General features: G+C 68.0%; 55 protein-coding genes (1 of these 55 running past the window's edge). 29 read left to right on the top strand and 26 right to left on the bottom strand.

Going from position 1 to position 55730, the window contains the following annotated elements:
- The 5 genes from htpG to A5767_RS10240 form a co-directional block, all read left to right on the top strand.
- Positions 1–189: the 3' end of a molecular chaperone HtpG gene (htpG, locus tag A5767_RS10260; RefSeq protein WP_033096166.1), read on the top strand. Its footprint begins 1737 nt before the window's first position; only the last 189 of its 1926 coding nucleotides appear in the window; the start codon falls outside the window, past its left edge; the stop codon is at positions 187–189.
- A 44-nt stretch (positions 190–233) separates the two neighbouring features.
- On the top strand, positions 234–1010 hold the full coding sequence (locus tag A5767_RS10255; protein ID WP_024101800.1) for an HAD-IIA family hydrolase: 777 nt from the start codon (positions 234–236) through the stop codon (positions 1008–1010).
- A 141-nt stretch (positions 1011–1151) separates the two neighbouring features.
- On the top strand, positions 1152–1676 hold the full coding sequence (locus A5767_RS10250) for a DUF6764 family protein (RefSeq protein ID WP_016691625.1): 525 nt from the start codon (positions 1152–1154) through the stop codon (positions 1674–1676).
- Between the two features lie 280 nt (positions 1677–1956).
- A complete protein-coding gene (gene groL, locus A5767_RS10245) occupies positions 1957–3582 on the top strand; it encodes a chaperonin GroEL (protein ID WP_024101799.1) in 1626 nt (541 codons plus the stop codon).
- Positions 3583–3841: 259 nt separating this feature from the next.
- On the top strand, positions 3842–4861 hold the full coding sequence (locus A5767_RS10240) for an alpha/beta hydrolase (protein ID WP_006553622.1): 1020 nt from the start codon (positions 3842–3844) through the stop codon (positions 4859–4861).
- A 618-nt stretch (positions 4862–5479) separates the two neighbouring features.
- On the opposite strand, the gene A5767_RS10235 is transcribed toward A5767_RS10240, so the two are convergent.
- Positions 5480–5683, bottom strand: a complete 204-nt coding sequence (locus tag A5767_RS10235) for a PspC domain-containing protein (RefSeq protein ID WP_006553621.1) — start codon at positions 5681–5683, stop codon at positions 5480–5482.
- A 197-nt stretch (positions 5684–5880) separates the two neighbouring features.
- Here A5767_RS10235 and A5767_RS10225 point away from each other — a divergent pair, with 197 nt between their 5' ends.
- On the top strand, positions 5881–6729 hold the full coding sequence (locus A5767_RS10225; RefSeq protein WP_064852229.1) for an NADPH-dependent oxidoreductase: 849 nt from the start codon (positions 5881–5883) through the stop codon (positions 6727–6729).
- 13 nt (positions 6730–6742) lie between these two features.
- Here the strand turns inward: A5767_RS10225 and A5767_RS10220 are convergent, their stop codons facing one another.
- Positions 6743–7084 carry a hypothetical protein gene (locus A5767_RS10220; RefSeq protein ID WP_024101798.1) on the bottom strand — a complete coding sequence of 114 codons (342 nt, stop codon included), beginning with the start codon at positions 7082–7084 and terminating at the stop codon, positions 6743–6745.
- A 168-nt stretch (positions 7085–7252) separates the two neighbouring features.
- Here A5767_RS10220 and A5767_RS10215 point away from each other — a divergent pair, with 168 nt between their 5' ends.
- Positions 7253–8110, top strand: a complete 858-nt coding sequence (locus tag A5767_RS10215; RefSeq protein WP_064852228.1) for an alpha/beta hydrolase family protein — start codon at positions 7253–7255, stop codon at positions 8108–8110.
- Here the strand turns inward: A5767_RS10215 and A5767_RS10210 are convergent.
- The 4 genes from A5767_RS10210 to A5767_RS10195 are packed head-to-tail and all read right to left on the bottom strand — an operon-like array spanning position 8096 to position 12613.
- A complete protein-coding gene (locus A5767_RS10210; RefSeq protein WP_064852227.1) occupies positions 8096–9925 on the bottom strand; it encodes a bifunctional sugar phosphate isomerase/epimerase/4-hydroxyphenylpyruvate dioxygenase family protein in 1830 nt (609 codons plus the stop codon). The two genes, A5767_RS10215 and A5767_RS10210, sit on opposite strands and share 15 nt — an antisense overlap.
- Positions 9925–10791 carry a shikimate dehydrogenase gene (locus A5767_RS10205; RefSeq protein WP_064852226.1) on the bottom strand — a complete coding sequence of 289 codons (867 nt, stop codon included), beginning with the start codon at positions 10789–10791 and terminating at the stop codon, positions 9925–9927. Before A5767_RS10205 ends, A5767_RS10210 begins: the two co-directional genes overlap by 1 nt.
- Entirely contained in the window at positions 10788–11258 is a 471-nt protein-coding gene (gene aroQ, locus A5767_RS10200) for a type II 3-dehydroquinate dehydratase (protein WP_064852225.1), read from the bottom strand. Before aroQ ends, A5767_RS10205 begins: the two co-directional genes overlap by 4 nt.
- Positions 11255–12613 carry an MFS transporter gene (locus tag A5767_RS10195; protein WP_064852224.1) on the bottom strand — a complete coding sequence of 453 codons (1359 nt, stop codon included), beginning with the start codon at positions 12611–12613 and terminating at the stop codon, positions 11255–11257. The genes aroQ and A5767_RS10195 overlap by 4 nt, the downstream gene beginning before the upstream one ends.
- A 103-nt stretch (positions 12614–12716) precedes the next feature.
- Here A5767_RS10195 and A5767_RS10190 point away from each other — a divergent pair, with 103 nt between their 5' ends.
- Positions 12717–13721: a LacI family DNA-binding transcriptional regulator gene (locus tag A5767_RS10190; protein WP_019291129.1), complete on the top strand. Its 1005-nt coding sequence runs from the start codon at positions 12717–12719 to the stop codon at positions 13719–13721.
- A gap of 52 nt (positions 13722–13773) precedes the next feature.
- Here the strand turns inward: A5767_RS10190 and A5767_RS10185 are convergent, their stop codons facing one another.
- The gene (locus A5767_RS10185) at positions 13774–15792 is read right to left on the bottom strand and encodes a prolyl oligopeptidase family serine peptidase (RefSeq protein ID WP_064852223.1); all 2019 of its coding nucleotides are present in this window, start codon (positions 15790–15792) and stop codon (positions 13774–13776) included.
- Here A5767_RS10185 and A5767_RS10180 point away from each other — a divergent pair.
- Both A5767_RS10180 and A5767_RS10175 read left to right on the top strand, forming a co-directional pair.
- Positions 15791–17125: a wax ester/triacylglycerol synthase domain-containing protein gene (locus A5767_RS10180; protein ID WP_082937663.1), complete on the top strand. Its 1335-nt coding sequence runs from the start codon at positions 15791–15793 to the stop codon at positions 17123–17125. The genes A5767_RS10185 and A5767_RS10180 overlap by 2 nt on opposite strands.
- Positions 17126–17155: 30 nt before the next feature.
- Complete coding sequence (locus tag A5767_RS10175; RefSeq protein ID WP_064852222.1) at positions 17156–18001, top strand: SDR family oxidoreductase; 846 nt, start codon at positions 17156–17158, stop codon at positions 17999–18001.
- Positions 18002–18038: 37 nt separating this feature from the next.
- On the opposite strand, the gene A5767_RS10170 is transcribed toward A5767_RS10175, so the two are convergent.
- Positions 18039–18329 carry a hypothetical protein gene (locus A5767_RS10170; protein WP_064852221.1) on the bottom strand — a complete coding sequence of 97 codons (291 nt, stop codon included), beginning with the start codon at positions 18327–18329 and terminating at the stop codon, positions 18039–18041.
- 181 nt (positions 18330–18510) lie between these two features.
- Between A5767_RS10170 and A5767_RS10165 the strand changes: the two genes are divergently transcribed.
- The 4 genes from A5767_RS10165 to A5767_RS10150 are packed head-to-tail and all read left to right on the top strand — an operon-like array spanning position 18511 to position 22113.
- Positions 18511–19419 (top strand): ABC transporter ATP-binding protein, encoded by a 909-nt coding sequence (locus A5767_RS10165; RefSeq protein WP_064852220.1) that lies wholly within the window; start codon positions 18511–18513, stop codon positions 19417–19419.
- Positions 19416–20216 carry an ABC transporter permease gene (locus tag A5767_RS10160; RefSeq protein ID WP_156665142.1) on the top strand — a complete coding sequence of 267 codons (801 nt, stop codon included), beginning with the start codon at positions 19416–19418 and terminating at the stop codon, positions 20214–20216. Before A5767_RS10165 ends, A5767_RS10160 begins: the two co-directional genes overlap by 4 nt.
- 26 nt (positions 20217–20242) lie before the next feature.
- Complete coding sequence (locus tag A5767_RS10155; protein WP_064852243.1) at positions 20243–21478, top strand: sensor histidine kinase; 1236 nt, start codon at positions 20243–20245, stop codon at positions 21476–21478.
- Positions 21475–22113: a response regulator gene (locus A5767_RS10150; RefSeq protein ID WP_064852219.1), complete on the top strand. Its 639-nt coding sequence runs from the start codon at positions 21475–21477 to the stop codon at positions 22111–22113. The genes A5767_RS10155 and A5767_RS10150 overlap by 4 nt, the downstream gene beginning before the upstream one ends.
- A 47-nt stretch (positions 22114–22160) precedes the next feature.
- On the opposite strand, the gene A5767_RS10145 is transcribed toward A5767_RS10150, so the two are convergent.
- On the bottom strand, positions 22161–22820 hold the full coding sequence (locus tag A5767_RS10145; RefSeq protein WP_041803803.1) for a hemerythrin domain-containing protein: 660 nt from the start codon (positions 22818–22820) through the stop codon (positions 22161–22163).
- Positions 22821–22968: 148 nt separating this feature from the next.
- Positions 22969–23694 (bottom strand): TetR/AcrR family transcriptional regulator, encoded by a 726-nt coding sequence (locus A5767_RS10140; protein WP_230809933.1) that lies wholly within the window; start codon positions 23692–23694, stop codon positions 22969–22971.
- A 103-nt stretch (positions 23695–23797) separates the two neighbouring features.
- Between A5767_RS10140 and A5767_RS10135 the strand changes: the two genes are divergently transcribed.
- From A5767_RS10135 to lpdA, 3 genes are all read left to right on the top strand, one after another.
- Entirely contained in the window at positions 23798–24754 is a 957-nt protein-coding gene (locus A5767_RS10135; protein WP_231913163.1) for an ABC transporter ATP-binding protein, read from the top strand.
- The gene (locus A5767_RS10130) at positions 24751–25572 is read left to right on the top strand and encodes an ABC transporter permease (RefSeq protein WP_006553600.1); all 822 of its coding nucleotides are present in this window, start codon (positions 24751–24753) and stop codon (positions 25570–25572) included. Before A5767_RS10135 ends, A5767_RS10130 begins: the two co-directional genes overlap by 4 nt.
- Before the next feature lie 63 nt (positions 25573–25635).
- The gene (lpdA, locus tag A5767_RS10125; RefSeq protein WP_006553599.1) at positions 25636–27039 is read left to right on the top strand and encodes a dihydrolipoyl dehydrogenase; all 1404 of its coding nucleotides are present in this window, start codon (positions 25636–25638) and stop codon (positions 27037–27039) included.
- A 74-nt stretch (positions 27040–27113) separates the two neighbouring features.
- Here the strand turns inward: lpdA and A5767_RS10120 are convergent, their stop codons facing one another.
- Entirely contained in the window at positions 27114–27797 is a 684-nt protein-coding gene (locus tag A5767_RS10120; RefSeq protein ID WP_231913159.1) for a helix-turn-helix transcriptional regulator, read from the bottom strand.
- 179 nt (positions 27798–27976) lie between these two features.
- Between A5767_RS10120 and A5767_RS10115 the strand changes: the two genes are divergently transcribed.
- The 4 genes from A5767_RS10115 to A5767_RS10100 all read left to right on the top strand — a co-directional run bounded on the left by A5767_RS10115 (position 27977) and on the right by A5767_RS10100 (position 31752).
- Positions 27977–28789, top strand: coding sequence for a class I SAM-dependent methyltransferase (locus tag A5767_RS10115; protein ID WP_064852240.1), 813 nt, complete (start codon positions 27977–27979; stop codon positions 28787–28789).
- Positions 28789–29121, top strand: a complete 333-nt coding sequence (locus A5767_RS10110) for a hypothetical protein (RefSeq protein WP_064852217.1) — start codon at positions 28789–28791, stop codon at positions 29119–29121. The genes A5767_RS10115 and A5767_RS10110 overlap by 1 nt, the downstream gene beginning before the upstream one ends.
- A gap of 68 nt (positions 29122–29189) precedes the next feature.
- Positions 29190–30287 carry a ferredoxin reductase gene (locus A5767_RS10105; RefSeq protein WP_039585443.1) on the top strand — a complete coding sequence of 366 codons (1098 nt, stop codon included), beginning with the start codon at positions 29190–29192 and terminating at the stop codon, positions 30285–30287.
- Positions 30288–30315: 28 nt separating this feature from the next.
- Positions 30316–31752: a fatty acid desaturase family protein gene (locus A5767_RS10100; protein ID WP_064852216.1), complete on the top strand. Its 1437-nt coding sequence runs from the start codon at positions 30316–30318 to the stop codon at positions 31750–31752.
- A gap of 74 nt (positions 31753–31826) precedes the next feature.
- Here A5767_RS10100 and atzF read toward each other — a convergent pair whose 3' ends face one another.
- The 8 genes from atzF to urtA form a co-directional block, all read right to left on the bottom strand.
- Positions 31827–33563, bottom strand: coding sequence for an allophanate hydrolase (gene atzF / locus A5767_RS10095; RefSeq protein ID WP_231913158.1), 1737 nt, complete (start codon positions 33561–33563; stop codon positions 31827–31829).
- A 98-nt stretch (positions 33564–33661) separates the two neighbouring features.
- Positions 33662–34192 (bottom strand): carboxymuconolactone decarboxylase family protein, encoded by a 531-nt coding sequence (locus tag A5767_RS10090; protein WP_024101778.1) that lies wholly within the window; start codon positions 34190–34192, stop codon positions 33662–33664.
- Between the two features lie 54 nt (positions 34193–34246).
- Positions 34247–34933: a GntR family transcriptional regulator gene (locus A5767_RS10085; RefSeq protein WP_064852214.1), complete on the bottom strand. Its 687-nt coding sequence runs from the start codon at positions 34931–34933 to the stop codon at positions 34247–34249.
- The gene (gene urtE / locus A5767_RS10080; RefSeq protein ID WP_064852239.1) at positions 34933–35625 is read right to left on the bottom strand and encodes an urea ABC transporter ATP-binding subunit UrtE; all 693 of its coding nucleotides are present in this window, start codon (positions 35623–35625) and stop codon (positions 34933–34935) included. Before urtE ends, A5767_RS10085 begins: the two co-directional genes overlap by 1 nt.
- The gene (gene urtD / locus A5767_RS10075; protein ID WP_016693072.1) at positions 35625–36407 is read right to left on the bottom strand and encodes an urea ABC transporter ATP-binding protein UrtD; all 783 of its coding nucleotides are present in this window, start codon (positions 36405–36407) and stop codon (positions 35625–35627) included. The genes urtE and urtD overlap by 1 nt, the downstream gene beginning before the upstream one ends.
- Positions 36404–37540, bottom strand: coding sequence for an urea ABC transporter permease subunit UrtC (urtC, locus tag A5767_RS10070; protein ID WP_006553587.1), 1137 nt, complete (start codon positions 37538–37540; stop codon positions 36404–36406). Before urtC ends, urtD begins: the two co-directional genes overlap by 4 nt.
- Positions 37540–38424 carry an urea ABC transporter permease subunit UrtB gene (gene urtB / locus A5767_RS10065; protein ID WP_039585437.1) on the bottom strand — a complete coding sequence of 295 codons (885 nt, stop codon included), beginning with the start codon at positions 38422–38424 and terminating at the stop codon, positions 37540–37542. The genes urtC and urtB overlap by 1 nt, the downstream gene beginning before the upstream one ends.
- Positions 38425–38450: 26 nt before the next feature.
- Complete coding sequence (gene urtA, locus A5767_RS10060; protein ID WP_064852213.1) at positions 38451–39725, bottom strand: urea ABC transporter substrate-binding protein; 1275 nt, start codon at positions 39723–39725, stop codon at positions 38451–38453.
- 332 nt (positions 39726–40057) lie between these two features.
- On the opposite strand from urtA, the gene A5767_RS10055 reads away from it, so the two are divergent.
- The gene (locus tag A5767_RS10055) at positions 40058–40951 is read left to right on the top strand and encodes a type IV toxin-antitoxin system AbiEi family antitoxin domain-containing protein (protein ID WP_039585434.1); all 894 of its coding nucleotides are present in this window, start codon (positions 40058–40060) and stop codon (positions 40949–40951) included.
- Between the two features lie 67 nt (positions 40952–41018).
- Here A5767_RS10055 and A5767_RS10050 read toward each other — a convergent pair whose 3' ends face one another.
- Genes A5767_RS10050 through A5767_RS10040 form a run of 3 tightly spaced genes read right to left on the bottom strand, consistent with a single transcriptional unit; the run spans position 41019 to position 44048 of the window.
- A complete protein-coding gene (locus A5767_RS10050; RefSeq protein ID WP_024101771.1) occupies positions 41019–41420 on the bottom strand; it encodes a PPOX class F420-dependent oxidoreductase in 402 nt (133 codons plus the stop codon).
- Between the two features lie 19 nt (positions 41421–41439).
- The gene (gene ramB, locus A5767_RS10045; RefSeq protein ID WP_006553582.1) at positions 41440–42852 is read right to left on the bottom strand and encodes an acetate metabolism transcriptional regulator RamB; all 1413 of its coding nucleotides are present in this window, start codon (positions 42850–42852) and stop codon (positions 41440–41442) included.
- Between the two features lie 53 nt (positions 42853–42905).
- Positions 42906–44048, bottom strand: coding sequence for a globin domain-containing protein (locus tag A5767_RS10040; RefSeq protein WP_231913157.1), 1143 nt, complete (start codon positions 44046–44048; stop codon positions 42906–42908).
- A gap of 534 nt (positions 44049–44582) precedes the next feature.
- Here A5767_RS10040 and aceA point away from each other — a divergent pair.
- From aceA to A5767_RS10020, 4 genes are all read left to right on the top strand, one after another.
- On the top strand, positions 44583–45872 hold the full coding sequence (aceA, locus tag A5767_RS10035) for an isocitrate lyase (protein ID WP_006553580.1): 1290 nt from the start codon (positions 44583–44585) through the stop codon (positions 45870–45872).
- A 168-nt stretch (positions 45873–46040) separates the two neighbouring features.
- Positions 46041–46937, top strand: a complete 897-nt coding sequence (locus A5767_RS10030; RefSeq protein ID WP_019291147.1) for a 3-hydroxybutyryl-CoA dehydrogenase — start codon at positions 46041–46043, stop codon at positions 46935–46937.
- Positions 46938–47042: 105 nt separating this feature from the next.
- Positions 47043–49343: a 5-methyltetrahydropteroyltriglutamate--homocysteine S-methyltransferase gene (gene metE / locus A5767_RS10025; protein WP_064852238.1), complete on the top strand. Its 2301-nt coding sequence runs from the start codon at positions 47043–47045 to the stop codon at positions 49341–49343.
- 79 nt (positions 49344–49422) lie between these two features.
- Positions 49423–50481, top strand: coding sequence for an NAD(P)-dependent alcohol dehydrogenase (locus A5767_RS10020; protein WP_039585432.1), 1059 nt, complete (start codon positions 49423–49425; stop codon positions 50479–50481).
- 42 nt (positions 50482–50523) lie between these two features.
- Here the strand turns inward: A5767_RS10020 and A5767_RS10015 are convergent, their stop codons facing one another.
- Together A5767_RS10015 and A5767_RS10010 are read right to left on the bottom strand one after the other, a co-directional pair.
- Positions 50524–51306 carry a SigB/SigF/SigG family RNA polymerase sigma factor gene (locus tag A5767_RS10015; protein WP_006553576.1) on the bottom strand — a complete coding sequence of 261 codons (783 nt, stop codon included), beginning with the start codon at positions 51304–51306 and terminating at the stop codon, positions 50524–50526.
- Complete coding sequence (locus A5767_RS10010) at positions 51303–51722, bottom strand: anti-sigma factor (RefSeq protein ID WP_006553575.1); 420 nt, start codon at positions 51720–51722, stop codon at positions 51303–51305. The genes A5767_RS10015 and A5767_RS10010 overlap by 4 nt, the downstream gene beginning before the upstream one ends.
- 308 nt (positions 51723–52030) lie before the next feature.
- Between A5767_RS10010 and A5767_RS10005 the strand changes: the two genes are divergently transcribed.
- Entirely contained in the window at positions 52031–52474 is a 444-nt protein-coding gene (locus A5767_RS10005; protein ID WP_006553574.1) for an STAS domain-containing protein, read from the top strand.
- A 187-nt stretch (positions 52475–52661) separates the two neighbouring features.
- The gene (locus A5767_RS10000; protein ID WP_064852211.1) at positions 52662–53153 is read left to right on the top strand and encodes a hypothetical protein; all 492 of its coding nucleotides are present in this window, start codon (positions 52662–52664) and stop codon (positions 53151–53153) included.
- Between the two features lie 32 nt (positions 53154–53185).
- On the opposite strand, the gene A5767_RS09995 is transcribed toward A5767_RS10000, so the two are convergent.
- Both A5767_RS09995 and A5767_RS09990 read right to left on the bottom strand, forming a co-directional pair.
- On the bottom strand, positions 53186–54439 hold the full coding sequence (locus A5767_RS09995; RefSeq protein WP_082937653.1) for a glycosyltransferase: 1254 nt from the start codon (positions 54437–54439) through the stop codon (positions 53186–53188).
- Between the two features lie 137 nt (positions 54440–54576).
- A complete protein-coding gene (locus A5767_RS09990; protein ID WP_019291150.1) occupies positions 54577–54933 on the bottom strand; it encodes a hypothetical protein in 357 nt (118 codons plus the stop codon).
- Between the two features lie 449 nt (positions 54934–55382).
- On the opposite strand from A5767_RS09990, the gene A5767_RS09985 reads away from it, so the two are divergent.
- Positions 55383–55580 (top strand): hypothetical protein, encoded by a 198-nt coding sequence (locus tag A5767_RS09985; protein WP_019291151.1) that lies wholly within the window; start codon positions 55383–55385, stop codon positions 55578–55580.
- Positions 55581–55730: the final 150 nt, after the last annotated feature.

The following is a 55730-nucleotide window of genomic DNA, read 5'->3' as shown; positions in this document are numbered from 1 at the left end:
GAACTCAACCCCGATCACCCGCTCGTGTCGGGTCTGCGCACGGCCCGGGAGCAACGCCCGGACGATGCCTCGCTCGCCGACGTCGCCGAGCTGCTCCACGGCATGGCGCTGATCGCCGAGGGTGGCGAGGTGGAGGATCCGGCGCGGTTCACCCGCCTGCTCGCCGAGCGTCTCGCCGGAAGCGTGTGAGCCGAGCCTGTCGCCGTAGGCACGCACGCGGATAGGCTCGACGCATGACGCGTGTAGACGGGGTGTTGTTCGATATCGAGGGTGTGCTCGTCACCGAGTGGCAGCCCGTCCCGGGCGCGGCGGATGTCCTGGCACGACTGCGTGCCGACGGCGTCCGCCGCGCCTTCCTCACCAACACCACCTCCCGGACGTGCGCCGAGATCGCGCAGCGGCTCACCGATCTCGGGATGGAGGTGTCGCCGGACGAGATCGTCACCGCGGTGTCCCTCACCGTCGACCACGTCCGGCAGACCTATCCGGGTCTGCGCTGCTGGGTCCTCAACGAGGGCGACATCGCCGCGGATCTCGACGGTCTCGTGCTGGACGAGGACGATCCGGAAGTGGTGATCCTCGGTGGCGCGGGGGATGCCTTCACGCACCGGGCGATGAGTCGCGTCGCCGAACTGATGCTCGAGGACGTTCCGGTGGTCGCGATGCACCGGGCGCTCGCGTGGCAGGCCGCCGACGAGTTGCGCATCGACACCGGGGTCTACCTGGCCGGACTCGAGGAGCTCACCGGCCGGTCGGTGGTGGCGGTGGGCAAGCCGTCGCTGCGCGGCTTCCTCGTCGCGTCGGAGCGGATGGGTGTCGAACCGGATCGGATGGTGGTCGTCGGCGACGACATCGCGGGCGAGGTCGTCCCGGGGCAACGCCTCGGTATGACGGGAATCCTGGTGCGTACCGGAAAGTTTCGGCAATCCGTCCTGGACCTGGCGGTCGATCGTCCCGACCACGTCATCGACTCCGTCGCCGCTCTCCCGGGGCTCCTCGACAGTCTGTGACAGGCGGTCTCGCGTGAGACGCATGTGATCGGTACCCTACCGCCGGGGCGCCGGCCCCCCGTTCGCGCGGGGCGCTCGTTCCCCAGTTCGCGCAGACGCAGCCTTTCGCGAAGAGGCACTCCAGTGCAGAGGAGCCCGTTCTTGTCCATTCGTTCCTTCCGATCCGTTCTCACCGCGCGCCGTTCGTTCCGGGCCGGTGTACTCGTCGCCGTCGGTGTGGCCTCGGCCGCGCTGTTCGGTGGGGGTACCGCCGCAGCGGCGCCGGTGACCTGTGTGTCGCCTCCTTCTGCCAACGACATCCTGGTGTCCGATACCGCCAGCTGCGGCGCCACCGCCGAGGACGCCTTCGCTCGCGCGTATGCCGCCGACAGCGGCACCGCGGTGTCGGTCGCCGAGTCGGCCGGTGCCGCCGAAGCCCACGCGACGGGCTTCGGCACGGCGCTCAGTGCAGCCCGTGACGGCGGCCGGTCGTTCGCCTACGCGCTCGGCGGCGGACTGAGCCACTCGTGGGCTCAGGGTCCGGCGACGACCCTGTCGGTGGCCGGCTACGGGTCGGGCGCCACGGCCGACACCACCGGCGTCACGTGCGTCGGAGCCCAGTCGTTCGCGGTCAACACCGCGACGGGACAGTGGTGCGCCGTGGGGGTCGGTTCGACGCCGCGCTGAGCGAGCGCGGCACCGATGATCCGGACGACCGTGTAGTCGGTCTTTCGCGGATTTCGTGACGGGGGTGGCAGGTGCCGGTAGTCTTGCACTCGCCACCCCCGAGTGCTAAAAATGCACTTAGCACTCGCAACACGTGAGTGCCAGGTCGGTAGGGTGAGACCGGGTTTTCGACACCCCTGGTCGTCCGTCGCGGGCACTGCTTCCGGCCGAAGGCGTACATGGAGCGATCCGACGAGCGATCGCTCCGGTGTCACCCCCATACCCGGAGGATCACTTCGCAATGGCCAAGATCATCGCGTTCGACGAAGAGGCCCGTCGCGGCCTCGAGCGGGGCCTCAACAGCCTCGCCGACGCAGTCAAGGTGACGTTGGGCCCCAAGGGTCGCAACGTCGTTCTCGAGAAGAAGTGGGGCGCCCCCACGATCACCAACGATGGTGTGTCCATCGCCAAGGAGATCGAGCTCGAGGATCCGTACGAGAAGATCGGCGCCGAGCTGGTCAAGGAAGTTGCCAAGAAGACCGACGACGTCGCGGGTGACGGCACCACCACCGCTACCGTGCTCGCCCAGGCGCTCGTCCGCGAGGGTCTGCGCAACGTTGCTGCGGGCGCCAACCCCCTCGGCCTGAAGCGCGGCATCGAGAAGGCCGTCGAGGCCGTCACCGCCAAGCTGCTCGACACCGCCAAGGAGGTCGAGACCAAGGAGCAGATCGCCGCCACCGCAGGCATCTCCGCCGGCGACCCCGCGATCGGTGAGCTCATCGCCGAGGCCATCGACAAGGTGGGCAAGGAAGGCGTCATCACCGTCGAGGAGTCCAACACCTTCGGCCTCCAGCTCGAGCTGACCGAGGGCATGCGCTTCGACAAGGGCTACATCTCCCTCTACTTCGCCACCGACGCAGAGCGTCAGGAGGCCGTGCTCGAGGATCCCTACATCCTGCTCGTCAGCTCCAAGATCTCCACGGTCAAGGACCTGCTGCCGCTGCTCGAGAAGGTCATCCAGTCGGGCAAGCCGCTGCTGATCATCGCCGAGGACGTCGAGGGCGAGGCTCTGTCCACCCTGGTCCTCAACAAGATCCGCGGCACCTTCAAGTCGGTCGCCGTCAAGGCTCCGGGCTTCGGTGACCGTCGCAAGGCCCAGCTCGCCGACATCGCCATCCTCACCGGTGGCGAGGTCGTCAGCGAAGAGGTCGGCCTCTCCCTCGAGACCGCCGGCATCGAGCTGCTCGGCCAGGCCCGCAAGGTCGTCGTCACCAAGGACGAGACCACCATCGTCGAGGGCGCGGGCGATCCCGACGCCATCGCCGGTCGCGTCAACCAGATCCGCGCCGAGATCGAGGCGTCGGATTCGGACTACGACCGTGAGAAGCTGCAGGAGCGCCTCGCGAAGCTGGCCGGCGGCGTCGCCGTCATCAAGGCCGGTGCCGCGACCGAGGTCGAGCTCAAGGAGCGCAAGCACCGCATCGAGGACGCCGTCCGCAACGCGAAGGCTGCCGTCGAAGAGGGCATCGTCGCCGGTGGTGGCGTGGCCCTGCTGCAGGCCGCTCCGGTTCTCGACGACCTCAAGCTCGAGGGCGACGAGGCTACGGGTGCCAACATCGTCAAGGTCGCTCTCGAGGCGCCGCTGAAGCAGATCGCCTTCAACGCCGGCCTCGAGCCCGGCGTCGTCGCCGAGAAGGTCCGCAACCTCGAGGCCGGCCACGGCCTCAACGCTGCGACCGGCGACTACGAGGACCTGCTCGAAGCAGGCATCAACGACCCGGTCAAGGTCACCCGCTCGGCGCTGCAGAACGCTGCGTCGATCGCGGCTCTGTTCCTGACGACCGAGGCCGTCGTCGCCGACAAGCCGGAAAAGGCCGCCGCTCCCGTGGGCGACCCGACCGGCGGCATGGGCGGCATGGACTTCTGATCCGCCCCTGCGGGCGGAGAGGACTTCTGATCCGCCCCTGAGCCACACGAGGCCCGATCCCACTCCGGTGGGGTCGGGCCTCGTGCTGTTCCCCGACGATTCCGGCCTCCGGTACGGAACGATCACATATTCGTTACGAAAGGGGCTCTGCGGACGATGAATGTCACGAAAGTGTCACTTCATCCGGTTCCGGAGGTTCGTGCCGATCCGCAACCGGTCCGAGGTGCGCAGCCAGACGGATCGACGAGGGGAAGAGAATATGCGGTCGTCCTGGTTACGGCGGGTACTGCTCACGGTGGCGATGGGAACGTCGATGGTCCTCGCGGCTCCCGGAGGCGCTCTCGCGCAGTCGGTGGAAGCCGACGATCAGCGACCGGTGGGAGAGCTGACCTCTGTCGAGCACGAGAGCGACCGCACCGTCATCGCGAACGTCTACTCACCGTCGATGGACAAGGTGATCCCCCTCCGGATCCGGACGCCCGCCGACTCGAGCGAACCGCGTCCCACCCTCTACCTGATCAACGGCTCGGGAGGCGGGCAGGGGATCGCCACCTGGGAGAAGCAGACCGACGTCGAGGACTTCTTCTCGGACAAGAACATCAACGTCGTCACGCCGCTCCTCGGCGGCTACAGCTACTACACCGATTGGCGCAACGACGATCCCGCACTCGGCCGCAACATGTGGACGACCTTCCTGACGCACGAACTCCCGCCGGTCATCGACACGGAGTTCGGGACATCGGGACGCAACGCCATTGCGGGAGTGTCGATGTCGGGGACGTCGGTGCTCGGCCTCGCCACGACGGCCCCCGAGCTGTACGAGGCGGTCGGGGCGTACAGCGGATGCGCCGAGACGAGCACGCCGCTGGGGCAGTCCTACGTGCAGGCCGTCGTACGCGTCAAGGGTGGCGACCCCGAGAACATGTGGGGCCCGGTCGGTGATCCGGCCTGGATCGAGAACGATCCCTACCTCCAGGCCGAGAAGCTCCGCGGTATCGACCTGTACATCTCGTCGGGTTCGGGTCTGCCCGGGCAGTACGAGCGGCTCGGATCGCGGTCGGTGAACAACGACCCGATCGGGCTCGTCGGGCAGGTGGTCGTCGGCGGCAGCATCGAGGCGGCGGTCCACCACTGCACCCAGCGGATGGCCCAGCGACTCGAGGAGTTGGACATCCCCGCCCGGATCGACCTGCGTCCGGCGGGTACGCACTCCTGGGACTACTGGGAGGACGATCTGCGCAACTCGTGGCCGCTTCTGTCGCAGGCGGTCGGACTGTAGAGGTCCCGCACAATCCACCGGAAATGCCCGATTCGATCCCGGTCGAATCGGGCATCTTCTTTCGGTCGTTATTCAACCGATAGATCGGTCGATTCGCCGTAATCGGTCGGTGAACGGGATGAATCGGGCCGAACGGAAATATCGAATTCAAACAGAAATAAATGGGTACGGACGTTCCGTTTTCTTTCCTTGACGCTGTGAGCTGGTCATATGTGGGCTCGTCCTAGCTTCCCTGCGAGTGTGAATGTCATCACATCCCGATTTGCGCACTCTTGGGTAGCGCATACACGTCGAGTGTGTTGAGAATTGATGCGAGCCCGACGGAATTCCGATCGGAATTCCGGGTAGGCGAAAAGCAATCGGACGAGAACCGTCCGGTATGTGATCGGACGAAGGAGATTCACATGGACGTCATCGAACTCATCGGCTCTGCCCTCGAACTGCTCGGCGGCACCGAACTGCTCGGCACCCTGCTCGAGACCGGCAGTGCCGTTCTCGGCCTCGGCCAGTAGTTCCTGCTGAGCTGAACAGCTGTGCCGCTGCCTCGCAGCGGAATACGACACCCCCGGCGGATCTCCGCCGGGGGTGTCGTCGTCTCGGCCGACCCCGTGACCCGGATCAGTTCTCGGGGATCAGCATCCACAGGGCGAGGTAGAGCAACACGGCGGTGCCGCCCGTGACGAAGGCTGCGAGGACTGCGCCTGCACGCACGAGGTTGAGGTCGACGTTGAAGTACTCGGCCAGTCCGGCGCACACACCACCGAGCATGCGCTGGGACGAGGAGCGGGTGAAGGGACGGGGAGCCTGGTTCTCGAAGTTCATGTATTCATCCTGTCGCCGTAACGGTCTCGGTACATCCGGGAACGGCCCGGATCTTCACCCTGATCTTCGTCTCGGGGTCGGTCGGACGAGCCGGCCCGAACAACGCAGAAATCACGCTGAGGACAATGCTCGGCGACTGGGGCGCGAGGAGGCAGACTCGACCGTCGGTACTGCCGATCAGAAGGAGATCTCCCGTCATGACCGACGTCGTCCTGGACGAACAGCTCGCCGCACTGCGCCGCAGGTACGGCACCCGGGCCGCCGAGCAGGTGGCCGGACGCGGTGGTTCCGGCGCGTGGAACGACGTCATCGCTCTCCAACTGGCGCATCGCTCCGTGCGAAAGTTCCTTCCCGAAGCGGTCTCCGAGGATGATCTGTGCGCGATCGTGGCCGCGGCTTCGTCCGCCGCGAGCTCGAGCAACCTGCAGTTGTGGAGCGTCGTGGCCGTCACCGACCGCGACCGGCTCGCCCGGATCGCGACTTTCGCCGGCAACCAGCCGGCGGTGCGTGACGCTCCACTGCTGCTCGTGTGGGTGGCCGACCTCGCCCGGGCGGTGCGGGTCGCCGAGCAGCACGGCAAGGATCTCGTCAACGTCGACTACGTGGAGTCCGCGCTGCTCGGGGTGGTCGATGCCGCGCTCGCCGCACAGAATGCGGTGCTCGCCGCGGAATCGCTCGGCCTCGGCACCGTCTACATCGGGGCCATCCGCAACCATCCGCGTGACGTGGCCGCAGAACTGGCTCTGCCCGACCACAGTTTCGCTGTGGTCGGGCTGGTGGTGGGCCGTCCCGATCCCGAGGTGGAGTCGGAGGTCAAGCCGCGGTTGGGTCAGGACGTGGTGCTGCATCGCGAGCAGTACTCGACCGAGGAACGGGATGCCGGCCTCGCCGCCTACGAGGAGGAGATCTCCGGCTTCTACCGCGATCAGGGTCTGGCGGAGAGCTGGGTCGAACGTGTACTCGGGCGCTTCGCGTCGCCCGGCGCGCTCGGGAGCAGGGAACAGATGCGGGAAGCTCTGCGGGAGCGCGGTTTCGGTCTGGACTGACCGCAGGGAGGCGTCAGCGGCACACGACCGTCAGGCCGACCCCGCGCCACACCTGACGTTCGACACGATCGAACTCGTTGTCGTCACTGTCGTATTCGTACTCGACCTCGGTCCGGTATCCCCGGTCGCGCTGAGCGGTCACGGTGCAGTCGCCGCCGGCGGAACCGGACCGGTTGACGATCGAGTACGGCACACCCTCCGCGGCGAGCACGGCGACCGCGGCCTGCTCGCTCAAGCCGACTACGCCGGGCGCGGGTTGTGCTGTGGCAGTTCCTGTTCCGAGCAGTACTGCGGCGGTGCCGAGCGACAGGACGGCGGCGGTCGCAAGACGGGAGCGGGTGGCAAGAGTACGCATGGGTTCCTCCGAAAGGGTGCTGGACCGGACATTTCGATCGTCCGCCGCGACCCGGCCCGAGCACATCCGGGCACGACCCCCATCCCGACCCTGAATTCCGGACTCGGGGTGGCAGGGACACTGGGGAAACCGGCACCCGCCGCGTCCGGATCGGCCTAGTCTGGGTCGGTGGAGACCGTACCGATCCAGCTTCCCGGGGGCACCACGGCCCCGGTGCGCCTCTTCGCGGGACCCGACCACGAGCACGAGACACGCCGCGACGCCTCCCGCGCCGTCGTGGTGATCGTGCCGGGGCTCGGCATCCCTGCCGGTTACTACGAGCCGTTCGGGCAGGCGATCACCGAGCACGGATTCGACGCGGCGATCTGTGAACTGGCCGGCCAGGGCGACAGCCGTCCGAGGCCCGGACCCGACAGCACCTACGGCTACCACGAGATCGTCGCGACGCATTTCCCCGCTGTCTTCGAGGTGGTGCGGGAGCGCTTCCCCGACTCGACGCCCTACCTGCTCGGTCACTCCATGGGCGGGCAGCTCGGCGCGCTCTACGCCGCGCGCATCCGCGGGCGGCTCGGCGGACTGATCCTCGTCGCGTCGGGCACGCCCTACTACCGGCATCACGGGGGCGTCCGCGGCCCGGGACTGTGGCTCGGATCGACGGCGATGTCGCTGACCGCCGCGGTCGCCGGATTCTGGCCCGGCGACCGGATCGACGTCGCCGGGTTCGGCCGGCAGTCGCGCGCGCTGATCTCCGACTGGGCGCGACTGGCCCGCACCGGCCGGTTCGAACCGGCCGGTGCGGACATCGACTACGAGGAACGGGTCGGGCGTCTCACGCTGCCCGTCCTGTCGATCACGATCGAAGACGACGAACTCACTCCGGTCGCGTCGGCGCAGCACCTGCTCGAGAAGCTGCCCTCCGCCGACGTCGCCCGGTGGCACAATCCGCGGGCACTGGGCCACAACGGATGGATCCGCGACAACAACGACACCGTAGCGAAGATCGTGGCCTGGCTACGCGACCGCTGATCCCGCGCGGGCGGCCGCGGCGAGCCGGACGTGGGCGTTGGGGGAGCCGTATCCGGTGTAGCCGCCGCGCCGTTCGAGGAGTTCGACCTGGAATCCGCCCTGCACCGGGAGCGTGTAGGCGTGCAGGAATTCGCCGCCGTCGTCGTTGCGGTCGTAGAGCAGGCCGTTGCTCTGCAGGACGGCGAGCAGGTCGGGGTCGAGCGCGAACCGCGCGTCGAGATCGGCGTAGTAGTTCGTGGGCGGCCGGAGGAACTCCACGCCGCGCGCACGTGCGTGGCGTACCGAGTCGACGACGTCGGCCGTGGCGAAGGCCAGCTGGGTCACCCCGTGCGGCTGGGGCGTCGCACCGGTCTCGGAGACGTTCAACGCGACCCGCAGGTCCCCCTTCTCCGCGCGCAGTGCGCGGATGCGCAGGCGGCCCTGCGGCTGGATGTACTCCTCGGGGTCTTCCGGCCGCAGTCCGAACAGGGTGCGGAAGAACGACAGCTCCTGGTTCAGGTCGTCCGCCGCGACCGTCACGTCGACGTGGTCGAGACCGAGCCATCCCTCGTCCGCCGCGGGAGTGTCCGGGGCGTCACCCGGCACGAAGTCGTTGTGCCAGTCGTCGGTCTCCCCTGGCTCGGCACTGACGAAGACGTGCAATCCGGAGGGGGAGGTGATGCCCGGCAGACCCGCTTCACCCTCGCCGCGGGTGCGGTCGACCGCAGGCCACAGCAGACTCGCGGCCCGCTCGGCCACCGCGGCGACGTCGGGCGCGACGAGTCCCAACGCGGTCGCGGCCGGACCCGGTGCGGGTTCCTCGTTGAGGACGACGTTCGCGCCTCCGTTGCGCCACCACACGACGGGCTTGCTGCGGTGCCGGCCGGCGACGTGGAAACCGAGTCCGGTGAGCAGCGCCGGGTAGTCGGTGCGGTCGGGGGCGGCGAGTTCGACGAACGCCGCATCGGTGCGCGCCGGTAGCGGCGGTGCGACCGTCACCTTCTCGCGTGCGGGCCCGGTGACCCGCGCACCGAGCCGGTCCTCGAGGAACAGCAGCGACCGCATCGCGTCGCGCGCGGTCACATGCGGATCCGCTTCGCGCACCACGTCGCTGAAGACCTCGAGCGAGAGCGGACCGTCGTAACCGGCGTCGAGCACGGCCGCGACCACCCCCGAGACGTCGAGCATGCCCTGCCCCGGGAAGCACCGGAAGTGGCGGCTCCATTCGAGGACGTTCATGTCGAGCACCGGGGCGTCGGCGACCTGCAGGAAGCCGATGCGTTCGCCTGGGATGCCGGCCAGGGCGCGTCCGTCGTCGCCGCGTGCGAGCATGTGGAAGGTGTCCACGGCCAGCGTCACGGCCGGGTGGTCGGCGCGTTCGACGAGATTCCACGCCTGCCCGACCCGGTTGACGTGGCGTCCCCAGGCGAGGGCCTCGTAGGCGAAGGTGACCCCGTGCGAGGCGGCGAGATCGCCGATGGCGCGCAGCTGTTCGGCGGACAGTTCCGGATCGTCGATCGCGGTCGGCAGCGCGTTCGAGCACGCCAGGAAGGTCGTTGCGCCGAGCTCGTTCATCACCTCGAGCTTGCGGCGGACGCGGTGCAGGACGTGGGGGAATCGCCGCGGGTCGACGCCCTCGATGTCGCGGATCGGCTGGAACAGGTCGATCGACAGACCGAGATCGGCGCAGCGCCGCGCTACCTCGGCGGGTGACAGCGGCGACGCGATGAGGTCGTTGTCGAAGATTTCGATCCCGTCGAATCCTGCAGCGGCGATCGCGTCGAGTTTGTCGGCGAGAACACCGGAGAGCGAGACGGTGGCGATTCCGCGGCGCATCAGCTGGTCAGCTCCTCGAAGTGTCGGACCATTCGTTCGGCGTCGGGTTCGACGCCCGTGAAGTACTCGAAGGCACCCACGGCCTGGAAGACGGCCATGCCGCCACCGGGCACCACGCGGCATCCGCGGGAGCGGGCGAGGTGGATCAGTTCGGTCTCGAGCGGGAAGTACACGACGTCGGAGACCCACAGGTCCTCGCGGACGAGCTCGGCGGGGACGGGCAGGCCGGGGTAACCGGTCATGCCTGTGGGGGTCGCGTTGACCAGACCCTGCGCCGAGGCCAGAGCGCCGGCGAGATCGGTGGTCGCGCGGACCCGGTCGTCGCCGAAGCGTTTGGCCAGGCGGGTCGCGCAGGCCTGCGCCTTCTCGACGTCGACGTCGACGATGGACACGTGCGCGGAGCCCTGTTCGAGCAGCGCGTACCCGACGGCCGAACCGGCACCGCCGGCCCCGACCAGCACGGCGCGGTCGGAGACGGCCTCGGGCAGCCGGCGGCGGAACGCGCGCCCCCAGCCGGACCAGTCGGTATTGCGGCCGAGTGCGCGACCGTCCCGGAACACCACCGTGTTGACCGCGCCGAGATCGTGGGCGTCGTCGGACAACTCATCGAGCAGGGGGATGACGACCTGCTTGAAGGGGTGCGTGATGTTGAGCCCGTCGAAGCCGAAACGCTGTGCCCAGTCGAGCATCTCGGCCAGGTTCTCGGCGCCGTAGCCGAGGCGCTCGGCGTCGACGAGGCGGTAGGTCAGGTTCAGTCCCGAGGCGAAGCCCTCCCGTTCCTGCATGGCCGGGGTGAGCGAACCGCCGATCCCGGCGCCGAACAGGCCCAGCAGGAAGGACGTACGTGCGGGCGCTGCGGTGGTCATCGGGAGCTTTCCTTCTTCTCGGTATCGAGTGCGAGTGCGGCCAGGTGACGGACGGCGAACTCGTATCCGTCGGGGCCGCATCCGGCGATCACGGCCTTCGCGACGGGAGCGACGAACGAACGGTGCCGGAACTCCTCGCGGGCGTGGACGTTGGTCAAATGCACTTCCACGATCGGTGCCGCGACGGTCACGAGCGCGTCGTGCAGTGCGACCGAGGTGTGCGTGTAGGCCGCGGCGTTGACGACGAAACCGGCTGCCGATTCGCGGAGTTCGTGGACGGCGTCGATGAGTTCGCCCTCGTGGTTGCTCTGCCGGAAGTCGATGTCGAAGCCCAGGTCGTCGGCGGTGCGGCGGCACGACTTCTCGATGTCCGCCAGCGTCGCGGTGCCGTAGAGATGAGGTTCGCGCGTGCCGAGCAGGTTGAGATTGGGCCCGTTGAGAACGGCGATCGTCGGACGAGCACTCACGATGCCGCTCCGGCGGGGACCGGCGCGGTGTTCCGATCGTGGGGGAGCAGGCCGATCTCACGGGTGGGGATCTTGTGGGTTCCGGACGGTCCGGTGGCCACCGCGATCAGCGAGATGGCGACGGCGCCGACGCAGAACAGGGCCACGCGGTACCAGTTGTCGGCGTTGCCGTCCATGAGCGAGCCGGCGATGGCCGGGGTGAAACCGGCGAGCGCGAAGCCGAACTGGGTGCCGATCGCCATGCCCGACAGGCGGACGCTGGTGGGAAAGTACTCGGCGTAGGTGGCGGGCCACACCGCGTTCGGCATGCTGTAGACCACGCCGGCGAGCAGGATTCCGGTGATGAGCACGAGCGGCACGTCGCCCCGCGAGATCGACCACAGGAAGGCCGTCACCATCACGGCGCTGCCGATCAGGCCGGAGACGAAGACCGGCTTGCGACCGATGCGGTCGGACAGCAGGGCCCACATGGGGATGGTGCCCACGGCGATGATGTTGGCGACGATCGCCAGCCACAGCATCGTGGTGTCGCTGATGCCGATGCCGTACTCGTCGGCTGTGGCGAAGTTGAGGGCGAACACCTGGAAGGCCGTGTTGACCATGGCGATGAAGGCCGCGAAGAAGACGCGCAGGACGCCGGTCCAATGGTGGCGGAAGAGCACGGCCAGCGGTGCCTTGGGGGCCTCGTCGTGCGCCTTCTCGGCGTGGAACTCGGGGGTCTCGTCGAGGCTGCGCCGGATGAGGAAACCGACCAGCACGATCACGGCGCTGATCCAGAACGGCACGCGCCAGCCCCACGACTGCAACTGCTCCTCGGACAGCAGCGCGATCACGGGCAGGAACATCAGAGGTGCGAGCACCTGGCCGCCCTGCGTGCCGCTCAGTGTCCAGCTGGTGAAGAAACCGCGTCTGTCGTCGGGGGCGTGTTCGAACGACATCGAGTTCGCGCCGGCCTGCTCACCCGCGGCGGACAGCCCCTGGAGCAGCCGCAGCACGACCAGCAGGATCGGCGCGATCATGCCGACCTGTCCGTAGGTCGGCAGGCAGCCGATGAGGAAGGTCGAGACACCCATCAGTAGCAGCGTGCCGACGAGGATCAGCTTGCGGCCGAAGCGGTCACCGATGTGGCCCATCAGGACGGAGCCGAAGGGGCGCGCGACGTAGGCGACGCCGAAGGTCGCGAGCGACGCGACGGTCGCGACCGCCTGGTTGCCCTCGGGGAAGAAGATCTTCGGGAAGACGAGCGCAGCGGCGGTACCGTAGATCGCCAGGTCGTAGTACTCCAGTGCGCTGCCGCTCCACGCGGCGAGGGCCGCCTTGCGGGGCGTGCGCTGCACCGTGGTGTTTTCAGTCATCGGATGCCTCGGGGGGTGGGTCTTCAGTATCGGATACACGGACGTTATGGGTGTGGCGCAGCCCACGACAATCGTTTGCCATTTTTTTTGCCATACTGTCCGTATGTCGGCCTCTCCGCGTTCACGGAAACGCGCCACCATCACCGATGTCGCCCGCGAGGCAGGGGTCGCGGCGTCGACGGTCTCGCGCACGTTCACCAAGCCCGGTCGCGTCAACGCCGCCACTCGCGACCACATCCTCGAGGTCGCCGACCGGCTCGGCTACGCACCCAACCCCGCGGCCCGCGCCCTCGAATCGGGACGCACCAACACCCTGGCGCTGCTGGTCCCCGACATCACGAACCCCTTCTTCTCGGGCGTGATCAAGGGGGCCGAACGCGCCGCCGTCGCCTCCGGCCGGACCCTCGTCCTCGCCGACACCCAGGAGAGCGCGACCACCGAAGCGCACATCATCCGGCGGCTGGGGCCGGCCGTCGACGGTTTCGTCCTGGCGGCCGCCCGTATGCCGGACGACGAGCTGCGGCGCGTCGCCGAATTCGACGCCGTGACCCTGGTGAACCGGGCGATCCGCGGAATCTCCTGCGTTGTCGCCGATTACGAGACGGGCACGCGGCAGATCGTCGACCACCTCGCGTCGCTCGGGCACCGCTCGTTGCTGTTCCTCGGCGGTCCGCCCGAGTCGTGGTCGGGAGCGCGGCGCTGGGCCGGTCTGCAGGCCGCGGCGCAGGCTCACGGCATCGCGGTGCGTCGCTTCGGCCCCTACTCGCCGACGCTCGGTGGCGGTGCCGCCGCGGCCGACGCCGCCGTGGCGGCCGGTGCCACCGCGGTGGTGTGCCACAACGACATGCTCGCCATCGGGGTGCTGCGCCGGATGCGGGAACGCGGGGTGTCCGTCCCGGAGCACGTGAGCGTGGTCGGATTCGACAACATCTTCGGCTCCGACCTGTGCCGGCCGTCGCTCACCACGCTCGCCGAACGCACCGAGGACGCCGGGGCGCGCGCCATCGAGATGCTCGCCCGGCAGGCCTACGAGCGGGTCGCGGTGGCCGACGAACTCGTGCTCCCGACGCAGCTCGTCGTCCGCGAGTCCACCGGACCGGCGAGATGAGGGAGGTTGTGTGCGTCTTTCTCGACGAGAACGCACACAGCCTCCCCGAAGTTCACCGGTTCGCGAGCTTGTCCGCCAGGAAGGTGAACGTCAGCGCCGACTTGAACGCCGCCTGGGCGTTGTCGGCAGCGCCGCCGTGGCCGCCCTCGATGTTCTCGTAGTACCGGACCTCGTGACCCTGCTCTTCGAGCCGCGCCACCATCTTCCGCGCATGGCCGGGATGCACCCGGTCGTCGCGCGTCGACGTGGTGACGAGGATCGGCGGGTAGTCGGCATCCGGGTCGGTGTTCTGGTACGGCGAGTACTTCGACAGGAACTCCCACTCCGCGGGGTTGTCGGGGTCGCCGTACTCGGCCATCCACGACGCACCGGCGAGCAGCAGGTGGTAGCGCTTCATGTCGAGCAGCGGCACCTGGCACACGATCGCCCCGAACAGTTCGGGATAGCGGGTGAGCATCACGCCCATGAGCAGACCGCCGTTGCTGCCGCCCTGGGCGCCGAGCTGCTCGGCCGTCGTGATCCCGCGCGCGACGAGATCCTTCGCGACCGCGGCGAAGTCCTCGAAGACCTTGTGCCGGTTTTCCTTCAGGGCCTGCGTGTGCCAGCTGGGTCCGTACTCGCCGCCACCGCGGATGTTCGCGATGACGTAGGTGTAGCCCTTCTCGAGCCACGCCCGCCCGACGCCGCCGCTGTAGGCCGGCACCATCGAGTTCTCGAACCCGCCGTACCCGTACAACAGTGTGGGCGACGGGGTTCCGGTGTTGCTGCCGACCACGAAGTAGGGCACCTGCGTGCCGTCGTCGGACGTCGCGAAGAACTGCTCGACGGTGATGCCCTCGGCGTCGAAGAACGACGGGGCCTGCTTGATCGCCTCCACCGGGCCGCCGACCGTCCCCGACAGCAGGGTCGCAGGGATCGTGAAACCGCTGGAGTTGAGGAAGAAGTCGTCGCTGTTGAGCGGATCGACGTCGATGATCGAAGTCGACGTGGCATCGGGGACGTCGGGCAGTTCCTCGTCCGACCAACCGTCCTCACCCGGTGTGAGCACCCGCACGCGGGTCTGCACGTCGCGCAGTGTGACGACGAGCAGGTGATTCTGCGTCCACGCGTACTGCTCGAGCGAGGTGTGCTCGTCCGGGGCGAACAGCACCGTCACCTCACGCGAGCCGGCGAGGAAGGCCGGATAGTTCGCGGCGAGCAGCGTGCCGGCGGGATGGCCGAGCCATTCGGAGCGGGTGCGCACGAGCAGGTGGTCGCGGTACACGCTCACCCGCGCGTCGTCGGGAACATCCAGTTCGACGAGCTCGCCGTCCGCGGTGAGTTCGAAACGCTGCGCCCGGTAGAAGTCGATCGCGCGGTCGACGAAGCTGCGCTCGTATCCGGGAGTGTTGTCGTACCAGGCGGAGACAGCGACATCGGTGCGCTCACCTTCGAAGACCGTCTCGGCCTCATCGATCGGAGTGCCGCGCCGCCAACGCTTCGCGAGTCGCGGATAACCCGAGTCGGTGAGCGACCCGTCGCCGAAATCGCTTCCCACATAGACGGTGTCGGAGTCGATCCACCCGATGTCCGTCTTCGCCTCGGGTAGTTCGAAACTGTCCGGGCCCGAGACGAATCGTCGCTCGACGAGATCGAACTCGCGGATCACACTCGCGTCGGCACCACCGCGCGACAAGCTGATGAGCGCGCGGGTCTGATCGGGCCGCAGCACCTGGGCACCCGACCACACCCAGTTCTCGCCCTCTTCCTCGGCGACGGCGTCGAGGTCGACGAGGACGTCCCATTCGGGTTCGTCGCGCAGGTACTGCTCCATCGTCGTGCGACGCCACAGGCCGCGTACGTGCTCGGCGTCCCGCCAGTAGTTGTAGAGGTACTCGCCCCGCCGACGCGCATAGGGGATGCGGGCGTCGGTGTCGAGGATCTCGCGGATGCGGGATTCGAGGTCGGTGAAGCTCTCGGTGCGGGTGTACTCCTCGACCGTTCGGTCGTTCCGGGCACGCACCCAGTCGAGTTGTTCCTCGCCGGTGACGTCCTCGAGCCATAGGTACGGATCGGTCGTGTCGTCGCTCATGATCCATTCATACCCGCCCCGCACGTGCCTCCGGCGGCAGGCAGACTGTGACCTCGTGCAGATGCATCCGTCGGACGCGCGCCGGGAATGGCTCGGCGACCGCATCCCGGGCGACCTGTTCGCCCTCTACTGTTTCGACGCCCCCGCGACTCCGGTCGCCGACGTGCTCGACGAACTGCGGTCGCGGGCGGCGGTGATGGGGGAGCTGCAGGTACGGATGGTCGAGGTACCCGCGGGTCTCGACTATCCCTACTGGGCAGCGCACACCCCAGCAGAAGACCGGTTCGTCGTCCACGAATCCGGCAGCTACGAACAGATGCTCGTCGCGCTGTCCGGGCTCGTCGCGACCCGCGTCGACGTCACCGTCTCGCCGTGGCGACTGCACGTCTTCCCACATGTCACGGGTGCTCCGCGCGGGAACGGTCCCGCCCTCGTGGTCGTCCTGCAGATGTCGCACGCCTTCGCCGACGGGGTGCGCACCTCCGCGCTCGCCCGCGATCTGCTGGCGGGCACCGCGACACCCACGACACCGCCGCGCGCCCTCTCGCCCGCCGGGATGCTTACGCGTGCCGTCCTGCGGCTGCCGTTCTCGATTCCACGGGTGATCGCCGACGGGCGCCGGGCGGTGGCGGCGGCGCGACAGCTCGCCGACCCCTCGGTGCCGCAACCCACCCCGGGGAGGCCGCTGGTCGCTGTGAACACCGCACCCGGGCCGCGGCGGACGGTCCGCACACTCGTGTTCGACTCCGCCGCCCTGCGCAGCGTCGGCACGGTCACCATCGGCGCGCTCACGGCCATCGGCGCCGCCCTGTCGCAGTTCCTCGGCGTCGACGAACTGTCCGCCGAGGTGCCGGTCGCGGTGGCGCCGGGCACGGCCCGCAACAGCTACCGCAACGTCGGCGTCGACCTGCACTGCGCGCTCCGCGACCCGCACGAACGTGCCGCGGCGATCGCCGCCGACCTGGCGTTGCAACGGATCCGTGCGCGGCACCCCGCCATGGCGATCCGGGTCCGCACCGACGACCACGTCCCCGCACCGTTGCTGCGGTTCGGTACCGACCGACTCGACCTGTCCGTCGTCCCACCCACCGTCACGGGCAACACCGTCGTGTCGAGCGTCTACCGAGGTCCGGCCGACCTGGAACTCGGTGGCGGGCGGGTGCGGTTCACCTCGGGCTTCCCGGGCCTGTCGCCCGTGCAGGCGCTCACCCACGGCGTGCACGGGATCGGCGACACCGTGACCCTGTCGGTGACGACCTCCCCGGATGTCCTCGACGCGGCAGGTCTCGCTCGGTACGTCTCCCTGCTGCACGAGGCGGTCGCCTCGCTGTAACGTGCCCCGAATCCGACGATGGAGGGGCACATGGCGGCTTATGCGGTGACGGGTGCCGCCTCGGGAATGGGCCGGGCGAGCGCGGAGCGGCTGCGGGCCGCCGGGCACACGGTGATCGGCATCGACCTGAAGGACACCGAGGTCACGGCGGACCTATCCACTCCGGAGGGTCGTTCCCACGCCGTCCGGGCCACGCTCGAGCTGGCGGGCGGCCGTCTCGACGGTGCCGTGCTCGCCGCGGGCCTGGGCCCCACCCCCGGCAAGGAGAAGATCATCGCGCAGGTCAACGTGCGCGGCGTGATCGACCTGCTCGTCGGATGGCGAGCAGCTCTGGCCGCCTCCGCGAACAGCAAGGTCGTGGTGTTCGGATCCAATTCGACGACCACGACTCCCGGCGTGCCGAACTCGGCGGTGAAGGCATTCCTCGCCGGCGACATGGACAAGGGCGTCGCGCACACCACCCGCATCTCGCAGGCGGGCCCGCCGTTCACCTATGCGGCGTCGAAGATCGCCGTGACCCGATGGGCGCGACGCGCCGCGGTCACCCCCGAGTGGGCGGGTGCCGGCATCCGCCTCAACATCCTCGCGCCCGGAGCGATCTCCACCCCGCTGCTCGACGCGCAACTCGAGAGCCCCCTCGGGAAGGTGGTGGAGAGCTTCCCCGTTCCGCTCGGGGGCTTCGGGAAGCCCGACGAGATCGCGCAGTGGGTCGAATTCATGCTGTCGCCGGCGGCGGACTTCATGACGGGCAGCGTCGTGGTGGTCGACGGCGGCACCGAGGCGTACTTCCGTCCCGACGACTGGCCGGTGCGGGTCCCGTTCCGGTCGATCCCGCGCTACCTGCTCGGCATGCGCAGGTTCGGGCGCCGCAAGTGAGGGTCCGCGCAGCGCGGACCCTCACCGCGCTCCCGTATCAGGCGAAGTAGTCGCCGAAACCGTAGATCGCGTCGAACGCGCTGGTGGGCAATACATCCACCGCGTTCACGCGGTAGGACGAGTACGAGTCCTGCATCAGGTCGCGCACGAACCGCAGAGCGTGGATCGCGTCGACGGCGTCGACGGTGATGATGAGCTGGGCGCGACCGTTGTCGCTGAGGCCCACCGCCCCGTGGTGCGGGACGATCGGTTCGATGAGGTCGACGGTCTCGTCGTCGGTCAGGAGATCGAGGTCGGCGTCGATTTCGATCATTGCGTTGTATTCCATGTGGGTTCTCCCGTGTCGAACACCCGAGCGGCCTCGCGCCGCGCGGGTTGATCTCGACGGGGAACACGCACGGCGACATCATGCCCGAGCCGGATGACCCTCGCCATCATCCGATCGGGGGACATCCGATCGAGACGGACGGACGATGTGCGGGACCGGTGCTCCGCGCGACGCTCGATGCATGCCGATCGTCGAAGTGAACAATCTGCACAAGTCGTACGGAGGTCGCGCCGTCGTGGACGGCGTGAGCTTCGAGATCCACGAAGGTGAGATCTTCGGGGTCCTCGGTCCGAACGGGGCCGGGAAGACGACCTCCGTCGAACACATCTCGGGTCTGCGAAAACCCGATGAGGGCACAGTCCGCGTCGCCGGCCTCGACCCGGTCCGCGACCACCGGGCCGTCACCGAACTGCTCGGCACGCAGTTGCAGCAGAGTGAGCTGCAGCCGAAATTGACCGTGCGCGAGGCCCTCCGGTTGTACGCGGCCTTCTACGCCCGACCCGCGGACGGCGATGTGCTCGCCGAACGCCTCGGGCTCGGCCGCATGCTCGACACCCGGTTCACGAAACTGTCCGGGGGCCAGAAACAGCGGTTGTTCATCGCACTGGCACTCATCGGTTCACCGCGCGTCGTCGTCCTCGACGAACTCACCACCGGACTCGACCCGCGTGGGCGCCGTGACACCTGGGAACTGATCGAGGAGGTGCGTGATTCCGGCGTCACCGTCCTGCTCGTCACACATTTCATGGAAGAGGCACAACGCCTCTGCGACCGTGTCGCGATCTTCGATTCCGGGCGCATCCGTGCGCTGGGGACGCCGGCCCAGCTGATCGGGCAGTCGTCCGCAGCGATCGTGGTCTCGTTCCACCCGTCCGGTCCGCTCGACCCCGCGCTCCTCGAAGCCCAGCCCGGCGTCGTCTCCGTGCACACCGCCCGGGAACGGGTGGCCGTCGAAGGCAGTGAGGAGTCGATCCACGCGGTACTCGGCCTGTTGGCACGCCTCGGCGTCACGGCCGAACGCCTCCGCATCGCCGAAGCGACCCTCGACGACGCCTACCTCGATCTCACCGACACCAGGAGCACGTCATGACCGACCCGACCGTCCGCACCAGGCTCGTCGAGACGTCGACGACGAGCACCCCGGCGATGTCCGCATCGACCGCCGTTCTGCGTACCGAGGCACGACTGTTCACGCGGGAACCCGGGGCGCTCTTCTGGATCCTCGTCTTCCCCACGCTGTTGCTCGTGATCCTCGGCCTGATTCCCGGTTTCCGGGAACCGGATCCGGACCTCGGTGGTCTGCGGGTGATCGATCTGTACGTCCCCGTGGCGATCCTCCTCGCGATGATCGTGGCCGGTGTCCAGACGATGCCCGCGGTGTTGTCGTCGTACCGAGAACGGGGAATCCTCCGCAGGCTCGCCGTGACCCCGGCGAGTCCGTCGCACCTGCTGACCGCACAGATCGTGGTGCACGCGATCGTGGTCCTGGCGTCGGTCTTCCTCGCACTGATCGTCGGTCGGGCGGCCTTCGGAGTCGCCTTCCCCGCCCAGCCGTGGGGATACGCACTCGCGGTACTCGTCACTCTCGCTGCGGCACTGAGCGCGGGAGGGACACTGGCTGCGGTGGCACCGTCCGTGCGGATAGCCCAGACGCTGGGCACGATCGTGTTCTTCCCGTTGATGTTCAGTGCGGGCGTATGGCTTCCGGTGCAGGCGATGCCCGAGCTACTGCGACGGATCGTGGAGCTGACACCCTTCGGTGCCGCAGCGCAACTGCTCGACGAGACCGCCGCGGGCGGCCTGCCGAATCTCGGTGGCATCGCGGTCGTGGTGGGTTGGACCGTCGTCCTGACCGGCGTGGCGATCCGGTGGTTCCGTTGGCAGTGACGGCGTCGACCGTCATCCTGGAAGCCATGACGGCACCGACGACCACCGACGATCCGTGGCTTCGGACCTACAGATGGGCGCCGGTGGGGATGCTCGCGACCGGCACCGTCCTGTCCGTCGGCACCGCGACGTTGTTGATGAGTCCCGCCGAGCGGTACACGGCAGCGGTGCTCACCGCGGTGGCGGTGGGTCTGGAACTGTGGCGCGGTCGCCGCCGCCGGTCGATGCCGGAGGGCGACGCGGTCTACTACCTGCTCCGGTCCGCCCTGGCGTTCGTCCTGAGCTGGCTCAACCCGTTCTTCGCGATCTACGCGGCCTCCGGCTACTTCGATGCCCACGCGATGCTGCCGGACCGCTGGATCCGGTTCGGGCTGATCGTCACCGCCGTGACGGTGGCGGGTTCGCAGGCGGGTGGTCTGCCGCCGGAGGACACGACGATGTGGATCGCGTTCGGGCTCCTCGTCGTGCTCAACGCCTCGATTTCCATGCTGATGATGAGGCTCGCCGAACGTGACGAGCAGCGAAGTCTCGAACGGCTCGCTGCGATCACCGAACTCGAACGCACCAACGTCCGACTCGAGAACGCGCTGTCCGAGAACCAGGCCCTGCACGCGCAGCTGCTGGTGCATGCACGGGAAGCGGGGATCGACGACGAGCGCCGCCGGCTCGCCGCGGAGATCCACGACACCCTCGCCCAGGGCCTGGCCGGGATCGTCACGCAGTTGCAGGCGGCACAGGACACCGCCGATCCGGAGGCGGCGCGGCGCCACGTCGAGAGGGCCACGGACCTTGCGCGACGCAGCCTCGGCGATGCCCGCCGCTCGGTACGCAATCTCGCTCCCGAGGCACTCGAGCACCGCACGCTCGACGACGCGCTGGCCCACGAGGTGGAGAGATGGTCGGCCGAACATGGGATCCGGGTCGATCTCACGGTCACGGGCACCACCGAACCGTTGCACGACGACATCGGCGTGACGTTGTTCCGCATCACCCAGGAGGCCCTCGCGAACGTCGCCAAGCATTCCTCCGCACACCGTGCCGGTGTCACGGTGTCCTATATGGACGACGAAGTGAGTGTGGACATCCGGGACGACGGATGCGGTTTCGATCCGTGCGCGACACCGGGCGACGGATTCGGGTTGCGGGGCATGCAGTCCCGTGCCGACCGGATCGCCGGCGTCGTGGACGTCGAGTCCGAACCGGGTGTGGGGACCGCGGTCTCGGTGCGGGTGCCGCTGATCAGGGCCGGGAGGATGTCGTGACCGACGCGGACGAGATCACCGTGCTGATCGTCGACGACCACCCCGTCGTGCGGGACGGCCTGCGCGGAATGTTCGCCGCATCCCCGGAATTCGCCGTGGTCGGAGAGGCTGCCTCCGGTCCGGAGGCCGTGACCCTCACGCTCGAACTCGACCCCGACGTGGTGCTCATGGACCTGCGGATGCCGGGAGGCGGGGGAGTGCAGGCGATCACCGAACTCGTCGCGCGAGGTGCGCGCAGTCGCGTCCTGGTGCTGACGACCTACGACACGGACGCCGATACCGTGCCTGCGATCGAGGCCGGCGCGACCGGCTACCTGCTCAAGGACGCTCTGCGGGACGACCTGTTCGCCGGGGTGCGGGCCGCGGCGGAGGGACGGACCGTCTTGTCGCCGGTGGTCGCGTCGCGGTTGATGAACCACATGCGGACACCCACCGCCCCGCAGGCGCTCAGCGCCCGGGAGCGTGAGGTGCTGGCGCTCGTCGCGAAGGGCACCTCGAACCGGGCCATCGCCCAGGAGCTGTTCATCAGCGAGGCGACCGTGAAGACCCACCTGACCCACGTCTTCGCGAAGCTCGAGGTGAAGGACAGGGCGGCCGCGGTCGCAGTCGCCTACGACCGCGGGATCCTGGGTTAGCCGAACAGCAGGGTCAGCCGAACAGCAGGGTCAGCCGAACAGCAGGGTCAGCCGAACACCGCACGCTCGCGGCGTCGTTGCCGACGGGAGAAGACCGCGACCATCAGTCGCACCGGAAGGGGCAGTTCGCGGCGGACCCGCTCGGTCTCGTCCTCGGTCATCACGGCGAAGAAGCGGGTGAGGTCGAAGTCGGCCCGGCCACCGCGCTGGGCGTCCTTCTCGAACCGCTGCCACGCGTCGGCGGAGACGTGCCCGGTGATGAGCGGGAAGACCGTTCGCTCCTCGTCCGCGATGTGCTCGTGGAGGTGCTCACTCAGCGTGCGGAGGGTGCGTGCGAAGCCGGCCACTGCCGCGGGGTCGGGGAGCCCGCGGGTGAATTCGCCGAGTTCGTCGAGGAGCGGGTCGAGTTCGTCGTGGTCGTCGGTGAGTTCGGTGAAGTCGACGTGGGGTCCGGCCGACGCGGTGATCAGCGGCCAGAGTGCGAGGTCCTCCACGTTGTGATGGTGGTAGAGACTCGCGACGAACAGTCCGACGTAGTCGGCGGTCGCCGCGTAGCGGGCCCTGTCGAAGCTCGACGGATCTGCGAGCATCCGGTCCGCCAGTTCGCGGAGCCGGGTGACGTCGCGGAGGATCACGCGGTGCGCGAGCCGCATTCCGAGCAGGTCGTCGTCGGTGGTGAGGCGCGGGGTGAGGGATGCGGAAGTCATGTCGGTAGCGTGCGCGGCCGGACTTGGAACCGGCTTGGTGCCGAGCGGGCGCCGGAGATCGTCGCGCACCAAGTGGTCGCCAAGAATGTCTCCGCGCGCTCGGTCCGTGATCATCACTCCGGCGCTTGCAGGGAGCCGGCAGGCGATGTCAGCGGGTCGGCGCGATGCCGAACAGGAGCGCGTCGATGCCGGCGCGGAACGCACGGTCGTTCGCATCGGATCCGTCGTCCGCACCGCTGCGGCTGTCCGCATCTGCGACATCACCTGCGGATCCTCCGGCGGACGCGCCGGTCATCAGGGCGGTGAGATGCGGGTAGTCGCCGTGCTCGAGCATTGCGGCGATGTGCGCGGCTCCGCCGCCGGCCGCCCCTGCAGACATCCCGGCGGCCTCCTGCGCGGCGAAGTTGGTGACCCACCCCGACAGGAGGGCGACTCCGGTCATCGTCGCGGTCGGGTCGAGTCCGGCGGGGGCGAGGGCGCCGACGAGGTGGTCGAGATACCGCATCGAGTTCGGGCCGAGCGTCGATGCTGTGACCTGGCTCAGCCAGGGATGCCGGCGGTGGATTGCGCGGGACTGTTCGGCGACGTCGAGTACGTCGGCGCGCACGTCACCGGTCAGCGGAGCGAAGCGGTATTCGGCTCCGGCCCGGTCGACCATGAGGTCCACGAGATCGGTCTTGCCGGAGACGTAGCGGTAGAGCGACGCGGGGGCGGTGCCGAGGGCGTCGGCGAGCCTGCGCATGGACAGGGCGCGGATGCCGTCCTCGTCGGCGATCCGCACGCACGCGTCTGCGAGCTGGTCGAGCGTGTAGGCCGGTCGCGGGCCGGGGCGCCCGGTGTCGGACCGCAGCCAGATCGAGTCGGAGACCGTCATGCAGGACAGCATGCCTCCTCGAACGGGTTGCGAACGATGTTCGCAGATGCGTACCCTCGAACTGCGAACGGTGTTCCCAATCGAGAGGTGGATCGTGATCGAGATGGCACTCGAGGCGGAAGGCCTCACCCGGGCGTTCGGCGATCGCATCGTCGTCGACGACGTCCACCTGCGCGTCCCGCCGGGGCGCGTCCATGCGCTCCTCGGTCCGAACGGATCGGGGAAGACCACCATCGTCCGGATGCTCGCCACCCTGCTGCGGCCCACGGCCGGACGTGCCCGCGTACGCGGCTTCGATGTGGTGCACGACGCGACCCGCGTGAAGCGCTGCATCGGCTTCGTCGGCCAGTACCACGCGGTGGATCTACGACTGACCGGTGTCGAGAACCTGATGATCGTCGCTCGCCTGCACGGTCTGGCCGGCCGCGCCGCCCACACCCGCGCGGTCGAACTGCTCGACCGCTTCGGCCTCGCCGATGCTGCGAACCGGCAGGCGAGCACCTACTCCGGCGGCATGCGCCGGCGGCTGGATCTGCTCGCCGAGATGCTCGTGCGACCCGACGTGCTCTTCCTCGACGAACCGACCACCGGTCTCGACCCGAGCAGCCGCAACGAGATCTACGGGATGGTCGGCGAACTGGTCGCCGAGGGCACCGCGGTCCTGCTCACCACGCAGTATCTCGACGAGGCCGACCGGCTCGCCGACGACATCACCATCCTCGACGCGGGCCGGACGATCGCGACCGGCACTCCCGCCGAGATCAAGGAGGCGGTCGGCTCCGGACTCGACCTCGTCCTCCCCGGTGCCGCCCACATCGACGAGGCCGTCGCCGTCATCGGCGCATTCGGCCTGCGCCACAACGGCATCCAGGTGCCGGTCGAGAACGGCTCGGTCCGGCTGTCCTTCACGACCGACGCCCACTCGGTGCCGCTGCTGCCCGTGCTGCGCGCCCTCGACGACGCGGGTGTCCCCGTCGACGACATCGGCCGTCGCCGCGTCGGTCTCGACGAGGCATTCCTGACCCTGACCGGACGCGAGCGAATCGAGGAGTCCGCATGACCACCATCCACGAGTCCGGCCACGGCAGTTCTGCCCTCACCGGCACCCGGACGTTGCTGCATCGCGTCCTGCTGACCTACCGGCACTCGCCGGCCCTGCTGTTCGTCACCCTCGCCGCACCGCTGGGCATGATGCTGCTCTTCGGATTCGTCTTCGCCGGCGCCCTGTCCGGTGGCGAGGGCGCCGCCTACCGCGCATACCTGATGCCGGGTGTGCTCGTCCTCGTGGCGGCCATGGGCCTCGCGACCACCGCCGCCACCGCGAACGCCGACATGCGCAGCGGACTGTCGGATCGCTTCCGGACCCTGCCCACCTCCCCGGTGGCCGCGCCCGCCGGACTCGCCTTCGCCGAGACCCTGACGTGTGCGGTCACGCTGGCGCCGATGGTCGGCATCGGATATCTCGTCGGCTGGCGGATCGAAGCGGGCGCCGGGGAGATCGCCCTCGCCGCGGTGGTGCTGCTGTTGTTCCGGTTCGCATTCTCGTGGGTAGGTGTGTGGCTCGGCGTCTCGATCCGGGACGAACAGGTCCTGCAGCAGTGCGCACCCATGATCTTCGGCACGATCATGTTCTCGAACATCTTCGTGCCCACCGACACGATGCCGGTGGTCGTCCGACAGATCGCCGAGTGGAATCCCGTCAGTGCCGTCGTAGGTGCGCTGCGCGAGCTGCTCTCGGCGTCCGCGCCGGTACCCGCGGATGCGGCGTGGCCGCTGCACCATCCGGTGTGGTCGGCGTTCGGCTGGTGCGTCGTGCTGCTCGCCGTGACGGTCCCGCTCGCCGTGCGCCGATACACGGCCGATCACCGGATCCGGTAGCTACCGGCCGGTAACCGGACCATCGGCAGACACCGGAATCGGGCGGGACTACCCTGTATATCCGTGACCTCACACTATGACGTCGTTGTCCTCGGAGCCGGTCCCGGTGGGTACGTCGCTGCTATCCGCGCGGCACAGCTGGGACTGAGCACCGCCATCATCGAGCAGAAGTACTGGGGTGGTGTCTGCCTGAACGTCGGCTGCATCCCCTCGAAGGCACTTCTCCGCAACGCCGAGCTGGCACATCTCTTCAACAAAGAGGCCAAGACCTTCGGCATCTCGGGAGACGTGTCCTTCGACTTCGGTGCCGCCTACGACCGCAGCCGCAAGGTCGCGGACGGGCGCACCAAGGGCGTGCATTTCCTCATGAAGAAGAACAAGATCACCGAATACGACGGTAAGGGCTCGTTCGTCGACGCCAAGACCATCGAGGTGACCCTCACCAAGGGCGGCACCGAACAGGTGACCTTCGACAACGTCATCATCGCCACCGGCTCCGTCACCAAGCTGCTGCCGGGCACCGAGCTCAGCGACAACGTCGTCACCTACGAGGAGCAGATCCTCACCCGCGACCTCCCCGAGTCCATCGTCATCGTCGGTGCCGGTGCCATCGGCATGGAGTTCGGCTACGTCCTGAAGAACTACGGGGTCGACGTCACCATCGTCGAGTTCCTCGACCGCGCACTGCCCAACGAGGACGCCGACGTCTCCAAGGAGATCGCCAAGGCGTACAAGAAGCTCGGCATCACCATCAAGACCGGTGCCGCGGTGCAGAAGATCTCGGACGACGGTTCGAAGGTGACCGTCGAGATCAAGGACAACAAGTCCGGCAACGTCGAGACCGTCACGGTCGACAAGGTGCTGCAGTCGGTCGGCTTCGCGCCGCGCGTCGAGGGCTACGGCCTCGAGAACACCGGCGTCGAGCTCACCGACCGCGGTGCCATCGCGATCGACGAGCGCATGCGCACCAACGTCAAGGGTATCTACGCCATCGGCGACGTCACCGCGAAGCTTCAGCTCGCGCACGTCGCGGAGGCGCAGGCCGTGGTCGCGGCCGAGACCATCGGCGGTGCCGAGACCCTCGAGCTCGGCGACTACCGCATGATGCCGCGTGCGACCTTCTGCCAGCCGCAGGTCGCCTCCTTCGGTCTCACCGAGGAGCAGGCGAAGGCCGAGGGCTACGACGTGAAGGTCGCGACCTTCCCGTTCACCGCCAACGGCAAGGCGCACGGTCTGGGTGATCCCAACGGCTTCGTCAAGCTCATCGCCGACAAGACCCACGGTGAGCTCATCGGCGGCCACCTCATCGGCCCCGACGTCTCGGAGCTGCTGCCCGAGCTGACCCTGGCCCAGAAGTGGGACCTCACGGTCAACGAGCTCGCGCGCAACGTCCACACGCACCCGACTCTGAGCGAGGCGCTGCAGGAGGCCATCCACGGTCTCGCAGGACACATGATCAACTTCTGAGGATGCGGGGCCGACCCGAGGCCCCGCGTTCACCCTTCTTCCGTGTGGGCGGATCCCCGCTCGGATGTACCGGCTCAGCCCGTGACGACTCGACCGTCGTCGCGGGCTGACGTCGTTCCGCCCTTCTCCGGGCGCAGCACCAGCTGCACGAGACAGTTACCGTCCTGCGGGTCGGGCCGGACGTCGACGGCGTAGCGGCTGCGCAGCAGGTCGGCGTGGTCGTCGAGGACACGCTGGATCAATCCGCGTTGGATGCCGCGCACCACTTCGGGATTCGTGCGGGCGATCTCCGCGAGCGGGCACGTGCACAACGTGAGGCTGTGGGTGCCGAAGGCGTTCGTCGCGCTCTGCGTCTCGAAACCCAACTGCTGCAGGGCGTCGATGACGAGCGTGCCGGCGTCGACGGTCGGCGCGGGTGCGAGGGCGAGGGCGAGGATGCCCGCCCAGTCCGAGCCCACCTCGAACGCCTTGTCCTCGCGCTCGGTGGGGGTGCCCCCGATCCGCGCGGCGAGCAGCGCGACGAGATCGGTGTAGGACGGTTCCTTCACCGCGACGTAGCCGAGGCGCGGGCGCCCGACCCGCTCGATCGGAAGTTGCAGGGTGCGGACGAGACCTTCCTCCCCGAGGCCCGCGAGATGGAAGCGGACGGTCGTGACGTGCAGGTCGAGCGTGGCGGCGAGATGATGGGCGTCGACCGGGCCCGAGGACTCCCGCAACAGGCCGAGAATCCGCTCGCGTTGCTTCACCCGCCGTGCCAAGTCCGCTCTCCCGTCGCGCCCGCGATGACTCTCAGGTGAGGGTCACCTTATTAAAAGGAGGAAAATCCTCTATAGTCGGCGCCATGGAGGCGACAACCGACGCGCCGTCCACGTTACGACCGGTCCGGAGAGCCTCGGAACCGTAGCCACCCTTGCCCTCGCGAGAAGGAGTGCAGAACATGGCGGACAAGCACACATCGGAAGACGCTCTCCCCCTTGCGGGTAGGGACACCGCCCACCTGCCGGGACACTGGCTGCTCGCCCGCCTGGGCAAGCGTGTGCTGCGGCCCGGCGGTAAGGAACTGACGGCACGCGTGCTCGCCGACGCGAGGTTGCGTGGCGCGGACGTCGTCGAGTTCGCGCCCGGCCTCGGCCGGACGGCGCAGGAGATCCTCGCGTACTCGCCCGGCAGCTACACCGGAATCGAATCCGACGAGACGGCAGCCGAACTGACGCGCAAGGCCATCGCCGGCGGAGGCAGTGTGGTCAGCGGCGAGGCGTCGAAGACCGGACTCGACGACGAGGTCGCCGACGTCGTGGTCGGCGAGGCGATGCTGACCATGCAGACCGACAGGCACAAGGCGGAGATCGTGCAGGAGGCCCGCCGGGTGCTCCGTGTGGGCGGCCGGTACGCCATCCACGAACTCGCGATCGAACCCGACGAGGTCGATGACGAGGTCAAGACCGAGATCCGCACGTCGCTCGCGCGCTCGATCAAGGTCAACGCCCGCCCGCTCACCGCGGCGGAATGGCGGACCCTGTTCGAGGAGAACGGATTCGAGGTCGAGAAGATCGGCTTCGCTCCCATGGCGCTGCTCGAACCCAAGCGCATCCTCGCCGACGAAGGCCTGCCCGGCACCCTGAAGTTCGTTCGCAACGTCCTTCGCGACTCCGACGCCCGCAGCCGGGTGCTCCAGATGCGGTCGACGTTCACGAAGTACAAGAAGCATCTGGTCGCGATCGAGATCGTCGCCACGAAGAAGGAAGCGTGATGAGTACACAGCAGGTCGAGGGCAAGCTCACCCGTATCGAGGGGCTCGCGGAGCTCAACGCGGGCGAGGGGAGCGGGCCACGCATCGAGAAGCTCGCGGCGGTCACCGGTGCCACCGTGGTACGTCTGTCCTTCGTCACCGGGCAGACGATGGACGACCACAAGGCCGGCGCTCCGATCCTCGTGCAGGCCGTCACCGGCGACATCTCGTTCAGCACCGCCGACGAGACCGTGTCGCTCGTACCGGGTACCGCCGTCCACGTCGACGCCGGCATCGTGCACCGCCTCGTCGCGAACGCCGATTCCGTGGTGCAGCTGACGATCCTGCGCTGAGCTGTCACCGATCCCACATCGGCGACGAATGTGCACGTGAGGTGTGCGCGCCCGCGTAGTGTTGCGCCATGGCGGAACGCGGCGCTCGCCCACACGTGCACCCGGTTCGGAGATGGTTGCTGCGAACGGTGCGGCACCTGTTCACACCTCTGCGGCCCGACGACTATCTCGAGATGATCAACCCGCTCTGGACGACCCGCGAACTGCGCGGTCGTGTGGAGCGGGTCGTCCCCGAGGGCGGCGACGCCGCATCGGTGCTCATCCGCCCGGCCTACGAGTGGCGCGGTCACGAGCCGGGCCAGTACGTGCGGCTCGGGGTGGTCATCGACGGGGTCTACCACTGGCGCGCGTACTCGCTCACCTCCGACCCCGATCCGGTCGACGGGATCATCAGCGTCACACCCAAACTCGTCGAGAACGGCGTGGTCTCGCCGTACCTGGTCCGCAAACTCGAGCCCGGCGACATCGTCCGCCTCGGTGAGGTCGAGGGCGTGTTCACCCTGCCCGACCCGCTGCCCGCGAAGATGCTGTTCATCAGCGCGGGCAGCGGGATCACCCCGATCATGAGCATGCTGCGCAGCCTCGACCACCGCGACCGCATCGACGACGTCGTCGTCGTGCATTCCGCCCACACCGAGGACGAGGTGATCTTCGGCTCGACCCTGCGCGACCTCGACGAGCGGCATCCCGGAATGCGTCTCGAGCTGTGGCTCAGCGGCGACCGCGGCCGCATCACCCCCGACGACCTCGGCGATCTGTGCCCCGACTGGCGCGAACGCGACGCTTTCTGCTCGGGCCCGCGCGACCTGCTCGACGCCCTCGAAGAACACTGGGACGAACACGGTGATCCCGAAAGATTCCACCTCGAACGTTTCCAGCCGATCATCGGTGGGAATGCCGGGAGCGGCGAGGGCGGCACCATCCACTTCCTCGACAGCGAGAAAGAGGTGGAGTGCGACGGGGGAACACCCATCCTGGTCGCAGGCGAGAACGCCGGCCTGAAGTTGCCATACGGCTGCCGTATCGGCATCTGCCACACGTGCGTCGGAACGCTGAAATCCGGGCAACTCCGGGACCTGCGGACCGACGAGGTGAGCGAGCCCACCGGGGCTGCGGTGCGTACCTGCATCCACACCGCGGAGGGTGACATCGAAATAGAACTGTGAAGCAACCGGCTTCGAAGCAGGGGGCGTCGTGACGAGAAGCATCGACAGGACCGACACCGGGACGCGGGAACCACACAGTCCGCTCGCGCATCTGAGCGGCGACGATCTCGAGCAGATCGCCAAGGAGTTCGACGCCATCCACGACGAGGTGTACTCGAGTCTCGGCGACAAGGACCGGCAGTACATCAAGAACGTCATCGCCACGCAACGGCAGTTGGTCGTCGCGGGGCGGTTACTGCTCTTCGCGTCGTCGTACAAGCCCGCCTGGGTGGCCGGGACAGCCTGTCTCGGAGTGGCGAAGATCCTCGAGAACATGGAGATCGGCCACAACGTCATGCACGGCCAGTGGGACTGGATGAACGATCCGGACATCCACTCGTCGGTGTGGGACTGGGACACCGCCTCCACCGCGGAGGCGTGGAAGCACTCGCACAACTACATCCACCACACGTTCACGAACATCCGCGGCCTCGACAAGGATCTCGGCTACGAGATCATGCGGATCGACCCGCACCAGAAGTGGCACCCCGTCTACCTGGCGCAACCTCTCTACAACTCGCTGCTCACCGTGCTCTTCGAATGGGGTGTGGCGCTGCACGACCTCGACCTCGAGGCGTTGTGGGCCGGCGAGAAGTCGACCGGTCAGGTGATCGAGGAGCTGAAGGGCATCTTCGGCAAGGCCCGCGCGCAGTTCGTCAAGGACTACGTCGGCTGGCCGCTGGTGAGCGCCGCGCTGTTCGGTCTCGCGCAGGTCGCGCTGCAGGGCCGGTTGCCCCAGCCGAAGACCTCGCGTCTGGGCCGGCGACTGCGGTCGATGAGCAAGGGACCGATGGGCAAGGGCCGGTCCGGAAAGTTTCGTACCGCAGCCCATCTCGCCGACCGGTATCTGCCCGGTGTCGAGAAGACCTTCCTCGCGACGGTTCTCGCCGACATCACGGCCAACATCATCCGCAACGTGTGGGCGCACGCGATCATCTTCTGCGGGCACTTCCCGGACCAGACCTATACCTTCTCGAAGAAGGAGGTCGAGAACGAGTCGCGTGGAGGGTGGTACGTGCGGCAACTCGTCGGCGCCGCGAACATCGAAGGCACCCCGCTGTTCCACATCCTCAGCGGCAATCTCGGCTACCAGGTGGAGCATCACCTGTTCCCCGACATGCCGAGCACCCGTTACGCGGAGGTCGCGCCGAAGGTCAAGGACATCTGCGAGCGTTACGAACTGCCCTACAACTCGGGGCGATTGGGCAAGCAGTGGTTCATGGTGCACCGCACCATCGCCCGGCTCGCCTTCCCGGGCGGCAAGCCCCGTCCGAAGCCCGGACCGTATCGTCGTTCGCAGGACCCCACCGGCGGTCCCGTTCCCAGCGAGGCCGCACGGTTCCGCGACCGTCTGCCCGCCGACCATCCCGACGCCGGACCAGAACACGAGGGCGGCGGCGTGAAGGTCGATCCGCCACCCCGCTGATCACGTCGTCCGGTGTGCAGTTGTCGTCGACGATGCGCGAATTCGCCGATGAGAACTGCACTCCGGAGCCGGGGTCAGGACGCCCGGTATGCCTTCCAGCCGCCGAACTCGGTGATGTCCACCGCGTCGGCGGCTGCGTCCTGCGTGCAGCCGAAGCCGACGACCCACCGTCCGTCCGCCAGTTCGACACTCGTCAACGTCATCGGGGCGGGCAGCGCGGCGAGGAACCGGCCCAGTCCGGCCTCCGACAACCGGAACAGTTCACCGACGATGGCGGCGCCCTCGCCCGGTGCGTGACGCACCAGGCCCGGCTTCGGCGGCGTCGTGTTCAACGCGGCGAGGCGGTACGCGTCGGAGGTGTACACCTCCTCGACGAAGCGCGCCCCGAGTTCCTCGAGCTGGAAGTGCAGCGGCTGACCGCGCAGGTGCGCTCCGAAGACCGCGAGTTCGACGCCGGACTCGACCACACGCGGTGCGTCCACACCGTTCAGCGCGGCCGCGACGTCCACGGCCACCTGGTCGCCGAAGGCCGGGACCACGACCATGACCCCGAACGGCTCACCGGCCGGTGTCGGCGCACCGGGCACCGCCACCGCCGTCATGTCCAGCAGGTTGCAGAAGTTGGTGTAGGTGCCCATCCGACGATTGATGGCGATCGGATCGGCCTGCACCGCGGCGATCGTCGGGTGTTCCGTCGTCGTCGGGAGCAGCAACCCGTCGAACCCGGCGAGCAGTTCACGCGCGAACGCCTTCACGTGGATGAGGGTGTCGAGATCCTCGACGAGTTCGTAGGCGGCAGGCTTCTTCGCGCCGGCGACGATCGCGGCGACCGTGGGATCGGCGCCCTCCGGTGCCGTCGACAGGAACTCGCCGACGGCCGCGTAGCGCTGGGCCACCACGGCACCGTCGTAGAGGAGCAGGGCAGCATCGAGCAGCGGTGAGATGTCCACCTCCGCGATCTCGATGCCGGATTCGCGTGCCGCGGTCACCGTGCGGGTGAAGGCGTCGCGGTACTCCTCACACAACGCTTCGAGGTCCTCGGCGCGCGGCACCGCGACGCGCAGAGTGTTCGGCGCGGCGAGTCGCACGTCCGCGGGCCAGGTCCTGCTGCGCGGGTCGCGGGGTTCGGGTCCGGCCATGATCCGGACCGCGGTCGCCGCCGACTCGAGCGATGTCGCGAAGACCGTGAGGCAGTCGTAGTCGACACAGGCCGGGACCACACCGTGCGCCGGGATCACCCCGAGAGTTGCCTTGATGCCGACGATTCCGTGCAGCGCGGCGGGGACGCGTCCCGAACCGGCCGTGTCGGTGCCCAACCCGATGTCGGCGATGCCGAGCGCCACCGCGGCCGCCGAACCGGAACTGGAACCACCCGAGACCCTTTCGGGATCCCATGCGCACCGCACCGCCCCGTACGGGCTGCGGGTGCCGACGAGACCGGTGGCGAACTGGTCGAGATTGGTCTTACCCAGGACGACGGCACCGGCGGCGACCAGACGCTCGACACCCGAGGCAGTCTCGTCCGGGACGTATGCGAACTCGGGACATGCCGCGGTGGTGGGGATTCCCGCGACGTCCACGTTGTCCTTGACCGCCACGACCAGACCGGCGAGCGGAAGCGACTCACCGGCGGCGACCCGCGCGTCCACGGCGGCGGCGTCGGCGAGGAGGTCGTCGGCGCTGCGCAGCGTGATCCACACCTCGGGTCGATCCACCTCGTCGATGCGGCTCAGTGCGGCACGAACGCGAGCGGTGGCGGACACCCTCACCGGGGAGACGGGCGCCGCAGCTGTATACATCTTTGTGGACATGGCTGTATACGCTATGGACCAGCAATGACGCTGCTGTGACGTTGTGTAACAGCCTTGTTAGGGATCGCGCCGAACCGATGCCGGCCGGTGCGGACGGATCAGAAGTCGCGTTCGATCCGCAGCACCCCGATGGTTGTGGCAAGGGCGTCGTACTGCGTGACCAGCAGACAGAACTCGATGAGCCTGCGGTCGTCGTAGAACTGCGCGAGCGACGCCCACGTCTCGTCGGACAGATTCTTCGTCGCCACGAGTTCGTCGACGGCGGCGAGAAGAGCGCAGTGCCTTGCCTGCCAGCCGGGAGCGTCGGGTCCGGCGACGATACGCTCGCGCACCTCGTCGGTGATGCCGGCACGGCGACCCAGGCGGGTGTGGTGGTCGAATTCGTAACCGCACTCGCGCAGATGCGCGACGCGCAGGATGACCATCTCCGATTCGAACCGGCCGAGACGGCCGAACGGCATGAGCATGCCGGCGTAGTGCAACCACCCGCGGAACAGCCGTCCGGTGCGGCCGAGGGTGCTGAACAGGTGGGCGTCCGAGGTGCCGCCGGCGGCGGACAGGGCCTTCCATGTCACCCAGTTGATCGGGCCGAGTTCCTTGAAACGTCCGGGCGGGATGCGGGGTGTCATGAGCGCCAGTGTGCCGCACCGGACCCGTCCGGTCACGTGACACGACCGGAAGTGTCAGTCTCGGACGGCCCGGGCCATCCGCGCGAAGGCGCGTGCCTCCTCGGCCCGGCGCACGACCACCGATCGCGAGGTGTCGATGTGGGCGAGCAGCAAGTCGTGGGCGTCGTCGAGCTTGTCGGCGAGAACCAGCTCGGCGACCTCGATGTGCTCGTCGACGGTCGCGACGATGCGGTCGGGGGTCAGATAGTCGAACATCCGCACCGGGCGCACCTTGGCGTTCACCGAGGCCAGCGCGTCGCACAGGGCACGGTTGCCGGAGGCGGCGAGCAACGTCATGTGGAAGCGCTCGTCGAGCGTGACGAAGCCGGCGTCGGGCTCGGGCGGATCCTCGCGGATCTCATACCAGCGGTCGAGCTCGGGACCGAGGACGTCGGGATCGTGCCGCACCGACTCGCCGTCGAGTGCGCGGCGAATCCCGCGCAGCTCCAGGGTGGTCCGCAGTTCGTACAGGTCCGCGAGGTCGTCGAAGCGCGGACGGTAGGGGTACAACCCCTGGTCGCGGCGTTCGACGAGCCCGTCGGAGACCAGTCGGGCGAGGGCCTCGCGTACCGGCGTGCGCGACACCTCGTACTGTTCGGCGAGGCGTTCTTCACTGAGTCGTTCGTCAGGGGAGGGGGTCCCGGACATCAGACGATCGCGCAGGGCCTTGTAGACCCACTCGCGCCGTGTGTCGGCGGCCATCAGATCGCCATCGCCGCACGGACGGTGGAGGCGGCGTCGACACCACCGTCACCCGTCGAGGTGATGCGCCCGGATTCGAGGACGTAGTAGTGCAGGGCGTTGTCGAGGGCGAAACCGATGTGCTGTTCGACGAGCAGCACCCCGAGGTCGCCGCTGCGGCCGAGTTCGACGATGGTGTTCTCGATCTCGGTGACCACCGACGGCTGGATGCCTTCGGTGGGCTCGTCGAGGATGAGCATGCGCGGCTCGGTGATCAGCGCGCGGGCGATGGCGAGTTGCTGGCGCTGACCGCCGGAGAGCAGGCCGGCGCGGCGGTCGAGTAGCGGGACGAGGGCGGGGAACAGGTCGAGCATGTCGGTGACCAACTGACGGCCGTTGCGGCGCGTGTCGGCGACGACCTGCAGGTTTTCCCGGCAGGTGAGCTGACCGAAGGACTGTTGCCCCTGCGGGACGTAGGCCAGGCCGCGGGCGACGCGGGCAGATGGTCGCAGCGAGGTGATGTCGTCACCGTCGAAGAGGATCTTTCCCTTGGTGACGGGCAGCAGGCCGACGGCGGCGCGCAGCAGTGTGGTCTTGCCGGCACCGTTGTGGCCCATGACCGCGACGGTCTTGCCGGTCGGCACGGTCAGGGAGATGCCGTGCAGGATCTCGGTGCGACCGTAACCGGCGCGGACGTCGACGAGTTCGAGCATCATGCCTCCTGGGGAGCGGTGGCGGTCCCGAGGTAGACCTCCTGGACCTGCGGGTCGTTCTGGACCTGGTCGACGGTGCCGTCGGCGATGACCTTGCCGCGGGCGAGGACGGTGACCGAGGTGGCGAAGGCGCGCATGAAGTCCATGTCGTGCTCGACGACGACCACCGTGCGCTGCGCACCGATGCGGCGCAGCAGCTGCCCGGTCTCCTCGCGTTCGTCGTGGCTCATGCCGGCGACGGGTTCGTCGAGGAGCAGCACGTCGGCGTTCTGCACGAGCAGCATGCCGATCTCGAGCCACTGCTTCTGCCCGTGGGCGAGGATGCCCGCGGGAGTGTCACGGTGAGCGGTCAGGCCGATCGTCTCGAGCGCTTCCTCGATCTCGGGCAGCACGTCCTTGCGGCGCCGCAGCAACTGCCACGGGGAGCGGCCCGCGCCGGCGGCGATGTCGAGGTTCTGCAGAACCGACAGTTCCTCGAAGACCGAGGCGGTCTGGAAGGTACGGCCGACGCCGAGGCGCGCGATCTTGTGGGTCTTCTTGCCGAGCAGTTCGACGCCGGATTTGGTGATCGAGCCGGTCGCCGGGACCAGGCCGGTGACGGCGTCGACGAGGGTGGTCTTGCCGGCGCCGTTGGGGCCGATGAGGAACCGCAGGTCGCCCTGGAGGAGAGTGAGGTCGACGCCGTCGACGGCGGTGAAGCCGTCGAAGGTGACACGCAGGTCGCGGATCTCGAGGTAGTCGCTGCTCATTCCGGCGTTGCCGCCGTAGACGGGTTTGCTCATCGCACGGGCTCCATCTCGGGAAGGTCGGCGGTCTCGGGTTCGGCCGGCGGTGTGGGTTCGGTCGGGGTGGTGCGGCGGCGCCGGCGGAGCAGGGTGATCACCCCGGCGAGGCCGGCGGGGAAGAAGCCGACGACGACGATGAACAGCAGGCCCTGCGCGTAGGTCCAGGCGGAGGGGAAGTTCTCCGACAGGGTGGTCTGTGCCCACGCCACGCCCACCGCGCCGAGGACCGGGCCGAGCAGGGTGGTGCGTCCGCCGATGGCGACACCGATGAGGAATGCGATGGACGGGACGATGCCGACGTCGGCGGGGGAGATGATGCCGACGATGGGCACGAACATCGCACCGGCGATGCCGGCGAAGAAGGCGGCGACGGTGTAGGCGGCCACCTTGATCAGGGCGGGGTCGTAGCCCAGGAAGCGGACCCGCTCCTCCTGGTCGCGCACGGCGACGAGCAGTTCGCCGTAGCGGGACTGCATGAGCTGGCGGGTCGCGGCGACGACGAGCAGCAGGATCGCGGCGACGATGAAGAACAGCATCCGCTTGTTGACCGGATCGGACAGGTCGTAGCCGAAGAAGGTGCGGAAACGGTTGAGGCCGTTGGATCCTCCGGTGGACTGCTGGCCGATGAGCAGGATCGCGAAGGCGGCGGCCAGTGCCTGGGAGAGGATGGCGAAGTAGGCGCCCTTGACGCGGCGGGCGAACACACCGAAGCCGAGCAGGGCGGCGAGCAGGGCCGGCACGATCAGGATCGCCAGCAGCGTGACGGCGGGCGAGGCGAACGGGGTCCAGTAGGCGGGTAGTTCCCGGATGCCCGCGATCTGCATGAAGTCCGGGACGGTGTCGCCGCGGAGCTGCGCGTCGGAGATCTTCAGGTGCATGGCCATGATGTAGGCGCCGAGGCCGAAGAAGACACCCTGGCCGAGGGTGAGCATGCCACCGCGACCCCAGGCCAGGCCGATGCCGACGGCGACGATCGCGAAGCACAGGAACTTGCCGAGCAGGCCGAGACGGAAATCGGAGAGGACGGCGGGGGCGAGACCGAACAGGACGATCGCGGCGATCGCGAATCCCCCTGCTGTGCGTACGGGTCCGGGTCGGGTGAAGGTGCGGGTCGAGAAGGTCGCGGGCATCAGACCAGGCTCCTCGTCTTGACGGCGAACAGGCCCTGCGGACGGACCTGCAGAAAGATCACGATGAGCACGAACACGATGACCTTCGCGATCGACGCGGTCGTGGAGTACTCGATGAACGAATTGAGCAGGCCCAGTGCGACGGCCGCGAGCACGGCGCCCTCGATGCGGCCGAGACCGCCGATGACGACCACGAGGAAGGCGTCGATGAGGTACGACTGGCCGATGGTCGGGCTGGTCGAGCCGATGAGTGTCAGGGCCACCCCGGCGAGGCCGGCGAGACCGGAGCCGAGGAAGAAGGTGGTGATGTCGGTGCGGCGCGACGAGATGCCCACCGTCTCGGCGAGATCGCGGTTCTGCACCACGGCCCGGATCCGTCGTCCCATCGGCGTGTACTTCATCGATGCGATCAGGGCGACCACGCACACCACAGCGAGGGCGAGGATGAACAGGCGGGTCTTCGGGACGACGGCCCCGAAGATCTCCACGCCGCCGGAGAGCCAGGACGGTGCGATGACGTTGACGGCGGGGGCGCCGAAGATGTCGCGGGCGGCCTGCTGCAACAGCAGGCCCACACCGAAGGTGACCAGCAGGGTGTCGAGCGGGCGGTGGTACATGCGGCGGATGAGGGTGACCTCGAGGATCACACCCATCACGCCGCCCACCAGGAAGCCGACGAGCAGGGAGACGAACAGGGACATCCCGGCCGAGGAGATCACCTGCTGCACGACGAAGGCGGTGTAGCTGCCGGCCATGATGAATTCGCCGTGGGCCATGTTGATCACGCCCATCTGGCCGAACGTCAGCGACAGCCCCAGTGCTGCCAGCAACAGGATCGATCCGATACTCAATCCTGTGAAGAGCTGTCCTACAAGGACATCCATGTCGTCTCCCTCTTCGGCTTCCGTGCTCAGTTACCGGACAGGCCCGACGCCCAGTCGTAGGACTCGAGGTACGGGTCGGGCTCGATGGCGCCGTCGGACTCCCAGACGGTGTAGATCAGGCCGTCGCCGCGGATCTCACCGATGCGAGCGGTCTTGGTGATGTGGTGGTTGTCGCCATCGATCGTGACGGTGCCCTCGGGGGCGTCGAAGGTCACGCCGTCGGCGGCTTCGACGACGTCGTCGACCTCGAAGGACTCGGCCTTCTCGACGGTGTTCTTCCACAGGTAGACCGAGGTGTAGGCGGCCTCCATGGGATCGGAGGTCGGCTTGTTCGCGCCGTACTTCGCCTTGTACGCCTCGACGAACGAGGTGTTCTCGGGGGAGTCGACGGTCTGGTAGTAGTTCCACGCGGTGAGCTGGCCCTCGATGTTCTGCGCGCCGATACCGCCCACCTCCTCTTCGGCGATGGACACCGACACGACCGGCATGTCCTTCGCGTCGAGGCCGGCGTTGGTGTACTCGCGGAAGAACGCGACGTTGGAGTCGCCGTTGAGTGTGTTGAACACCGCGTCGGCGTCGGCGGTGCGCACCTTGTTGACGATGGTGGAGAAGTCGGTGGAGCCGAGCGGGGTGTAGTCCTCACCCTTGATCTCGATGCCGTTGGCCTCGGCGTACGCCTTGATGATGCGGTTGGCGGTCTGCGGGAAGACGTAGTCGCTACCGACGAGGTAGAGCGACTTCACGCCCTGTTCCTTCAGGTAGTCCAGGGCCGGCACGATCTGCTGGTTGGTGGTCGCGCCGGTGTAGAAGATGTTCGATGACGACTCGAGGCCCTCGTACTGGACGGGGTAGTACAGCAGCGCGTTGCGGTCCTCGAAGACCGGCAGCATCGCCTTGCGACTCGACGATGTCCAGCCACCGAACACCGCTGCGACGCAGTCGGATCCGATGAGCTTTTCGGCCTTCTCCGCGAACACCGCCGGCTCGGATGCGCCGTCCTCGGAGACGATCTCGATCTGCTTGCCGAGCACACCGCCGTCGGCGTTGATCTCCTCGACGGCCAGCGCGATAGAGTCGCGGACGGTGACCTCGGAGATCGCCATCGTGCCCGACAGGGAGTTGAGCGAGCCGACCTTGACGGTGTCGCCCGAGGTGTCGACGCACGACGCAGCACCGGAGGCGGCCGTGCTGCCCTCGTCACCTGCGCGGCTTCCGCAGGCGGACAGCACGAGTCCGACTGCGACGAGTGCTGCGGGGGCCGCGATGGCGCGGGTGGCGAGCCTGGACCTGACAACAGACATGTAGAGCCCTTCCTTCGAAGGTGTGGCCTGAGGGGACCCCGGTGTATCCGGGAGGCGTATACAGCGCTGTATCCGTGAGGCCACACAGTAGAAGGGAGTTGTTGCGCGGGAATATCTTCCGGTCACGGTCTCGTGACACAGATTTCGTGGGCGTTACAAAGTGCGCACAAGCATCAGCTACGACCTTCGCTATCCGCTACGGCAATCGCTGCGGCGGATAGCTGACGGTGTAGCGAACTGTTTGTCCACAGGTGGCGAGATCATCCACAGGCGACGCGAATACCGGTGTTCGCACCGCGTCTGCACCACGACGATCGGGCACGGTTGTCCGCATGCGACCGACACCTTTCCTGCGGACCACCGCTCTCGCTTCCGGGATGACCGACTCCGAGATCCGTCGTGCGGTACGCGCCGGTGAACTCGAGCGACTCGAACCCGGCGTCTACCTCCACCGCGACGACTCCCTCGACGAACTCGATCGCTATCGCGTGCGCGTGCGATCCGTCGGGGCAGTGCTCGCGCCCGGCACGGTGATCAGCCACGAGTCCGCCGCCGTCCTGCACGGGCTCGCCCTGTGGAAGCCGGATCTCACGCGGGTCCACGTCACCCGCGGCAGATCGGGTGGTGGTCGGAGGAACGCGAACCGTCACCTGCACGTCGCCCCTCTGCGTCCTCACGACCTGTCGGAGGTCGCGGGCATAGCGTGCACCTCGCTCGCCCGGACCGTCGTGGATCTCGCCTGCACACTCGACTTCGACGAAGCCGTGATCGCGGGTGATTGTGCTGCGGCTCGTGATGCCGAGTTCGGCTCCGCGTTGCTCTGTTGTCTCGACGAGTCCGGGCCGCGTAGGGGTATCGCCGCGGCGCGACGCGTGGCTGCATTTCTCGACGGTCGCAGCGAGAGTCCGGGAGAATCGCTGAGTCGCATCCGGATGCATCAGGCCGGCATGCCCGCACCGACGCTCCAGAAGGAGATACGAACACCCGACGGGCAGTTCGTCGCCCGGGTCGACTTCCTCTGGGAGGACGAAGGAGTCGTCGGTGAGTTCGACGGGATGGGCAAGTACGACGAGGGAGGCGTCGAGGCCCTACGGAACGAGAAGCGACGGGAGGACGCCCTGCGCGACCTCGGCTTCGAAGTGGTCAGGTGGACGTGGCCCGAACTGTCCCGGTTCGACGTCGTCCTCGCTCGCTTCGACCGTGCCGTCGCCCGTGCGTGGCGGTAACCGCTACCGTCCCAGCTATGTGCCGCATCTGCTTCCGCTGCGGATGGCAAACAAGCGAGCGGATGCGTCAGATGGGGTCGAGGACCGAGCCCATCACGCGCTCGACTGCGATCTCGATGACGACGCGGCGGGGGTTGGGGCGGGGTTCGCGGTAGCGGGCGGCGTAGCGACGCTCGCCCTCGCGGACGTCGGCCGGCTCGCGCGTAACGCGGGCCGGGCCCTCGAGGGTGAGCCAGCGACCGCCGTCGACCTGGCTCACCACCGCGTAACCCCCGCGCTCGACGTTGAGGGTCTTCTGGGAGCCCTCGAAGGTGATGACGCGGGCGAGGCCGGCCTCGCCGTCCCACGTGAACCCGACGGCGACGACGTGCGGCGAGCCGTCCTTGCGAAGGGTCGTGAGCGTCGCGAGGTGGTACTCGGACAGGAACTCGAGTGCCTTCGCGCCTATCGAGTCGGGGGTGCGTGCCATGCGACGAGCCTACCGACGCTCAGCGCACCAGATACGGCGAGACCGACGAGCGGTGCTCGTTGATGTCGATCTCCTTGCCCAGGGGAGGGAAGGCGCGCTGCGGGCAGTTCATCCGCTCGCACACGCGGCAACCCGAGCCGATCGGCGTGCCGGGATTGGACTCGTCGAGGTCGAGACCGTCGGCATAGACGAGGCGATGCGCGTGCCGCAGTTCGCAGCCGAGACCGATCGCGAACGTCTTCGACGGCTGGCCGTAACGCGCGGCGCGACGCTCGACCGTGCGCGCGACCCACAGATAGCGACGACCGTCGGGCATCTGCGCGATCTGCGTCATGATCTTGCCGGGATAGGCGAAGGTCTCGTAGACGTTCCACAACGGGCACGTGCCACCGCTGGTGGAGAAGTGGAAACCGGTGGCGGACTGGCGCTTCGACATGTTGCCCGCGCGGTCGACGCGCACGAACGAGAACGGGACGCCCCGCAGCTTCGGACGTTGGAGTGTCGACAGCCGGTGCGCGATCGTCTCGTAGCTGACGCCGTAGAAGGCCGACAGGCGTTCGACGTCGTAGCGGAAGTCCTCTGCGATCTCGTGGAACTGCGTGTACGGCAGGATCAGTGCGGCCGCCCAGTAGTTGGCGAGCCCGAGCCGGGCCAGCGCGCGTGAGGCATCGCTCGTGAACGAACCCTCCGCGACGAGGCGGTCGATGAGCTCTCCACACTCCAGGTACGCGAGTTCGATGGCCAGCTTGAAGACCTGCTGCCCGCCGGACAGCTGCGGCGCGACCTCCAGGACACGGGTCTCGGGGTCGTAGCGGTGAAGGATGTTCTCGCCGAGGTCGATGCGCTTGACGATCTGCACATCGTGGACCGTGGTCATGCGGCGAGCGATCTCGCCCCCCACGTCGCCGCGGTGGAACCGGATGCGGTTGGCCAGCTCCTCGGCCGCGGTGTCGAGATCGTGCAGGTAGTTCTGCCGCTGGTAGAAGTAGTCGCGGACCTCCTCGTGGGGCATGGTGATCGCACCGCTGCCGCTGCCGTCGCTGTACCTCTCCTCGGTCGCGACGGCGAGCTGCGCGGTGGTGTTGCGGAAGCGCCGGTGGAGATTGACCATCGCGCGCGCCAGAGTGGGGTGGGCTGCGACCATCTCGGCGATCTCCTGGGCGTCGGCCTCGATGCCCATCTCCCGGTCGAGCGCGACCTCCCGCATCTCCGCGATCAGACGGGTGTCGTCCTGCGAGGAGAAGAAGGTGGCGTCGACCCCGAAGACCTCGCTGATCCGGAGCAGGACGGGCACCGTCAGCGGCCTGACGTCGTGCTCGATCTGGTTGAGATAACTCGCCGAGATCTCGAGGGTCTTGGCGAGCGCGGCCTGGCTGAGTCCTCGCTCGGTGCGTAGCTGCCGCAGCCGGGCGCCTACATAGGTCTTGGCCATTCGCCCAGGGTAGAACTGCCTCGCAGCCTTCGCAAGGTAGCGTTCGCAGCGTGTTAATCGACAGATACCGGTGGGGCCTCGAGGCCGAACCACGAGCCCGGCGCGAACGCCTCGAAGTGAATCGACCCGGGGGATACCCCCGACGCGACGAGATCCGAGCGGATGGCACGCATGAACGTGATCGGACCGCACACATAGGTGCGGGCATCGCCCGGAATCGTCAGCCCGGACAGTGGAGTTCGTCCGTCGCTGCGGATCTCGTCGTACTCGGTGTAGCGCACGTGCAGCCGGGCGTCCGGCAACGAGTCGACCAGGATGGCGAGTTCGGTCCGGTGCGGTTGCTCGTAGGGGGTGCGGTCGACGTGGACGACGTCGACGCTCCGGCCGTCGCCCCGGGACTGCATGTCGCGCAGCGCCGCGATCGTCATCGTCACGCCCACGCCCGCCGAGGCGAGCAGCAACGGTTCGCTGCCCCTGTCGACGACGCTGCCGAACGGCGGTGACACGAGGAGGTGATCGTCGACGCCCAGGCCGTCGCACAGCACGGGGGAGACGAGTCCGCCCGGCACGCGCTTGACGGTGACGGCCCACTCGCCGCTCGTCCTGCCCGGGAAGACGGTGTACTGGCGGATCTGCTCGGAGCCGTCCGGCAGCGCGACCCGCACCGAGATGTACTGGCCGGGAAGGAAGGCCGGCAGCGGCCGACCGTCGACGGAGCGGAGGTGGAAGGTGGCCGCGTGCGCGCCGTCGTACTCGTGTTCGGTGACGACCACCCGACGCCAGATGTCACCGGGGGCCACACCGGCCCGCCGGTACAGCTCCGTCTCCTGCTCGACGAGCGAGTTCGCCATCAGCGTGTACACCTCGTGCCAGGCCACGGCGACCTGCGGTGTGATGGCGTCGCCGAGCACCTCGGCGATCGCGGCGAACAGGTGGGTCCGCACGATCCCGTAGTGCGCGGCCTGTACACCGAGGGACGCATGTTTGGCGGCGATCCGCTCCATGATCGGGTCGATGTCGGTCGGTGCGTGGGTGACCAGCAGTGATGCGAAAGCGGCGACCGAGTCGGCGAGCGCCCGTTGCTGGGCCCCGTTGGCCTGGTTGGTGCGGTTGAAGGTGTCCCGCAGGGACGGGACGGCCCGGAAGAGCCGGTTGTAGAAGACACGTGAGATCGTGCCGATCTCGGCGCCGACCACCGGCAGGGTCGCTTCGACGATCGACCGCGACGTACTCGAGAGAATGTCGACTCCTCGTGTTCGGGGGCTGTTCGGCCGGGGCCCTGAGACACGAAGGCACTACGATGCACCGGCCCCGATCCGGCCCGAGACATGTTACGGATGGGATTCCAGGGGTCAATGGGGATCACAAACCACGATCACCGTTTGTGAAGGCAGTCACAGGCAGGTGTCCGATCCGTCCCGAGGTGGGGGAGTCGGCGGGACGAGGCGTCCCGGCGGTGTGGGCCGGACGGCAGCGGCAAAAGCCGAGGTAGTTACTACTCGCGGGTAATAAACCCGTGCCCGATTCGGGTAGTTGGACCGACCATCGATTGGCAATCTTCGCAATGGCTGCGACGAAAATAGCCGAGATTGGCATTAGCAACAGGTAGACGGGCTTTTTGGACTGTGCCATTGTCGTTCTTGTACATCCGAACGGCACGCAAAGGATGTGAAGTCGTACACGCGTACTGCTTCATCCCGAGCGGGGCAGATCTAGAGAGTGGAGATTTGATGTCGACCACCGGCACCCCGAGGACTGCAGAAGAGATCCAGAAGGATTGGGACACCAATCCGCGCTGGAAGGGGATCACCCGCAACTACACCGCCGAGCAGGTCGCCAAGCTGCAGGGCAACGTCGTCGAGGAAGCCACCCTCGCTCGCCGCGGTTCCGAGATCCTGTGGGACCTCGTCAACAACGAGGACTACATCAACTCGCTCGGCGCCCTCACCGGTAACCAGGCGGTCCAGCAGGTCCGCGCCGGCCTGAAGGCCATCTACCTCTCCGGTTGGCAGGTCGCCGGCGACGCCAACCTGTCCGGCCACACCTACCCGGACCAGTCGCTGTACCCGGCGAACTCGGTTCCGCAGGTCGTCCGCCGTATCAACAACGCGCTGCTGCGCGCCGACGAGATCGCCAAGGTCGAGGGCGACACGTCCGTCGACAACTGGCTCGCTCCGATCGTCGCCGACGGTGAGGCCGGCTTCGGTGGCGCCCTCAACGTCTACGAGCTGCAGAAGGCCATGATCGCGGCCGGCGTCGCCGGTTCCCACTGGGAGGACCAGCTCGCGTCGGAGAAGAAGTGCGGTCACCTCGGTGGCAAGGTGCTCATCCCCACGCAGCAGCACATCCGCACCCTGACCTCGGCTCGCCTCGCGGCCGACGTCGCGGACGTCCCGACCGTGGTCATCGCCCGCACCGACGCCGAGGCCGCGACCCTCATCACCTCCGATGTCGACGAGCGTGACCGCCCGTTCATCACCGGTGAGCGCACCGCCGAGGGCTTCTACCACGTCAAGAACGGCATCGAGCCCTGCATCGCCCGTGCGAAGGCCTACGCTCCGTACTCCGACCTCATCTGGATGGAGACCGGTGTTCCGGACCTCGAGGTCGCCAAGAAGTTCGCCGAGGGCGTCCGCAGCGAGTTCCCGGACCAGCTGCTGGCCTACAACTGCTCGCCGTCCTTCAACTGGAAGGCTCACCTGGACGACGCGACCATCGCGAAGTTCCAGAAGGAGCTCGGCGCGATGGGCTTCAAGTTCCAGTTCATCACCCTCGCCGGCTTCCACTCGCTCAACTACGGCATGTTCGACCTGGCGCACGGCTACGCCCGCGAGGGCATGACGGCCTTCGTCGACCTGCAGGAGCGCGAGTTCAAGGCGGCCAAGGAGCGCGGCTTCACCGCCATCAAGCACCAGCGTGAGGTCGGTGCCGGCTACTTCGACACCATCGCCACCACCGTCGATCCCAACACCTCCACGGCTGCCCTGAAGGGCTCCACCGAGGAAGGCCAGTTCCACTAGGAACCAGCGCCACCCCGAGGTCCACCACCCCGCGGCGGGATCCACAGGTCCCCATGTCCTGCCGCGGGGTGCGTGCGTATCCGGAGCAGTTCGAAACGCGCGCACCCGACGGGTCCTCGCTTGTACTTCCGGCCTCGGCCACGACCCCCACAACGAGAAGGAGCTGACGTGACCAGCGAAAAGATTCAGCGCGTCGGCGTGATCGGCGCCGGCATCATGGGCGCAGGTATCGCCGAGGTGTGCGCACGCGCTCATGTCGACGTACTGGTGTTCGAGCAGACCCGCGAACTCGCGGCTGCCGGACGTGCCCGGATCCTCCGGTCGCTGGACCGGGGCGTGAGCAGCGGAAAGATCACCGAACGGGAGCGTGAGCAGGCCGCATGGCGTCTGCGCTTCACCTCCGATCTCGGTGACTTCGCCGATCGGCAGCTCGTGGTGGAGGCCGTCGTCGAGGACGAGAAGGTCAAGAGCGAGATCCTCGCGGAGCTCGACAAGATCGTCACCGATCCCAACGCGGTGCTCGCCTCGAACACCTCGTCGATCCCGATCATGAAGCTCGGTATCGCGACCGGTGCGCCCGAGCGTGTCATCGGCATGCACTTCTTCAACCCTGTTCCGGTGCTCCCGCTCGTCGAGCTCGTCACCACCCTGAAGACCAGCCCCACCGTCGCCGAGCGCGCCGAGGCGTTCGCAGCCGACGTACTGGGCAAGCAGGTCGTGCGGTCCTCCGACCGTGCAGGTTTCATCGCCAACGCACTGCTGGTGCCGTACCTGCTCTCGGCGATCCGGATGGTCGAGTCCGGCTTCGCCACCAAGGAGGACATCGACAAGACGATGGTCCTGGGTTGCGCCCACCCGATGGGTCCGCTCGCCCTGACCGACCTGGTCGGTCTGGACACCGTCAAGTCGATCGCCGACTCCATGTACGAGGAGTTCAAAGAGCCCCTGTACTCGGCCCCGCCGCTGCTACAGCGCATGGTCGAGGCGGGACTCGTCGGCAAGAAGTCGGGCGCCGGCTTCTACGAGTACGCCGACAACGGTCGCACGGTCAAGAAGGCCGGCTAGCCAGGTAGCACCACCGCACACGGCGCCCGTGCCCGGCGACAGTGTTCCGAACACTGGTCACCGGTGCACGGGCGCGACGTGCATGAGGGAAAGGTCGACGCCGACATGGCAACTCTCGCCGACGGATACGGATCGAGCATCCTCGGGTACCCGCGCATCGGGCCCCGCCGCGAGCTCAAGTTCGCCCTCGAGGCCTACTGGCACGGTGAGGGCACGCGCGACGAACTTGTCGCGGTCGCTCGCGAGCTCCAGGAGAACACCTGGCGCGAGCTCGCAGCCACGGGTCTGACCCAGGTACCCGGCAACACGTTCTCCTACTACGATCACGTCCTGGACAACGCGCTGTTGTTCGGCGCGCTGCCCGAGCGGTTCCGTCCACTGGCCGATGAGCTCGACCCGCTCGATCTGTACTTCACGCTGTGCCGTGGCCGCGAGGACTTCCCGCCGCTCGAGCTGGTGCGCTGGTTCGGCAGCAACTACCACTACCGCCAGCCCGAACTCGACGAGAACACCGTCTTCGAGCTGAATTCGGCGGCCGTACTCGACGAGTTCGAGCGTGCGAAGGCCGAGGGTATCGAGCTGCGGCCGGTGGTGCTCGGCCCGGTCTCGCTGCTGCTGCTGTCGAAGGTCGCACCGACGTCGACGAAGGAGGGTTTCCGCACCCTCGACCTGCTCGACGCGCTGCTCCCCGAATACGAGAAGCTCTTCGAGCAGCTCGCCCGTGCCGGTGCCACCTGCGTGCAGCTCGACGAGCCGTCGTTCACCGAGGACCGCAGCGGGGAGGAGCTCGCAGCCCTCGCGCGTACCTACGACGCGCTCTCGCACGCTCCGCTGCGTCCGCGTCTGCTCGTGACCGGCCCGTACGGGCATCTCGGTGAGGCACTGCCGATCCTGGCCGCGTCGAAGATCGAGGCGATCGGCCTGGACCTGGTCAACGGCCGCATGAGCGCGGACGAACTGGCCGCAGTGCCCGGACTCAAGCGCAAGCGCATCTACGCCGGTGTCGTCGACGGCCGCAACGTGTGGAAGGTCGACCGCCACCGCACCCTCGACTACCTGAAGTCGCTCGCCGCGGTCGCACCGGATCTCGTCGTGTCGACCTCGTCCTCGCTGCTGCACGTGCCCTACGACCTGCTCGTCGAGTACGACATCCCCGGCGACGTCGCCGACCGTCTCGCGTTCGCGAAGCAGAAGGTGGGGGAGGTGGTCTCCCTTGCCAAGGCGCTCACGACCGGAGCCGAGGAGCGGTGGCGCAAGCCGCCCGTGTCGGTGCACTTCAAGCAGAAGCACACCGTCCGTGCACGTCTGAACGCGGTCACGCCCGCCCATCGGGTGCGCGCGCCGTACGAGGAGCGCCGCGCCGCGCAGCAGAAGCGACTGGATCTGCCGCCGGTGCCGGTGACAACCCTGGGGTCGTTCCCGCAGACCGCGGAGATCCGCAGGGCACGAGCGGAACTCGGTCGTGGCCGGATGTCGTACGGCGAGTACGTCAAGCGGATCCAGGAGGAGATCGAGTCCACCATCCGTCTGCAGGAGGACATCGGTCTCGACGTCCTCGCCCACGGCGAGCACGAACGCAACGACATGGTGCAGTACTTCGCCGAGCTGATGGAGGGCTTTGCCACCACCCACTTCGGCTGGGTGCAGGCCTACGGTTCGCGCTGCACGCGTCCGCCGATCCTCTACGGCGACATCGTGCGGCCGAAGCCGATGACGGTCGAGTGGATCTCGTTCGCGCAGTCGCTGACCGACAAGCCGGTCAAGGGCATGCTCACCGGTCCGGTGACGATGCTGGCGCGTTCCTACGTGCGTCAGGATCAGCCGCTCCACGAGACGGCCGACCAGCTCGCGCTGGCCATCCGCGACGAGATCGCCGATCTCGAGCGGGCGGGCATCGCGATCATCCAGGTCGACGAACCGGCCATCCGGGAACTGTTGCCGCTGCGGCAGGACGGGCGCTCCGAGTACCTCGACTGGGCCGTCGACGCCTTCCGTCTCGCCACCGGTGGCGCGAAGCCGGAGACGCAGATCCACACGCACCTGACCTATTCGGGTCAGGTGTCGGTGGTCGACGCGATCGAGCGGCTCGACGCCGACGTCACGGCGATCGTGGCGACACGCTCGATCCGCTGGGTGCTCGAGGCGATCAAGGACCGCGCGCTGTCCCACGGTGTCGGTCCCGGTGTCTACGAGTCCCGCTCGGCCCGGATCCCGGACATCGACGAGCTCGACGAGTTGCTCAGCGAGGCGGCGGAATCGGTGGAACTCGACCGCTTGTGGGCCAATCCGGACGGTGGTCTCAAGACCCGTCACCACTGGCAGCTCGAGCCGTCGCTGCGCAACCTCGTCGCTGCGGCGCGACGACTGCGCCGCCGGGCGACACACCGGTCCGACCAGGCCGGATAGTCGAACCGTCTCCACGACGTGCACCTGCGGGAGTCCCCCGCGGGTGCACGTCGTCGCGAGGCGGAGTAGTTGTGGAGGAATGACGTCCACAACCGGTACGACCACCGTCGCCGCATACGCCGCCACCGCGCCCGACGCGCCCCTGTCGAAGACCACCGTCGAACGACGTGCCCTCGGCCCGCTCGACGTGCTCATCGCCATCGAATTCGCCGGCATCTGCCATTCCGACATCCACACCGCCCGGAACGAGTGGGGCGGAACCAAGTACCCGATCGTGCCGGGCCACGAGATCGTCGGCACCGTCGCCGCCGTCGGTTCCGGTGTCACGAAGCACGCCGTCGGAGACCGCGTCGGCGTGGGTTGCTTCGTGAACTCCTGTGGTGAATGTGAGCCCTGCCGAACAGGATTCGAGCAGCACTGCACCAGTCGGGTGACGGGAACCTACAACTCCGTCGACCGCGACGGCTCCGTCACCCAGGGCGGCTACTCGACACACATCGTCGTCACCGAACACTTCGTCCTGAGGATTCCCGACGGACTCGACCCGGCCGCCGCGGCGCCTCTGCTGTGCGCGGGAATCACCCTGTACTCGCCGCTGAAGCGGTGGAATGCCGGGCCGGGGAGCAAGGTCGCGATCATCGGCATGGGCGGTCTCGGGCATGTCGGAGTGAAGATCGCGGCAGCGATGGGTGCGGAGGTGACCGTGCTCGGTCACTCGCTGTCGAAGCGGGACGACGGCCTGCGCTTCGGTGCGGTCGACTACCGGTCCACCGAGGACGAGTCGACCTTCAAGGAGTTGCGCGGGAAGTTCGATCTGATCCTCAACACCGTCTCGGTCAACCTCGACCTCGACCGCTACCTGTCGTTGCTGCGGCTGCACGGCACCCTCGTCGGCCTCGGCCTGCCCGAGAAGCCGCTGTCGGTGCGGGCGTTCTCGCTCGCGATGAACGATCGTGCGATGGCCGGATCGAATGTCGGCGGAATCCCCGACACGCAGGCGATGCTCGACTTCTGCGCAGAGCACGGCATCGGTGCGGAGATCGAGCTGATCTCCGCGGACCGTATCAACGAGGCATACGACCGTGTGGTCGCCAGTGATGTGCGCTATCGCTTCGTGATCGACGCCTCGACGTTCTGACCGCGTCGGCGGCCCGGGCCCGGGCCCCGGGACGTCGACCCGTCAGAAGTTGTCGCCGAGCTGATCGCGGAGCTGCGCGAGGGTCTTCGTGAGCAGACGCGACACGTGCATCTGCGAGACACCCACGCGCTCGGCGATCTGCGTCTGCGTCATGTTGCCGAAGAAGCGCAGCAGCACGACCGTGCGTTCGCGGGCCGGAAGGGCCTCGAGCAGCGGACGCAGCGCCTCGTGGTTCTCGACCTCGTCGAGCGCGGCGTCGTAGTCGCCGAGCGTGTCGGCGAGGGTGAGCCCGTCGTCGCCGGACGGGGACGACCGGTCGACCGACACGGTCTGGTAGGCGTTGCCGGCCACGAGACCCTGCAGCACCTCCTCCTGATCGATGCCGAGTACCTCGGCGAGCTCGGACGCGGTGGGTGCACGTCCGAGCTGCTGGGAGAGCTCGGACGTGGCCTTGCTCAGGGACAGATGCAGTTCCTTCATGCGTCGCGGCACACGAACCGCCCAGCCGGCGTCACGGAAGTGCCGGCGCACCTCGCCCATGATCGTGGGGACCGCGAAGGAGACGAAATCCGAACCGCGTTCGGGGTCGAAACGGTCGACCGCGTTGACCAGGCCCAGGCGCGCGACCTGCAGCAGATCTTCGAAGGCCTCACCACGGCCGTCGAAGCGCCGGGCGATGTGCTCGGCGAGCGGCAGGCACCGCTCGACCACTGCGTCGCGGATGCGGATGCGACCGGGGTCGCCCTCCTCGAGTGCGAGGAGTGTTCTCAACGTTTCGGTGACGTCGGCGTACTCGTCGCTCGACCTACCCGTGTTGCGCGTCACCGATCGGCGCTGCCTTCGGCGATGGACATGTCGATCGTGGCGCGCGAGTCGTCGCTCGTCACCGAGATGGACTCGGTCAGCGAGTTGAGCACGTGCCATCCGAAGGAGCGCGGCTGCCCGATCTCGGAGGCGTCGTTCGTGGGCGCCGACAGGCTGATGTGCAGCAGCGGGAGAGCCGCCCGGAACGAGCACGCCAGGATCGCGTCCTCGGGTGCGCCCATGATCAGCCGCGTGGCCGCTTCGTCGACGGCGAGCTTCACATCCGCAACGGTATCGAGGTCGAAGTCGTGCTGCAGCGCGATCGCGGCGGCTACCGCTCGGAGCACTGCGAGCTGGTCGGGATGGGCCTCTACTCGAAGTTCGACTACCGGGGGATTGTGGTCGCGTGCCGATTCGATCGACGCGGATTTTGCCATGAGCCTGATGTCTCCAGTACGGGGAGTGGGGGTACGAGCGGGTCGTGTCTGTCTGGTCGTCGGAGAGATTACCCAGATACCGCGAATTCAATCCATCCACCGTGACCTGGGCAGGGGGCCGCAACATTCCCGAAATGCACGATCGGCGTGTTGAGTGCCCGTGGTTCGTGGACTACTGTGGCGGCAGAAGGTTGAGCACACAGCCGAGAACACGGAAGCACCCCTGTTTCGGGAGGGTTCCGATCGGTCACCGGTTGTGCCTGTCTCGTAGGTCGTGCTTCCTGCAATTTTCGATGTTGGGAAGTGCTATGACAGTTCCTCAGCGAATTGCCGCACAGGTAGATTCCGTCCCATCCGGGTGGTCGGCTCGGCCGATCAGGTCCGACATTCCCGCAGAACGGGTCGTCGGCGCAGAATTCAGCGCGCAGAAGATCGAACCGGACCTCGTCTGGATCGACGTGCGAGGCGAGATCGACATCCGCAACGCACACGCTCTACACGCGTTCACCCATCGGCAGCTCGAAGAATCGATCCGTATGGTCGTCGATCTCGGAGCAGTCGAATTCTTCGGTGCGGCCGGGTTGTCGGTCTTCGACGATCTCGACGAACGTGCGCGTGCCCTGAACGTCCGCTGGGCACTTCTGAGTGGGCGACCGGTGGAACGGTTGCTCCGGGTCGCCGACGCGACCATCGCTTCCAAGGCATGCAGAACACGTGAAGCAGCGCTTGCTGCGCTCGCTCGCGTGAAGTAACAGGCCGGGAGAGCCGACCATACGGCGTGGCCGCAATCCGCCACGCCCCTCCATACCGTTGCCGTTCGGGTTTCCCGGGCGGCAACGGTTCTGTTCGGAGGGCATCTCCGATCCGCCGCTCGGCCCGAGGCGCCCGTTTCGTCACTTCGACCCGGGGGAACCCGCTGGTGAACCCGAGGAGGTCGAGATGAGCACGAACGACTGGATTCTGCTGGTGATAGCGGTGGTCGTCGCGTTGGTGGTAGTGGCGGTGCTGGGGTGGACGCTCCGCAACCGGCGTGCCGAGCGCCGGCGTGCCGAAGCCGAACGTCTGCGTCGCAGCGTCGAGGAGAACAGGCCGGGAGTCGAACAGCGGGCGGCGTCGGCCGAACGCACCGAAGCGGAGGCCCGTCGCGCCGCGGCGGACGCCGAAGCGAAGGCGGCCGAGGCGGAGCGGCTGCGCGCCCGCTCCGAGGAGGAACGTCGTACCGCCGAAGCGGCACGAGCCGAACTCGACGAGCGTCGTCGCCGGGCGGAAGAGCTGGATCCCCGTTCGGCGGAACACGCCGAGCGCGGTGATCACCGCGCGGATCCGGTTCCGCGGACGGCAGATTCGTCGGATCAGGTCCCGAACACCGTGCCGGGCGACGAGGCCGGCCCAGCGGGCGCACACCGGAACGATCAGGACTTCCGTCGCTGATCGTTCCGGCGCCTGTAGAGGTTCGACGGGCGCTACTGCACGCCGGTCCGTGCGGTCCGGTGTGCAGTACGCCGGACCGGCACGCAGCGTTCGTAGGCGCGAAGGGTGTCCTCCGCCACGCGATCCCAGGTGTACCGGGCGAGAACGCGGTCGCGTCCGGCGATACCGAAGGTGGCGCGCGTCGTCGCATCGGAGAGAAGCCGGCGCGCGGCGGCCGCGACGGCCTCGGGGGAGCGGGTGGGCACGAGAAGGCCGGTCGCCTCGTCGAGCACGGTGTCGAGCATTCCACCGGAAGCAGTTGCGATGACCGGGCGACCGCACGACATCGCCTGCAGGGCGAGCATCCCCGACGGATCGTGCCAGGGAGTGGAGACCACGGCGTCGGCGGACAGGAGCAGACCGGGCATCTCGTCCCGCCCGACATCGCGGCGGATCCGGACGCGTCCCTGCACACCGCGTACGCGTGCGAGCTTCACGAGACGGGACTTCTCCTGCTCGTCCGCTCGGCGCGACAAGTACGGGGGAGCGGGATGCGCGGCGATGATCAACTCGGTGTCGGGAATGCCCGCCAGCGCTTCGATGGCGATGTCGAATCCGGAGCCCAGTTCGAGAGGGCCGGCTGCGAGCAGACGATGCTTGCGGGTCCTCGTGGTGTCGGGAGCGGCAGCGGTGCTGTAGTGCACGGCGTCCACGCCGCTCGGCACCACCGTGGTCCGCGTGCGGGGAAGTCCCATGCGCGCCAGCTCGAACACCTCGTCGGAACTCGTCGCGATCATGCGTGTCGCGCCCCGGGCGAGGAGCCGCTCCAAGCGGATTCGGTCGCGCGCGGACGCGTCCATCGCAGTCTTCTCCCGGATCCGGTGCTCGACCGTGCCGAGGGAATGGAAGGTCTGAACCGTGGGGATGCCCAGCGAACGGGTGGCGAGCTGCGTGGCCATTCCGGACAGCCAGTAGTGGGCGTGGGTGATGTCCGGTGGCCGCCGGCGCCACTCCCGATCCAGGAAGCTCCCGAATTCCCCCATCGCAGAGGCGGTTTCGTCGGGACGCAGAGGGGACGGTGGTCCTGCCGGTACCTGCACCACCTCGTATCCACCGGGGGCGGAGATCCGGTCGGGGTCGTCGCGGTCCTCGCGGCGTGTGTAGACCACCACCTCGTGACCGGCCCCGGCGAGGGCGGACGACAGTTCGGCCAGGTGGACGTGAAGTCCTTGCGGCGGCGCATCTGCGTGCGCGCCGTGACCGAGCAGGGGATTCACTTGTCCGGCAACCATCGCGATCTTCACCACAGCGGTATTCCCGTGTGTGGTGGGGGATAAACCGGTCACGGCGCGCCGGTACGAACCGAAATACGCTGCTGCCCCACCTGTTCGTTCGTGTGGGTCGGTGGCTCCGGCCGCACCGGGCCGGCACGACCGGTCCCGGATCAGATGATGGCGCGGGCGGAGATGGTGGCGTAGACGACCATCAGCACCAGCAGTACCCATCCCGCACCCTGCCAGATCGGCCAGCGACCGCCGCGCTTCCACGTGCGGTAGGCCGTCAGCAGTGCGCCGAGTCCGCCGAGCAGGAGCACGAGTGTGGGTCCGAAGACCAGGATCTGGCGGGCGGGATCGGTGCACACCGCGAATGCGGCGTCGCTGCAGTCCTGTCCGGAGTTCGTGCCCCAGAGGATGGCGACGCCCATCACCACGAGCGCAGCGACGATCACGCCCCCCGCGTACATCGTGGCCTTACGGGCCGTCCGGGGGTCGTTCCAGCGTTTCTCCACATCCTGGGTCATGGCTCTCCTTCTCGTGGCCGAACGGTGCACGCGCGATGGCGGCGCACGCGCGCAACGGCCGGCGTGACTCGCTCTCCGAGTACCCCTGGCCAGGTCGCCCAATCCGGATGTGCGGTGGTCGCCCCACGAGAGGTGGGGTGAGTCGGGCGTCAGGCGCGCTGGTGCACGGTCATGAAGACGTGGTCGAAGTGACTCCGATGCTGTTCGGCGAGGGCCGGCAAGGACGTGATCTCGTATACGAGTCGTTCGGCCAGTGCCCGCAGTTCGACGTCCGTCTCCTGCGAGCGCCAGGCGCCGCCGGACCCGGATTCATCCCCGCCCGATCCGACCTTGGAGAGTTTTGTCCGTTAGGGCCGGATCAGGGCGCTCGGTGCGTTTGTTCGGTTTCCCCCTCGGGTATTGCTACCCGGCCGGACGGTCCGGCATATGAGACGGATCGAGGTGAGGTCGTGCGATTGGTGAGTCTCGTGGTCCTGATCTGGTTGATCATCGGTGCGGTGGCGGCCGGTCAGCGCGGCTACTTCAGCGACTCGGACCAGAATTGCAGCAGTCTCGCGACGGTGGCAGTTACGGTGGTGGCCGGGCCGCTCAACTACGCGGGCGTCAATCCCCAGGTCGAGTGCGAGGTGCCGCAGCCGAGCGGGTAGGTCCGCATTCCTTCGGGTCTGTCGCTGTTCGAGGTGCGGAGCGTGGGGGGGGGCGGACCCACCAAGGGTGGGGGGGCCCCCCCCCCCCCGGGGGGGGGCGGGGGGGGGGGGCCCGCCCGCGCGGGCGCCCGGGGGGGGGCGCCTGGTGGG

Source organism: Rhodococcus sp. 852002-51564_SCH6189132-a (genome assembly GCF_001665495.1).
GTDB classification, from domain to species: Bacteria; Actinomycetota; Actinomycetes; order Mycobacteriales; family Mycobacteriaceae; genus Rhodococcus; species Rhodococcus pyridinivorans.
The sequence above is the reverse complement of the archived record's forward strand: the minus strand, read 5'-3'. Positions and strand labels throughout refer to the sequence as shown.

What these genes read in the sequence shown, in the direction of transcription:
- A5767_RS10220 (WP_024101798.1), bottom strand. Translation starts at nt 7,084, where the DNA reads ATGCGTACTCTTGCCACCCGCTCCCGTCTTGCGACCGCCGCCGTCCTG.
- A5767_RS10160 (WP_156665142.1), top strand. Translation starts at nt 19,416, where the DNA reads ATGACCGACCCGACCGTCCGCACCAGGCTCGTCGAGACGTCGACGACG.
- A5767_RS09990 (WP_019291150.1), bottom strand. Translation starts at nt 54,933, where the DNA reads ATGACCCAGGATGTGGAGAAACGCTGGAACGACCCCCGGACGGCCCGT.
- A5767_RS10110 (WP_064852217.1), top strand. Translation starts at nt 28,789, where the DNA reads ATGAGTACACAGCAGGTCGAGGGCAAGCTCACCCGTATCGAGGGGCTC.
- ramB (WP_006553582.1), bottom strand. Translation starts at nt 42,852, where the DNA reads ATGGCCAAGACCTATGTAGGCGCCCGGCTGCGGCAGCTACGCACCGAG.
- A5767_RS10115 (WP_064852240.1), top strand. Translation starts at nt 27,977, where the DNA reads ATGGCGGACAAGCACACATCGGAAGACGCTCTCCCCCTTGCGGGTAGG.
- A5767_RS10170 (WP_064852221.1), bottom strand. Translation starts at nt 18,329, where the DNA reads ATGGAATACAACGCAATGATCGAAATCGACGCCGACCTCGATCTCCTG.
- A5767_RS10225 (WP_064852229.1), top strand. Translation starts at nt 5,881, where the DNA reads ATGACCGACGTCGTCCTGGACGAACAGCTCGCCGCACTGCGCCGCAGG.
- A5767_RS10020 (WP_039585432.1), top strand. Translation starts at nt 49,423, where the DNA reads ATGACGTCCACAACCGGTACGACCACCGTCGCCGCATACGCCGCCACC.
- A5767_RS10055 (WP_039585434.1), top strand. Translation starts at nt 40,058, where the DNA reads ATGCGACCGACACCTTTCCTGCGGACCACCGCTCTCGCTTCCGGGATG.
- A5767_RS10190 (WP_019291129.1), top strand. Translation starts at nt 12,717, where the DNA reads ATGTCGGCCTCTCCGCGTTCACGGAAACGCGCCACCATCACCGATGTC.
- A5767_RS10090 (WP_024101778.1), bottom strand. Translation starts at nt 34,192, where the DNA reads ATGACACCCCGCATCCCGCCCGGACGTTTCAAGGAACTCGGCCCGATC.
- A5767_RS10105 (WP_039585443.1), top strand. Translation starts at nt 29,190, where the DNA reads ATGGCGGAACGCGGCGCTCGCCCACACGTGCACCCGGTTCGGAGATGG.
- A5767_RS10175 (WP_064852222.1), top strand. Translation starts at nt 17,156, where the DNA reads ATGGCGGCTTATGCGGTGACGGGTGCCGCCTCGGGAATGGGCCGGGCG.
- A5767_RS10010 (WP_006553575.1), bottom strand. Translation starts at nt 51,722, where the DNA reads ATGGCAAAATCCGCGTCGATCGAATCGGCACGCGACCACAATCCCCCG.
- A5767_RS10000 (WP_064852211.1), top strand. Translation starts at nt 52,662, where the DNA reads ATGAGCACGAACGACTGGATTCTGCTGGTGATAGCGGTGGTCGTCGCG.
- A5767_RS10195 (WP_064852224.1), bottom strand. Translation starts at nt 12,613, where the DNA reads ATGACTGAAAACACCACGGTGCAGCGCACGCCCCGCAAGGCGGCCCTC.
- urtD (WP_016693072.1), bottom strand. Translation starts at nt 36,407, where the DNA reads ATGAGCAAACCCGTCTACGGCGGCAACGCCGGAATGAGCAGCGACTAC.
- A5767_RS10165 (WP_064852220.1), top strand. Translation starts at nt 18,511, where the DNA reads ATGCCGATCGTCGAAGTGAACAATCTGCACAAGTCGTACGGAGGTCGC.
- urtC (WP_006553587.1), bottom strand. Translation starts at nt 37,540, where the DNA reads ATGCCCGCGACCTTCTCGACCCGCACCTTCACCCGACCCGGACCCGTA.
- A5767_RS10140 (WP_230809933.1), bottom strand. Translation starts at nt 23,694, where the DNA reads ATGACGGTCTCCGACTCGATCTGGCTGCGGTCCGACACCGGGCGCCCC.
- urtB (WP_039585437.1), bottom strand. Translation starts at nt 38,424, where the DNA reads ATGGATGTCCTTGTAGGACAGCTCTTCACAGGATTGAGTATCGGATCG.
- A5767_RS10085 (WP_064852214.1), bottom strand. Translation starts at nt 34,933, where the DNA reads ATGGCCGCCGACACACGGCGCGAGTGGGTCTACAAGGCCCTGCGCGAT.
- metE (WP_064852238.1), top strand. Translation starts at nt 47,043, where the DNA reads ATGGCAACTCTCGCCGACGGATACGGATCGAGCATCCTCGGGTACCCG.
- A5767_RS10135 (WP_231913163.1), top strand. Translation starts at nt 23,798, where the DNA reads ATGGCACTCGAGGCGGAAGGCCTCACCCGGGCGTTCGGCGATCGCATC.
- A5767_RS10145 (WP_041803803.1), bottom strand. Translation starts at nt 22,820, where the DNA reads ATGACTTCCGCATCCCTCACCCCGCGCCTCACCACCGACGACGACCTG.
- A5767_RS10210 (WP_064852227.1), bottom strand. Translation starts at nt 9,925, where the DNA reads ATGCGCCGCGGAATCGCCACCGTCTCGCTCTCCGGTGTTCTCGCCGAC.
- A5767_RS10155 (WP_064852243.1), top strand. Translation starts at nt 20,243, where the DNA reads ATGACGGCACCGACGACCACCGACGATCCGTGGCTTCGGACCTACAGA.
- A5767_RS10005 (WP_006553574.1), top strand. Translation starts at nt 52,031, where the DNA reads ATGACAGTTCCTCAGCGAATTGCCGCACAGGTAGATTCCGTCCCATCC.
- A5767_RS10180 (WP_082937663.1), top strand. Translation starts at nt 15,791, where the DNA reads ATGATCCATTCATACCCGCCCCGCACGTGCCTCCGGCGGCAGGCAGAC.
- A5767_RS10240 (WP_006553622.1), top strand. Translation starts at nt 3,842, where the DNA reads ATGCGGTCGTCCTGGTTACGGCGGGTACTGCTCACGGTGGCGATGGGA.
- urtE (WP_064852239.1), bottom strand. Translation starts at nt 35,625, where the DNA reads ATGCTCGAACTCGTCGACGTCCGCGCCGGTTACGGTCGCACCGAGATC.
- A5767_RS10130 (WP_006553600.1), top strand. Translation starts at nt 24,751, where the DNA reads ATGACCACCATCCACGAGTCCGGCCACGGCAGTTCTGCCCTCACCGGC.
- atzF (WP_231913158.1), bottom strand. Translation starts at nt 33,563, where the DNA reads ATGTCCACAAAGATGTATACAGCTGCGGCGCCCGTCTCCCCGGTGAGG.
- A5767_RS10205 (WP_064852226.1), bottom strand. Translation starts at nt 10,791, where the DNA reads ATGACCACCGCAGCGCCCGCACGTACGTCCTTCCTGCTGGGCCTGTTC.
- groL (WP_024101799.1), top strand. Translation starts at nt 1,957, where the DNA reads ATGGCCAAGATCATCGCGTTCGACGAAGAGGCCCGTCGCGGCCTCGAG.
- A5767_RS10050 (WP_024101771.1), bottom strand. Translation starts at nt 41,420, where the DNA reads ATGGCACGCACCCCCGACTCGATAGGCGCGAAGGCACTCGAGTTCCTG.
- aceA (WP_006553580.1), top strand. Translation starts at nt 44,583, where the DNA reads ATGTCGACCACCGGCACCCCGAGGACTGCAGAAGAGATCCAGAAGGAT.
- A5767_RS10235 (WP_006553621.1), bottom strand. Translation starts at nt 5,683, where the DNA reads ATGAACTTCGAGAACCAGGCTCCCCGTCCCTTCACCCGCTCCTCGTCC.
- A5767_RS10185 (WP_064852223.1), bottom strand. Translation starts at nt 15,792, where the DNA reads ATGAGCGACGACACGACCGATCCGTACCTATGGCTCGAGGACGTCACC.
- urtA (WP_064852213.1), bottom strand. Translation starts at nt 39,725, where the DNA reads ATGTCTGTTGTCAGGTCCAGGCTCGCCACCCGCGCCATCGCGGCCCCC.
- A5767_RS10255 (WP_024101800.1), top strand. Translation starts at nt 234, where the DNA reads ATGACGCGTGTAGACGGGGTGTTGTTCGATATCGAGGGTGTGCTCGTC.